The organism is Binatus sp. (SeqCode), from assembly GCF_036522015.1.
Taxonomy (GTDB): Bacteria; Desulfobacterota; Binatia; order Binatales; family Binataceae; genus Binatus.
The window spans coordinates 1-56,205 of record NZ_DATDGQ010000344.1 but is presented as its reverse complement, the minus strand read 5'-3'; the positions used below and the strand labels follow the sequence as shown (position 1 = coordinate 56,205).

Annotated in this window: 41 protein-coding genes, 1 tRNA gene and 4 pseudogenes; 24 read left to right on the top strand and 22 right to left on the bottom strand. The window is 60.4% G+C overall.

The annotated features are described in order from the left end of the window. Positions 1–548 precede the first annotated feature (548 nt). The 4 genes and pseudogenes from VIW95_RS14635 to VIW95_RS14620 all read right to left on the bottom strand — a co-directional run. A pseudogene (locus VIW95_RS14635) lies at positions 549–1,687 on the bottom strand (IS3 family transposase); the annotation flags it as partial. A gap of 159 nt (positions 1,688–1,846) precedes the next feature. Continuing rightward, positions 1,847–5,071, bottom strand: coding sequence for an efflux RND transporter permease subunit (locus VIW95_RS14630; RefSeq protein WP_331587811.1), 3,225 nt, complete (start codon positions 5,069–5,071; stop codon positions 1,847–1,849). After that, positions 5,071–6,162, bottom strand: a complete 1,092-nt coding sequence (locus tag VIW95_RS14625) for an efflux RND transporter periplasmic adaptor subunit (protein ID WP_331587809.1) — start codon at positions 6,160–6,162, stop codon at positions 5,071–5,073. Before VIW95_RS14625 ends, VIW95_RS14630 begins: the two co-directional genes overlap by 1 nt. A 97-nt stretch (positions 6,163–6,259) precedes the next feature. Further along, on the bottom strand, positions 6,260–7,816 hold the full coding sequence (locus tag VIW95_RS14620; RefSeq protein ID WP_331587806.1) for an efflux transporter outer membrane subunit: 1,557 nt from the start codon (positions 7,814–7,816) through the stop codon (positions 6,260–6,262). Positions 7,817–8,675: 859 nt separating this feature from the next. Between VIW95_RS14620 and VIW95_RS14615 the strand changes: the two are divergent. Together VIW95_RS14615 and VIW95_RS14610 are read left to right on the top strand one after the other, a co-directional pair. Further along, a pseudogene (locus VIW95_RS14615) lies at positions 8,676–8,810 on the top strand (DUF2924 domain-containing protein); the annotation flags it as partial. Continuing rightward, positions 8,797–10,491, top strand: coding sequence for a recombinase family protein (locus VIW95_RS14610; protein WP_331587802.1), 1,695 nt, complete (start codon positions 8,797–8,799; stop codon positions 10,489–10,491). The pseudogene VIW95_RS14615 and the gene VIW95_RS14610, both read left to right, overlap by 14 nt. A 190-nt stretch (positions 10,492–10,681) precedes the next feature. On the opposite strand, the gene VIW95_RS14605 is transcribed toward VIW95_RS14610, so the two are convergent. Further along, a tRNA-Ser gene (locus tag VIW95_RS14605) sits at positions 10,682–10,773 on the bottom strand. Positions 10,774–11,032: 259 nt separating this feature from the next. Between VIW95_RS14605 and VIW95_RS14600 the strand changes: the two genes are divergently transcribed. The 8 genes and pseudogenes from VIW95_RS14600 (at position 11,033) to VIW95_RS14565 (ending at position 25,049) form a co-directional block, all read left to right on the top strand. Beyond that, complete coding sequence (locus VIW95_RS14600; RefSeq protein ID WP_331587800.1) at positions 11,033–11,743, top strand: TetR/AcrR family transcriptional regulator; 711 nt, start codon at positions 11,033–11,035, stop codon at positions 11,741–11,743. Positions 11,744–11,930: 187 nt separating this feature from the next. Beyond that, a complete protein-coding gene (locus VIW95_RS14595) occupies positions 11,931–13,043 on the top strand; it encodes an efflux RND transporter periplasmic adaptor subunit (RefSeq protein ID WP_331587798.1) in 1,113 nt (370 codons plus the stop codon). Next, positions 13,040–16,270 (top strand): annotated as a pseudogene (locus VIW95_RS14590) (efflux RND transporter permease subunit). Before VIW95_RS14595 ends, VIW95_RS14590 begins: the two are co-directional and overlap by 4 nt. 117 nt (positions 16,271–16,387) lie before the next feature. Beyond that, positions 16,388–17,572 carry an acetyl-CoA C-acyltransferase gene (locus VIW95_RS14585; protein WP_331587796.1) on the top strand — a complete coding sequence of 395 codons (1,185 nt, stop codon included), beginning with the start codon at positions 16,388–16,390 and terminating at the stop codon, positions 17,570–17,572. A gap of 580 nt (positions 17,573–18,152) precedes the next feature. Continuing rightward, complete coding sequence (locus tag VIW95_RS14580) at positions 18,153–19,457, top strand: TolC family protein (RefSeq protein WP_331587794.1); 1,305 nt, start codon at positions 18,153–18,155, stop codon at positions 19,455–19,457. Beyond that, positions 19,454–20,938 carry an efflux RND transporter periplasmic adaptor subunit gene (locus tag VIW95_RS14575; RefSeq protein ID WP_331587792.1) on the top strand — a complete coding sequence of 495 codons (1,485 nt, stop codon included), beginning with the start codon at positions 19,454–19,456 and terminating at the stop codon, positions 20,936–20,938. The genes VIW95_RS14580 and VIW95_RS14575 overlap by 4 nt, the downstream gene beginning before the upstream one ends. Before the next feature lie 10 nt (positions 20,939–20,948). After that, positions 20,949–24,083: pseudogene (locus VIW95_RS14570) on the top strand (efflux RND transporter permease subunit). Positions 24,084–24,206: 123 nt separating this feature from the next. After that, positions 24,207–25,049 (top strand): hypothetical protein, encoded by an 843-nt coding sequence (locus VIW95_RS14565; RefSeq protein WP_331587790.1) that lies wholly within the window; start codon positions 24,207–24,209, stop codon positions 25,047–25,049. Positions 25,050–25,053: 4 nt separating this feature from the next. Here VIW95_RS14565 and VIW95_RS14560 read toward each other — a convergent pair whose 3' ends face one another. After that, positions 25,054–26,601, bottom strand: coding sequence for a GMC family oxidoreductase (locus VIW95_RS14560; protein WP_331587787.1), 1,548 nt, complete (start codon positions 26,599–26,601; stop codon positions 25,054–25,056). Between the two features lie 162 nt (positions 26,602–26,763). On the opposite strand from VIW95_RS14560, the gene VIW95_RS14555 reads away from it, so the two are divergent. Further along, positions 26,764–28,311, top strand: a complete 1,548-nt coding sequence (locus VIW95_RS14555) for an alkaline phosphatase family protein (RefSeq protein ID WP_331587785.1) — start codon at positions 26,764–26,766, stop codon at positions 28,309–28,311. 25 nt (positions 28,312–28,336) lie between these two features. Here VIW95_RS14555 and VIW95_RS14550 read toward each other — a convergent pair whose 3' ends face one another. Next, positions 28,337–28,981: an alpha-ketoglutarate-dependent dioxygenase AlkB family protein gene (locus VIW95_RS14550; RefSeq protein WP_331587783.1), complete on the bottom strand. Its 645-nt coding sequence runs from the start codon at positions 28,979–28,981 to the stop codon at positions 28,337–28,339. Positions 28,982–29,134: 153 nt separating this feature from the next. Between VIW95_RS14550 and pqqA the strand changes: the two genes are divergently transcribed. Genes pqqA through VIW95_RS14520 form a run of 6 tightly spaced genes read left to right on the top strand, consistent with a single transcriptional unit; the run spans position 29,135 to position 32,983 of the window. Next, positions 29,135–29,284, top strand: a complete 150-nt coding sequence (gene pqqA / locus VIW95_RS14545) for a pyrroloquinoline quinone precursor peptide PqqA (protein WP_331587781.1) — start codon at positions 29,135–29,137, stop codon at positions 29,282–29,284. A gap of 12 nt (positions 29,285–29,296) precedes the next feature. Beyond that, on the top strand, positions 29,297–30,196 hold the full coding sequence (gene pqqB / locus VIW95_RS14540) for a pyrroloquinoline quinone biosynthesis protein PqqB (protein WP_331587779.1): 900 nt from the start codon (positions 29,297–29,299) through the stop codon (positions 30,194–30,196). Positions 30,197–30,214: 18 nt separating this feature from the next. Further along, on the top strand, positions 30,215–30,955 hold the full coding sequence (gene pqqC / locus VIW95_RS14535; RefSeq protein WP_331587777.1) for a pyrroloquinoline-quinone synthase PqqC: 741 nt from the start codon (positions 30,215–30,217) through the stop codon (positions 30,953–30,955). Then, positions 30,955–31,230 carry a pyrroloquinoline quinone biosynthesis peptide chaperone PqqD gene (gene pqqD, locus VIW95_RS14530; protein ID WP_331587775.1) on the top strand — a complete coding sequence of 92 codons (276 nt, stop codon included), beginning with the start codon at positions 30,955–30,957 and terminating at the stop codon, positions 31,228–31,230. Before pqqC ends, pqqD begins: the two co-directional genes overlap by 1 nt. Next, a complete protein-coding gene (gene pqqE / locus VIW95_RS14525) occupies positions 31,227–32,342 on the top strand; it encodes a pyrroloquinoline quinone biosynthesis protein PqqE (RefSeq protein ID WP_331587773.1) in 1,116 nt (371 codons plus the stop codon). Before pqqD ends, pqqE begins: the two co-directional genes overlap by 4 nt. Before the next feature lie 8 nt (positions 32,343–32,350). Further along, a complete protein-coding gene (locus VIW95_RS14520; RefSeq protein WP_331587771.1) occupies positions 32,351–32,983 on the top strand; it encodes a hypothetical protein in 633 nt (210 codons plus the stop codon). Positions 32,984–32,993: 10 nt separating this feature from the next. Here the strand turns inward: VIW95_RS14520 and rhaI are convergent, their stop codons facing one another. Next, entirely contained in the window at positions 32,994–34,289 is a 1,296-nt protein-coding gene (gene rhaI / locus VIW95_RS14515; RefSeq protein WP_331587769.1) for an L-rhamnose catabolism isomerase, read from the bottom strand. A gap of 17 nt (positions 34,290–34,306) precedes the next feature. Continuing rightward, positions 34,307–36,370: a bifunctional rhamnulose-1-phosphate aldolase/short-chain dehydrogenase gene (locus VIW95_RS14510; protein WP_331587767.1), complete on the bottom strand. Its 2,064-nt coding sequence runs from the start codon at positions 36,368–36,370 to the stop codon at positions 34,307–34,309. A 70-nt stretch (positions 36,371–36,440) separates the two neighbouring features. Between VIW95_RS14510 and VIW95_RS14505 the strand changes: the two genes are divergently transcribed. Then, entirely contained in the window at positions 36,441–37,850 is a 1,410-nt protein-coding gene (locus VIW95_RS14505) for a hypothetical protein (protein WP_331587765.1), read from the top strand. Here VIW95_RS14505 and VIW95_RS14500 read toward each other — a convergent pair. Then, a complete protein-coding gene (locus VIW95_RS14500; protein WP_331587763.1) occupies positions 37,847–39,232 on the bottom strand; it encodes a CoA transferase in 1,386 nt (461 codons plus the stop codon). The two genes, VIW95_RS14505 and VIW95_RS14500, sit on opposite strands and share 4 nt — an antisense overlap. A 258-nt stretch (positions 39,233–39,490) precedes the next feature. On the opposite strand from VIW95_RS14500, the gene VIW95_RS14495 reads away from it, so the two are divergent. Further along, positions 39,491–40,375: a hypothetical protein gene (locus tag VIW95_RS14495; RefSeq protein WP_331587761.1), complete on the top strand. Its 885-nt coding sequence runs from the start codon at positions 39,491–39,493 to the stop codon at positions 40,373–40,375. A 145-nt stretch (positions 40,376–40,520) separates the two neighbouring features. On the opposite strand, the gene phoU is transcribed toward VIW95_RS14495, so the two are convergent. The 5 genes from phoU to cysK form a co-directional block, all read right to left on the bottom strand. Then, complete coding sequence (gene phoU / locus VIW95_RS14490; RefSeq protein WP_331587759.1) at positions 40,521–41,207, bottom strand: phosphate signaling complex protein PhoU; 687 nt, start codon at positions 41,205–41,207, stop codon at positions 40,521–40,523. Positions 41,208–41,237: 30 nt separating this feature from the next. Further along, positions 41,238–43,139: a cation-translocating P-type ATPase gene (locus tag VIW95_RS14485; protein ID WP_331587757.1), complete on the bottom strand. Its 1,902-nt coding sequence runs from the start codon at positions 43,137–43,139 to the stop codon at positions 41,238–41,240. A 15-nt stretch (positions 43,140–43,154) separates the two neighbouring features. Beyond that, positions 43,155–43,430, bottom strand: a complete 276-nt coding sequence (locus VIW95_RS14480; RefSeq protein ID WP_331587756.1) for a metal/formaldehyde-sensitive transcriptional repressor — start codon at positions 43,428–43,430, stop codon at positions 43,155–43,157. Positions 43,431–43,642: 212 nt separating this feature from the next. After that, a complete protein-coding gene (locus VIW95_RS14475) occupies positions 43,643–45,970 on the bottom strand; it encodes a molybdopterin guanine dinucleotide-containing S/N-oxide reductase (RefSeq protein WP_331587754.1) in 2,328 nt (775 codons plus the stop codon). A 16-nt stretch (positions 45,971–45,986) separates the two neighbouring features. Next, positions 45,987–46,943, bottom strand: a complete 957-nt coding sequence (gene cysK, locus VIW95_RS14470; protein WP_331587752.1) for a cysteine synthase A — start codon at positions 46,941–46,943, stop codon at positions 45,987–45,989. 114 nt (positions 46,944–47,057) lie between these two features. Here cysK and VIW95_RS14465 point away from each other — a divergent pair, with 114 nt between their 5' ends. Beyond that, the gene (locus tag VIW95_RS14465; protein WP_331587750.1) at positions 47,058–47,465 is read left to right on the top strand and encodes a hypothetical protein; all 408 of its coding nucleotides are present in this window, start codon (positions 47,058–47,060) and stop codon (positions 47,463–47,465) included. Between the two features lie 141 nt (positions 47,466–47,606). Here VIW95_RS14465 and VIW95_RS14460 read toward each other — a convergent pair whose 3' ends face one another. The 3 genes from VIW95_RS14460 to VIW95_RS14450 all read right to left on the bottom strand — a co-directional run bounded on the left by VIW95_RS14460 (position 47,607) and on the right by VIW95_RS14450 (position 49,702). After that, positions 47,607–47,987: a hypothetical protein gene (locus VIW95_RS14460; protein ID WP_331587748.1), complete on the bottom strand. Its 381-nt coding sequence runs from the start codon at positions 47,985–47,987 to the stop codon at positions 47,607–47,609. 57 nt (positions 47,988–48,044) lie between these two features. Next, the gene (locus VIW95_RS14455) at positions 48,045–48,815 is read right to left on the bottom strand and encodes a hypothetical protein (protein WP_331587746.1); all 771 of its coding nucleotides are present in this window, start codon (positions 48,813–48,815) and stop codon (positions 48,045–48,047) included. A 167-nt stretch (positions 48,816–48,982) separates the two neighbouring features. Then, on the bottom strand, positions 48,983–49,702 hold the full coding sequence (locus VIW95_RS14450; protein WP_331587744.1) for a ZIP family metal transporter: 720 nt from the start codon (positions 49,700–49,702) through the stop codon (positions 48,983–48,985). A gap of 88 nt (positions 49,703–49,790) precedes the next feature. On the opposite strand from VIW95_RS14450, the gene msrA reads away from it, so the two are divergent. Continuing rightward, on the top strand, positions 49,791–50,456 hold the full coding sequence (gene msrA / locus VIW95_RS14445) for a peptide-methionine (S)-S-oxide reductase MsrA (protein ID WP_414645299.1): 666 nt from the start codon (positions 49,791–49,793) through the stop codon (positions 50,454–50,456). A 1-nt stretch (position 50,457) separates the two neighbouring features. Here the strand turns inward: msrA and VIW95_RS14440 are convergent, their stop codons facing one another. Beyond that, positions 50,458–52,248: a radical SAM protein gene (locus VIW95_RS14440; RefSeq protein WP_331587740.1), complete on the bottom strand. Its 1,791-nt coding sequence runs from the start codon at positions 52,246–52,248 to the stop codon at positions 50,458–50,460. 258 nt (positions 52,249–52,506) lie between these two features. Between VIW95_RS14440 and VIW95_RS14435 the strand changes: the two genes are divergently transcribed. The 3 genes from VIW95_RS14435 (at position 52,507) to VIW95_RS14425 (ending at position 53,900) form a co-directional block, all read left to right on the top strand. Continuing rightward, positions 52,507–52,752 (top strand): hypothetical protein, encoded by a 246-nt coding sequence (locus VIW95_RS14435; RefSeq protein ID WP_331587738.1) that lies wholly within the window; start codon positions 52,507–52,509, stop codon positions 52,750–52,752. An 80-nt stretch (positions 52,753–52,832) separates the two neighbouring features. Then, positions 52,833–53,273 (top strand): hypothetical protein, encoded by a 441-nt coding sequence (locus VIW95_RS14430; RefSeq protein ID WP_331587736.1) that lies wholly within the window; start codon positions 52,833–52,835, stop codon positions 53,271–53,273. Between the two features lie 45 nt (positions 53,274–53,318). After that, the gene (locus VIW95_RS14425; protein ID WP_331587734.1) at positions 53,319–53,900 is read left to right on the top strand and encodes an HdeD family acid-resistance protein; all 582 of its coding nucleotides are present in this window, start codon (positions 53,319–53,321) and stop codon (positions 53,898–53,900) included. A gap of 16 nt (positions 53,901–53,916) precedes the next feature. Here VIW95_RS14425 and VIW95_RS14420 read toward each other — a convergent pair whose 3' ends face one another. The 3 genes from VIW95_RS14420 to VIW95_RS14410 form a co-directional block, all read right to left on the bottom strand. Further along, positions 53,917–54,303 carry an Hpt domain-containing protein gene (locus VIW95_RS14420; protein WP_331587732.1) on the bottom strand — a complete coding sequence of 129 codons (387 nt, stop codon included), beginning with the start codon at positions 54,301–54,303 and terminating at the stop codon, positions 53,917–53,919. A gap of 205 nt (positions 54,304–54,508) precedes the next feature. Then, a complete protein-coding gene (locus VIW95_RS14415) occupies positions 54,509–55,696 on the bottom strand; it encodes a vWA domain-containing protein (protein WP_331587731.1) in 1,188 nt (395 codons plus the stop codon). A gap of 265 nt (positions 55,697–55,961) precedes the next feature. Then, the coding region (locus VIW95_RS14410; protein ID WP_331587729.1) for a hypothetical protein at positions 55,962–56,205 on the bottom strand (244 nt) is incomplete at its 5' end.

Here is a 56,205-nt window from a genome sequence, read left to right as displayed (position 1 = left end):
GTGACGGTTCGTCGGCTTCCTTCTGGGCCCGTGTTTTATGCGCGGCGTAACGCCCCCCTTTTCCGAATCCCCAAGGAGGGGAGGACTCCGTCACTGGTGTCGCGCTTGGCCGGGAACCGGTCGCCGGTATCCGTCCGCGTCGGCGATGCTCGCAGCTTTGTGACGATGCAACCCTCCGACTGCTTGTCACGGGCTGTCGCGCCCGTCAGGCCAACCTATCGGCCCTCACCCTCTCAGGAGCGAAGCCCCTTGTGAGTTCGAACCCAACTCCCTCCGCCACCCTGGAGCTACCCCGTTTCGGTGGATAGTTTTGGGCTTGGGTGTTTAATGGTTTTGGCTGCCTCCGACTATTCGCATTAGTGTGGGTCTGATTCCAGCTTTTCGGCCTCACCCTTCATTTGCACTGAGGGTGAGGCCGGAAAGCTTAAAGGTTTTGGATCCGCGGCTGCGACGCCGTGCACCGCGCCGGCCGCCGTGTTTTTCGGCGGCCCAGCGGTGCGTGTGGCGGCCGCGCACCTCAAGGTTTGGTTTGCGTCGTCTGCATAGAAGCGTTCGTAATCGATCGGCGACTGGTAGCCGAGCGCGGAGTGGCGGCGACGCGGATTGTACCAGCCCTCGATGAAGTCGAAGGTTGCCATCCGCGCCTCGACCTGGGTCTTGAACCGGCGGCGCTCGAGCAGCTCACATTCCAGAGTGGCGAAAAAGCTCTCGCACATCGCGTTATCGAAACAGTCGCCCACCGAGCCCATGGAGGGTCGCAGTCCCGCCTCGTGGCAGCGTTGGCCGAAGGCGAGCGAGGTGTACTGGCAGCCCTGGTCGGAGTGATGAATCACTGCCGCGGGTCGGCGCTGTGCGAGCGCCATATTGAGCGCCGCTAACACCAGTTCCGTGCGCAGATGAGTTTCCATCGCCCACCCGACTACTCTGCGGCTGAACGCGTCGAGCACCACGGCCAGATACAGAAAGCCGGCCCAAGTGGGAATGTAAGTGATATCGGCGACCCACAACCGATCGGGTCCCGCCGCGCTGAAGTTGCGCTCGACCAGATCTGGCGCGGGCCGCGCGGCGCGATCCCGCGTGGTGGTGGTGATCCACTTGCGGCGGCTCACGCCATAGATGCCGGCCACCTCCATCAGCCGCGCGACCCGCTTGCGACCGACGCGGACGCCCTGCGCCGCCAGCTCGGCGTGAATGCGCGGCGCGCCGTAGGTTGCGCGCGAGCGTTCATGAACCGCCTGGATCTGCAGGCTCAGTTCCGCGTCGGCACGCGCTCGCTCCGAGCGCGGCCGTATACGCCACGCATAGTAGCCGCTGGTGGAGACTCCCAACACCCGGCACATCGTGGCAATCCCGTGCATGGCCTGATTCGCACTCACGAATTGGAACGCCGTGACGGCACTGAGCCGGTCTCCGTGGCGAACCAGGCCGCGGCTTTTGACAAAATCTCGCGCTCTTCGCGCAGTACCCGGTTCTCGCGCCTAAGCCGCGTCAGTTCTTCCCGCTCACTGCTGGTCAGTCCGTCGCTGCGCTCTCCCATATCCAGTTGCGCCTGTCTGACCCATTGCCGAATGCTCTCGACCGACGGTTCGAACTCACGCGCCAACTCCTTCAGCGACCGCCCAGCGCGCGCCAGTTCGACCATCCGCCGCCGATACTCGGCCGGGTAGGGTGGATGTGTTTTCGGCATCGCTCTCCTCCTTGCCTTCCTGCCAAACACACTCCACGAAACCGGGTCAACTCCAATACCGGCCAGACACCTTTCGTTTGCGAAAACTGGCAGTGCCGTCCGACACGATGCCGCGCTCGAAAGATCATAGAAGGATCCTTCGGTGTGGAGTGCGTCAATCTATGGAGATGAACTCGGTCGTCGACTCGACTGTACAACTGGCTCCTTGCGCGGGGCGACGGATGCCACTGCAGGAGCTGATAGCGGTCCGAAGATGTGGCGTACGGAGACAAAGAAAACCGGCACGAAAGGGATCGCAAGAAGAGTCGAAGCGAGCATTCCGCCGAAGACTACGGTGCCCAGTGACTGCTGGCTCGCGGCGCCGGCACCGGTGGCGGTCAACAGCGGAACCACGCCGAGAATAAATGCGAGCGAGGTCATAAGAATTGGCCGGAAGCGCCGACGGGTTGCTTCCACGGCGGCTTCGGCCGTTCCCATCCCTTGCGCCGCAAGGTCGCGCGCAAACTCGACGATGAGGATCGCGTTCTTCGCCGCCAGCGCAATCATCAGGACCAGTCCTATCTGCGTATAGAGGTCCACCGGGAACTTCCTGATGACCAGTGCGACAAGGATACCTACCAGAGCAGTCGGTACTACCAGGATAACTGCAATCGGATCGGTCCAGCTCTCGTATTGCGCCGCGAGAACCAGATAAACCAGCGTGATCGATAATGCAAAGATAAAATAGGCTTGACTGCCCGTTTGCTCTTCCTGATAGGCAAGTCCGGTCCATTCGTAACTCATGCCTGCGGGCAGCGTTTCATCGGCGAACTTACCCATCATGCTTAATGCCTGCCCCGAGCTATACGAGGGCATCGGAATTCCGGTCAGAATCGCAGCGGGATAAAGGTTGTAGCGCGTGACCAGCTCGGAGCCCAGCATTCTGCGAACCGAAACCAGTGCACCCAGCGGCACCATCTGGCCTTCCTTGTTCATTACATTCAGATTTTGTATGTCGGCCAGTGCGCGGCGATAGTCGGCCTCGGCCTGAACGCGGACCTGAAAGGCCTGGTTAAACTTGTTGAACTGATTTACGTAGGTCGAGCCGAGATAGGTCTGTAGCGTCCCGGAAACATCGTTGACCGGAACACCCAGGGACTCCGCCATTGTTCGATCGATGTTGAGATAAATCTGCGGGCTGTCATCGCTGAACGTGGTGAAGCCAAGACGCAGAAAGCCACCCACGCTCTGCGCTCGATCGAGCAATACGTGAGTCGCCTTCTGCAATTCGCGAAGTCCATTGCTCGCGCGATCTTCGACGACCATCTGGAAGCCGAACGCAGTTCCCAAACCAGGAATAGGAGACGGAGGCATCACATCGAATGAAGCTGTACGAATAGACTGGACCTTTTCCTGAATACTTTTAATTATTCCGGCCTGGGTCAGACCTGCTGGACGCTTGTTCCAGGCATCGTAGACGCAGAACACGGTGACGTAGTTCGAAACGTTGGCGGAGTCCAGCGCCGAGAATCCACCCATCGTGACCCAGCCCTTGATGCCGGGACTCTCCTTCAATATTGCGTTGATTCGATCGGAGACCTCTCTTACCCGGGGCTGGGCGGATCCTTCTGGAAGCTCAGCTGAGATTATGCAGTAACCCTGATCTTCGAGAGGCAATAGCGACGTCGGGTAGACCGAAAAGGCGAATCCGACCAAGAACAACACGGCGAAGAACCCTGCCACCATCTTGAAGGGACGGGCGACCATCCAGCTTACAAGTCCTATGTAGCGATCCTGGACTGCCACAAATCCTCGATTAAACTCGTCGTAAAACCAGTTGGGTTTGTAGTCCTTAGGCTTGGGTCTGAGATAAAGCGCACACTGTGTGGGCTTGAGCGTGAGTGCGTTGGCAGCACTGATAAGTGCGGTCGATGCGATCACCAGCGCGAACTGGCGAAACATCTGTCCGGTGATACCGGGCAGGAAGGAAGCCGGCAAGAAAACTGAAGTAAGAACCAGAGTGACGCCAAGAACCGGGCCGGTGAGCTCACCCATGGCCTTGATAGCCGAATCCTTGGGACTCAGTCCTTCTTCTATGTAGTGCGTACAGTTCTCGACGATGACGATAGCATCATCCACGACGATTCCGATCGCCAGGATGAGGGCGAATAGAGTCATCAAGTTGACCGAAAAACCGAGTAGTGCCATCGCCGCGAAAGCGCCTATGATGGTCACCGGCACAGTCGTGGCGGGAACCAGCATCGCGCGGAAGTTCTGAAGAAATATTACGATGACGATCAGAACCAGGATGCCTGCCTCGCCGAGCGTCACATACACCGCGTGAATTGCCTGACCGATGAAAACGGTAGTGTCATAGAGCGGAGTATATTTGAGTCCTTCCGGGAACGTGCTGCTCATCTTCGCCATCAGCCCGCGCACGGCGGTGGCCACCTGCAGCGAATTTGCGCCGGGCAGTGCATAGATTGCTATATGGCCTGCCTTCTTTCCGCTCAGATTGGAAAACAGCGTGAACTGCTGTTGGCTCATCTCGATCTTTGCAACGTCCTTGAGCCGCACTATCGACGCAGTCTCGCTTGGTTGGGCGCTGTTAACGGATTCTCCTACCAGTGACGGTGCGAGACGACTTTTGATAATGATGTTTTCGAACTCTTTCGGATCCGACAGGCGTCCCTGGGTGTTAACCGTGAACTGGAAGATCTGGTTCGATGGAACCGGCGGCCCTCCGATCTGACCCGACGCGACCTGGTTGTTCTGCGCCTGAATCGAGTTCTGTACATCGAGTACGGTCAGCCCGAAAGTCTTGAGCTTATCGGGATCGAGCCAGACCCTCATGCTATAGGCACCGGCGCCTATAACCTTGACTTGACCTACCCCTGGAATACGGGCGATAGGATTAACCAGGTTGATGGTGGCATAGTTGCTCAGGAAGGTCTCATCGAAGCGGTTGTCATCCGAGTAAAGGCTCTCCATCAGCAGGATGTTGGTGGTGACTTCCTTGACGTTTACCCCCTGATCCTTCACGGGCGAAGGCAGTTGCGAGAGCGATCCGTTGACCGCGTTCTGGACCAGCGCCAGCGAGGTGTCGAGATCGGTCCCGATCGTGAAGGAGACGGTCAGCGTATAACTTCCATCGCTGCCGCTGGTGGATTGCATGTAGATCGCGTTCTTCACGCCATTAACCGACTGCTCGATCGGTACACCCACTGTCTTGGCGACAGTCTCGGCGCTGGATCCAGGATAGTTCGTGGTTACCTGGATCGTCGGCGGCACGATAGGCGGATACTGTGAGACCGGCAGGGAATAGAGACAGACAAACCCAAGCAGGACGATGACTATTGCGAAGACGTTCGCGAGGACCGGCCGCTCAATAAAGAACTTCGACATTAGTTGGCCTTAGTGACGGCCGGCGTCCTGTGCTGTGCCTGGGATTGCAGTTCGGGATTGACTTCGCGCCCTGGAATAGCTTGCAGCAGTCCTTCGGTAACAACCTTATCCTGGGGACCCAAGCCTTCATCAATCACGAATTGCTGACCGAGCTCAGTGCCAGTCTTTACGCTTTTGCGCCGAACGATGTTCTGGCTATCTACAATCAGGACGTACTCGCCCTGCTCATCGAAGCTCACGGCAGTGGCCGGGATCAGCAGAGCCGGATGCTTCTCGGGCGAGACCACTCTGACCCGTACGAACAAGCCGGGAACTATCAACGAACCCGGATTGGAAAAGATGCCTCGCAACTGCAGTGTGCCCGTGGTCGGCGCGACGCTGAGTGAAGCGAAGTCGAGTGTCCCATGATGCGGATAGCCTTCCTCATCCGTGAGGCCGAAGTAGAACGGGATGGGCTGCGACGGGAGTTCGCCGCCAGAAGGTTGTTTCATGCGCCGGCGAATCTTGAGCAGTTCAGTTTCTGCAACCGTGAAATAGACGTACATGGGATCGACGCGGTTGATCTCGGCTAGCTGTGTGTTGGTGCCAGCTCCAACCAGGTTGCCGGGATTTACCAGGTGACGTCCCATCTGGCCATCAAAAGGGGCGCGCACTTCAGTGTAACCAAGGTTCAGTCGGTCCAGACTGGTCTGCGCCTGGGCACTGGAGAGACCGGCAGCCGCGGCCGCCCGCTCGTATTGCCAGTGATCCACTTCCGTCTGTGTGGCAGCGCCCTGCTTTTCAAGGCCGTTGTAGCGAGCCAGCTCAGTGGTCGAATGGAATAGAGCTGCCTTTTGCGTCGCGACCTGCGCCAATGCCTGTTGTAACTGATCCTTGTATTGTTGCTGTTGAATCGTGAACAGCAGGTCGCCCTTCTTTACAAGTGCTCCATCGGTAAAGTGGACCTTGTCCAGATAACCCTCGACGCGGGCGACCAGCGTCACAGAATCCACCGCTACCGTGTTGCCGGTAAAGTCGAGGTGATCCGCGACGTCCTGTGTAACCGGGGTCGCGACCGTAACGGTAGGAGGGGTGATGGTGGGGCCGCTCATCTTTCCGCATCCGGAAATTGCAATCGCCGCTATCAACAACGCACAATTTCGCAATCGGCACGTCCGCAAGCTATTCAATGAACTGGTCACCGGGTTCTCACCATTCGGGCGGCCGGATCAGCGACCCCTCATCCTTGGGTGACGGCACGCCTGGCGCGCGTGGCTGCAGGAGTTCTGGCGAAAGCAGAGTTCCCCAATTTGTGCGATTTGCCATCGTGGCCCGCACCTCTCGCGGCACAAAATCATTGCCCTCGCGAATCTGCCAACCGCCACCGAGTGCGCGATATGTCGCGATCAATGCCTGCGGAACGTCTCCCATCTCGATCGCGAGGCTGTTCTGCGCCTGGTAGAGGTTCTGCTCCGCCGTCAGCACGGTCGTGAAATCCAGGATGCCCTGGTTGTACTGGATCATCGCGATGTCCAAAGCCCCCTCCGCCGCAATCACGCTTTTCTTTAGAAAATCGACGGCAAGCCGCGAGTCCACAAACGCGATGATTCCGTTCTCGACTTCCTGCTGAGCCGTCAGTACCTGATTCTGATAGGTGATCTGAAGCTCCTGAAATTTCGCGTCCTGCACGCGAACGTTGTTGGTGATCTGCCCATAGTTGAGGATATTCCATTGCACGTTGGGACCGACATTCCACGCCAAGCTGCTTCCCGTGAAGACACTTGCCAGAGTGCCCCCCGATATCGTTGCCGCCACCGTCGAGATACTACCCGTTAAGTTGAAGGCGGGCAGCAGATCGGCCTTGACGAAACCTATCTGCGCGCATTGGGCGGCGGCCTGCAGCTCTGCCTTGCGAAGATCCGGTCGCCGCAAGAGCAGGTCCGCCGGGATACCAACCGCGACCTTGTCCGGCGCACTAGGAATCTCCGAATTGCCAGCCAGGTATTGGTCCAGTGTTCCAGGCGGCATCCCCAGCAGCACCGACACGGCGTTCTTGGTCTGTTGCAGTTGAAGATCGAATTGCGGGATTGATGCCTGCGTCGTATCAAGAACGTTCTCCGACTGATAGACGTCGCGCTTGGTCGCCGCGCCGCCGCGATACTTTGCGAGCGCGATCTTGTACGCATCTCGTTGCCGCACCACGTTGTCGCGCGCAATCATGATCTGCTTTTCGATTGTTCGGATTTGTACATAGTCACTGGCAACGTCACCGGTCAGCGTCACCAGCACATCGTCATAGTCAGCAACCGACGCCAGGAACGAGTCGTCGGCCGTCTCGATTCCGCGACGTAACTTTCCCCATACGTCCAGTTCCCAACCTGCCTGGGCGCCGAATGAATCCGACCAGTAAGTGTTGCTGAGAAGATGGTACGGAACCGAAATAGGAAGCCGGTTGTAGCTGACCGACGCTCCCACCGACTGCTGTTGCGGGAAGAATTCGCCGATAGCCACACCCAGTTGCGCTCGAGCTTCGAGCACGCGTACCCCGGCTGTCATCAACGTCAGGTTCTGCCGATATGCGATGTCAATCAGCCGCAACAGTACTGGATCATTGAATACCGACCACCAATCCCGATACTCCTGCCGTGCCGTATCGACCGACGCCTCGCCGCCCTCCATCCAAACTTTGGCGACGGGCGCGGGCGGCGGCCTGTAGTCCGGGCCGATCATGCAGGCGCCGGCAAGTGCGCTGAGCCCGAGCGCCATCAGCCGAACCAGACCGACAAGGCTTACTGATTCTCGGCGCTTGCGTGGTGAATTCTTCAGCATCCAGACGATCCAAAGCGGGCGATCAGGACGATGGCGTGAGGGGCAGCGAAAAGAAAGCCGGGATTTCCTTTTGACTTTCAAAACACACGATTCCTTCCACCTCACCGATCTCAGTGTCAAGCCGCGACCTGGGGACGATCGCGGCAGGCTCCCGCATTCGCGGGTGAGTCGGGTTCGAGCCCTTCGATTGCCACGCACGGCGACTCCGCTACTCTTGGGAACGGCACTTCACACATTGATTCCTGCCCTCTCCGCGCAGCCACTTTATCAGCAACCCAACAATCCGCCGCCCAGCCGGCAACAGCAGTGGCGCGACTTTCCGCAGCTCACCAGTCAACAGGCTCCGCGTCAGATGGCCTCGGCTAGAACCGGCCACTTAGCATAGGCGAGCTCTCTCAAACGGGCACCAGTCTTCACCAACCGCTGCTGCACGCGGGTCAGCGAACGGTTGCTGATCGGGGCGCTCAGAACCAGTCGCCGCCACAAGTTGTCGAGCCTGTAAGCGATCGACTGAGGTGCAGCGGGCAAGGGCGAATCTGCGTTGTCGTTTGGATGCGATCGGCAAAATTCCAAATCACAACACCCTGGCGAACCAGAAGGCGAACGAACGCTCGAATCTAACTCGCGGGGCTAGCGGCCGCACCAATCGCCGCCCATCGCGTGGCATCCCGCGGCGCCTTGCCCAACTCCGCTCCGGTACCAAGTCCGATGAGATGCTCCGGATGTCGACTTCTGTCGCAAAGCGACGAACTACGGTAAGGTTCGCGTCGCCGCGGACACGTTGAAGGACGCGCTGGGCTTCATGTTCAACGGCAAGCGCTATCGATCGCTATCAGAAGTCGCGCGCGAAATCACCGGCGCGCACTGGTCCGGCCCTCTGTTCTTCGGCCTCAAGACTTCGCGCAAGGAGCAGCAGGATGGAACCCGGTAGACCCAAAACGCTGCGATGCGCAATCTATGCGCGCAAGTCATCGGAGGAAGGGCTGGAGCAGGACTTCAATTCGCTTCACGCTCAGCGCGAGGCCTGCGAATCGTTCATCCTAAGTCAGCAAGGTGAAGGCTGGCGGCTGATCAAGACCCACTACGACGATGGCGGGCTTTCCGGGGGAACTATGGAACGGCCTGCTCTGCAGCGCCTGCTCGAGGACATTCGGCAGAAGTTGGTAGATGTGGTCGTGGTCTACAAGGTCGACCGGCTCACCCGAGCGCTTTCAGACTTCGCCAAGATGGTCGAGGTATTCGATTCCAACGCCGTCTCGTTTGTGGCGGTGACACAGCAGTTTAACACGACGACCTCGATGGGACGGCTGACGCTCAATGTCCTGCTGTCGTTCGCCCAGTTCGAGCGTGAAGTAACTGGCGAGCGGATCCGCGACAAGATCGCAGCCTCCAAGCGCAAGGGCATGTGGGTGGGTGGCCTCGTCCCGCTCGGTTTCGATGTCCGTGATGGAAAGTTGGACATCGTGCCTTCCGAAGCGAAGACAGTCCGGCGGATCTTCCAGCGCTACTCTGAACTGGGCAGCGTCCGACTGTTGAAAGACGAATTGGATCGGCAGGGAACCCGCTCCAAAATCCGGAGCGCCAAGAACGGGAAGAGATCCGGCGGAGCGTCGTTTTCTCGCGGCGCGCTCTACACGCTCTTGCGCAACCCAATCTACATCGGCCAAGTCCGACACAAAGGGACACGACACCTGGGTTTGCATAAACCGATCATCGAACGTGCTCTCTGGAACCAGGCCGAAGCGCTGCTCCATGCACATGCAGGGAGGTCGCGCGGAAAGACAACTAAGTCGATGCCAAGCCCGCTCATGGGCAAGCTCTTCGATGAATCGGGAGCGCCCCTGACGCCGAGCCATGCTGTGAAAGGGACCCGCCGCTATCGCTACTACGTCTCCCGGAGCTTGATTACCGGTTTGGCTGAGCAAACCGAAAGAGGCTGGCGGGTTCCAGCGGCTGAGCTTGAACACAGCGTCGCCAACGCTATGCGAACCATCCTGGACGACCGCGCGGGACTAGTGGCCGAGATCGACCGCCCCGACTGGAGCACGGCTCAGATACGATCGATGCTTGATGTGGCCAAGTCCTTCAGCGAGCGTCTTCGGTCCGAGTCCCCAGCCGCGGAGTCGTTGGCGCTTTTAGTTGATCGGGTCGAGTTGCGCGACGAGTACATTAGACTCTGCATCAAGCTCCCGGTGGAATCTTCGGCGACACTCAACGGTCACGGTCTAACCCATATGACCCTCGACCGCACGATCCCAATGCACATACGCCGACGCGGGGTTGAGATGAAGTTGATCATCGGAGGCGGTCTGGAAACCTCTCGCGGAAACGATCCTGCGCTGGTGAAGCTGATCGCCAGAGCTCGCCGTTGGTTCGGCGATCTGATTAGCGGAAGAGCTGCTTCGATGGCCGACATCGGGCGGCGAGAAAAAGTCACCACACGCTACGTCAGCCGCGTGGTCCGCTTCGCCTTTCTCGCTCCGTATGTCGCCGAGCAAATCTTCGAGGGTCGCCAGCCGCCCGAGTTTACTGCCGAATCACTGCTGCGAAGGCGATCGGAACTGCCATTGGCCTGGTCCGCCCAGCGCAAACTCCTTGGGTTTCTAGCCTAACCCCACCTTCCGGCCTCGACGGCACCCACACCAAAGTCCACCGCCAAAATTAGAAACAGAGAGAATCTCGACCAAAACGTCGTGAGCTGATCGACGTTAGCTCTCTACGGCTCGTACCGAGCGCGTAAACGCCACGCCACGCGCGGATTTGCCGCTATCTCCTATTTGTAGGTAAATAGTACAGACTGTGTGGCGGAGAGGGGGGGATTCGAACCCCCGAGACCCTTTCGAGTCTACACGCGTTCCAGGCGTGCGCCTTAAACCGGGCTCGGCCACCTCTCCGCGCGCGAACTTGCGATTATGCATCACGCAAACCCGCGGAGCCAGTTCGCCGGCTCTCAGGTCTGCGCTAGCCAATCATCCGCCGCATTCGAAAGTCTTTAAACAACTCGCATTTCGCGAGCAGTTTTGCCTTTCGCGAGCCGATGCCGCTCGGGCTGCGGAATTTTCCCAGCAATCGCAACATACAGTTTCGGGCACGGCTCTTGCGTGATTAAGTGACTGCTTAATACAATTAAGCATCTACATAATGGGGAACCGAATGACCATGCCACAGCAGCGCGATTTGAATCGCACGCGGGAACAGATCATGGCGGCAGCACAGAAAGAATTCGCGGCGCATGGATTTGCCGGCGCGCGAACTGACGCGATCGCCCGCCGTGCGCGCGTCAATGAGCGCATGATTTTCTATTGCTTCGACTCCAAAGAGGGGCTTTATCGGGCCGTACTCGCGCAAAAGATGTCGGCCAAGACGGCCATCCTCGAATCGACGCCGGACGAGGATTTCACCTGCAGCCTGGTCAACGGGTTTGCAGAGAGTTGTGACGATGTCGATTCGCTTCGGATGTGGCAGTGGGAGGCGCTCGACAGGAGTAACCGCAAACTGGTCGCCGAAGAGGAGCGTCGAACCTACCTCCAGGCCGAGGTTGATCGCTGGCGGCGGGCGAAGGCTGGTGGAACCTTACCGCCGGACGCTGACGAAGAAATGTTGTTGCTCGCCAGCGCGGCGTTGCGCGCGTTTCCGCTGGCGATGCCGCAGGCCACCTCGCTGATTACCGGCATGGACCCGCTCGATCCTGAGTTTCGGCGGAGATGGACTGCCTGCCTGGAATGGATCGGGCAGCGGCTGTTCGCTCCCGCCGTCAAAAGTGGCGAAGCGCTCAAGCGCGACAAGGCAGAAGAGAGATCGAAGGCCGGGAAACGCTCCCTGTCACATGCGGCGGCCGGTGGTGGCCGCAATCAGGAATTATAAACTCACAGTCACAAGCGATCACAGGTAGTTTGTATGAATCGCATTCAATTGCGCCAATTTCGATTGGCGATCGCGTTCTTTGTATTGGCAGTGGTACTTCTTCCGGGCTGCAAACGAGTGGTTGCCACGCCGGCGCCACCGCCGGCGTCGGTCACGGTAAGCCAGCCGGTTCAGCGCGAGGTGGTCGGTGGGATCAATACAGCGCATATCTCTCATCCCCGAAAACGGCCACTGTCAGCGCGCGGGTTGGGGGCTTATAGAAGAGGCGCCTTTCCAGGAGGGTGCAATTGTCCACGCGGGCGACCTGCTGTTCAGGATTGACCCGCGTCCGTTCCAGGCTGATCTCGACAACAAGAAAGCCGCAGTCGCTCAAGCCAGAGCGACCGCGGTCAAAGCGAAGGCTGACTTCGGCCGGTCCGTCGAGCTGATTAAGGCTCAGGTCATTGCACCGTCGGATTTCGATACTACCAAAGCCTCTTACGGGGAGGCGGCGGCGTCGCTGGATGCGGCCGAGGCAGCGCTGGAGACCTCGCGCCTCAATCTCGAGTGGACGGAGGTGCGGGCTCCTATCACGGGCCGCGTCAGCCGAATGAACGTGACGGTCGGTAACCTGGTCAACGGCGGTTCCGGACAGGCCACCGCACTGACGACCATCGTCTCGATCGACCCGCTCTACGCCTACATCAACGTTCCCGAAAGCGCGGCGCTGCGTTACCAGGAACTGGCCCTGAAGGAGAACAAGGGCAACATTGCGGGAGCAAACGTTGCATGTTCCCTGCAACTGGAAAACGAGACGAATTTTCCGCATCAGGGCGTGATCGATTTTGTCGACAACCAGGTGGACGTGAACACCGGCACGCAGCAGATCCGCTGCGTGTTCGCCAACCCGACGACCATCATGACGCTGGGGCTCTTCGCCCTCACGCGCATCCCGGCCAGCGGACGTTACAATGCGCTGCTGATTCCCGATGCGGCGGTGAACACCGACCAGGACGAGCGCTACCTGCTGATCGTCGGCGCCAACAACGTCGTGCAGCAGCGGCCAGTCAAGCTGGGCGCGTTGTTCGGCACCTTGCGATCGATTACCGACGGCCTGAAACCGGGTGAGAGGGTTATCGTCAACGGAATGCAGTTTGCGCAGTCTGGCGCGAAGGTCGTCCCGCACGAAGTGCCGGTTTCCACCCAATCGCTCGACGCAATGGAGAGTGACACGACGCGGTCGCCGATCGCGCAGACGCCGCCCGACATGCGCACCGCGTCCAAGGCAGATTTGCAGCCTGCCTCGAAGGTGCGTCAATGAAGATCGCACATTTCTTCATTGACCGTCCGGTCTTCGCGATCGTCCTGTCGCTGGTCGCGCTCATCGCCGGTTCGATCGCGATGTTCACGCTGCCAATCGCGCAATATCCGCAGATCGCGCCGCCGACCGTGACCGTGGCTGCTACCTACCCCGGCGCCAACGCCGAAACCGTCGCGAAGACTGTCGCCACGCCGCTCGAGGAATAGATCAACGGCGTCGAGAACATGCTGTACATGTCCAGCCAGTCCACCAATACCGGGAACCTGAACTTGACGGTGACCTTCAAGGTTGGCACCAACCTCGACGTGGCGCAGGTACAGGTGCAGAACCGGGTGGCGATCGCGCTGCCGCAGCTTCCGCCCGAGGTGCAGCTTGAGGGGATCATCGTCAAGAAGGCGTCGCCGGACATCACGCTGGCGCTCGCGTTCTTCTCGCCCGACGGGTCGCACGATTCGATCTTCCTCAGCAACTACGTGACCCTCCAAGTGAAGGATCAGATCACCCGGCTGCCCGGCGTCGGCGATACCAACCTGTTCGGCGTGCGCGACTACTCGATGCGGCTGTGGCTCAATCCGGACGAGATGGCGGCGCGCAACATGACTGCGGGCGACGTCGTCAACGCGGTCAAAGAGCAGAACATCCAGGTGGCTGCCGGAATCGTCGGCGGGCCGCCGCTCCCCAAGGGTACCTCCGCGTTCCAGTATACGTTGAACGCGCAGGGCCGGCTGACGGATCCGTCCGAGTTCGGCGACATCGTCGTCAAGGTGGGCGCCGACGGCCGCATCACGCGCTTGAAGGAGATAGGCCGCGTCGAACTCGGCGGCGCCGACTACGGCACGACGGTTGACTACAACGGGCACCCTGCGGTCGCGCTGGCCGTTTTCCAACTGCCGGGCACCAATGCGATCGACACGGCCAACGTGATCTACGCCAAGATGAAGGAGCTGAAGAAGCGCTTTCCTCCCGGCGTGGATTACGCCGTCGCGCACGACACGACGCCCTTCGTTCGCGAGAGTATCCACGACCTGATCAATACGCTGCTCATCGCGATCAGCCTGGTGGCGCTGGTGGTGCTCGTGTTTCTGCAGAGCTGGCGCGCGTCGCTGGTGCCGATTCTTGCGATCCCGGTGTCGCTGGTCGGCACCTTCGCGGCGATGTAGCTGGTTGGATTCTCGCTGAATATGCTGACGCTGTTCGGGCTGGTGCTGGCCATCGGGATCGTGGTGGACGACGCGATCGTCGTGGTCGAGAACGTACAGCGCTGGCTCGACGAGGGTGAAAGCCCGCGCGACGCCGCGTTCAAGGCAATGGACGAGGTCACACCCGCCGTCATCGCGATCGCGTTCGGCCTCTCCGCAGTATTCGTTCCGGTCGCTTTCATTCCAGGTATCACCGGCCGGTTCTATCAGCAGTTCGCGCTGACGATCGCGTTCTCGACGCTACTCTCGGCCTTCATCTCGCTGACGCTTAGCCCCGCGCTGTCGGCGCTGCTGCTCAGGCCCCACGACGCCAAACAAGACTGGCTGACGAAGGCGCTCGACCTCGCGCTCGGCTGGTTTTTCCGGCTGTTCAACCAGGGCTTCGAGCTGGCCAACCAGTGGTACATCAAGGCGCTGCACTACGTGGTCCGCTATGGGGTGATCACGCTGATTGTTTACGTCGGGCTGGTTTACCTCGCCTACGGCATGTTCAAAATCGTGCCCACCGGATTCATTCCGACCCAGGACCAGGGCTACCTCATAGTGAACGTTCAGATGCCGGACGCGTCGTCGATCGACCGGACCGACGGAGTGATGACGCAACTGGCGGACCTGGCGATGAAGACCAGGGGAATTCGGGACGCGTTCGCGGTTTCCGGTTTCTCCATCCTGACCGGCGCCAACTCATCGGCGGCCGGACTGTTGTTCCTGCACTTGACGCCGTTCGCTGAGCGCGCGGGCAAGGCCGATCTGACTGCGGCCGCGATCCCGAAGCGGCTCACGCAGCGAGTCGCCACGGTGGAAGGCGGGCAGGCGGCTGTGCTGATGCCGCCGGCAGTCAGCGGAATTGGAAACGCCGGCGGATTCAAGATGCAGGTCGAAGACCGGTCCGGCAGCGCAACGCCCCAACAACTCCAGGCCGCGACTCAACATCTGATCGACGCGGCTCGCAGCCGCCCCGAGTTGAGCAGGTTGTTCTCGACCTTCCGCGCGAGCGTCCCGCAGATTTACGTCAACGTGGATCGCGTCAAAGCCAAGCAGCAGAACGTGGCGGTCACGGACGTTTTCCAGGCGCTGCAAGTGTATCTCGGCGGGTTCTACATCAACGATTTCAACTATCTCGGCCGCACCTGGCACGTGATGGCGCAGGCCGACGCTCCGTTCCGCGCCAACGTCGCACAAGTGGCGCTGCTCAAGACACGCAATGCCGCGGGCCAGATGGTTCCATTGGGTGCGATCGCCGAAATGAAGGACATCATCGGTCCGGATCGGATCCAAAGATACGATTTGTACGAATCAGCCGACATCATCGGCGCCAACGCACCCGGCTACAGCAGCGGACAGGCCATCGCCGCGATGGAGGATGTCGCGGGCGCGCAGCTTCCCAGGCAATACAACTACGAGTGGACCGACTTGGCCTTCCAGGAGAAGGCGGCAGGCGGCCTGGCGTTCCTGATATTCCCGCTCTGCATCCTGTTCGTATGGCTCACCCACTCGGCGGAATACGAAAGCTTTGCGCTCTCGACGGCGATCATCCTGATCGTCCCGATGTGTCTGCTGTGCGGCATTACCGCGGTCTGGGCCCGGCATATGGACAACAATATTTTCACCCAGATTGGGTTCGTGGTGCTCGCTGGTATGAGCGTGAAGAACGCCGTGCTGATCGTCGAGTTTGCCAAGCAGCAGCAGGAGCATCACCCGGACATGAAAGCTGCCGACGCCGCGATCGAAGCTGCTCGCCTGCGCCTGCGGCCGATCCTCATGACCAGCTTCGCGTTCATCTTCGGCGTGATTCCGCTGATCATCGCCACCGGCGCCGGCGCCGAAATGAGACAGGCGCTCGGCACGGTGGTGTTCTTCGGGATGATCGGCGTGACGTTCTTCGGCGTCTTCCTGACCCCGGTGTTCTATACGGCCATCCGCTACTTGACCGACCGTCAACCCGCGCCCGCCGAGACGCCGCTCAGAAGCGTTCCCGCGTATGCCGTCAGCGGAGAGAGAAGGGCGGCCGGAGGCGCGCATCGGTAGCCCGACGGATTGCGGACAGGCCCGCATACTTGCCAACGCTCGCCAGTCGCGGGAATATGAGCAGATATCAACCATCGGGCGGTGTCCTTTAGATGCGGCCCCACCAAGGAGTTCAAGATGCGAGAAGCGGTAATCGTATCCACCGCCCGCACACCGATTGGGAAAGCCTATCGCGGTGCTTTTAACGACCTCGAGTCGCCATCGATGGCGGCGCCGGTAATCAAAGAGGCGGTTTCACGTGCGCGCCTGGAACCCGCTGAAATCGACGACGTGATCATGGGCGCTGCGCTCCAGCAGGGAACGCAAGGCTTCAACGTCGCCCGCCAGTGCGTTATCGCAGCGGGATTGCCGGTCAGCATCGCGGGCCAGAGTGTTGACCGCCAATGCTCGTCGGGCTTGATGAGCATCTCGATGGGCGCCAAGCAGATCATCGCCGACGGCATGCAGGTAGTGGTGGCCGGTGGCGTCGAATCGATAAGCCTGGTTCAGAACGCGCACATGAATGCTTTTCGCCAGGCCGATCCGATCGTGCTGAAGCGCGCGCCCGCGATCTACATGGCGATGATCGATACCGCCGAAGTGGTTTCGAAGCGCTACAAAATCTCGCGCGAAGCGCAGGACGAATATTCCTTCAAGAGTCAGCAACGGACGTTTGCAGCGCAGGAAGCCGGCCGCTTCAACGACGAGATCATTTCGACCACGGTCACCAAGCGCTTCGACGACAAGAAGACCGGCGAGACGATCAAGCAACAGGTCACGCTCGAACGCGACGAATGCAACCGCCCCGGCACCACGCTCGACGGCTTGGCGTCGCTGCCTCCCGTCAAGGGACCTGGCGGCTTCATCACCGCCGGCAACGCCAGCCAACTCTCCGACGGCGTCTCGGTCTGCGTGCTGATGGAGCGCAAACAGGCCGAGCAGCGCGGGCTGAAACCGCTCGGCATCTATCGAGGCATGGCGGTGGCGGGCTGCGAGCCCGACGAGATGGGAATCGGACCGGTGTTCGCGGTACCCAAACTGCTGGAGCGCAATGGACTTCGGATAGCTGACATCGGCTTGTGGGAACTCAACGAGGCGTTCGCGTGCCAGGTGATCTACTGTCGCGACAAGCTCGGTATTCCTGACGAGCTGCTCAACGTCAATGGCGGCGCGATCTCGATCGGACATCCTTACGGGATGAGCGGCTCGCGGATGACCGGGCATGCGCTGATCGAGGGCAAGCGGCGCCGCGCCAAATACGTGGTGGTCACGATGTGCGTCGGTGGCGGCATGGGCGCCGCGGGGTTATTCGAAGTGGCTTGAACCGGCACGCCGTGAGACCGGCGTGTGGCCCGGATCTGTCCTTACCCGCATGAGGTGTTTGCCTCGTTGTGCGTACTGCGCGCCGGGGGTACGCTCTTGGTCGTGCGCGTTTTCGCTTTAATACTTGTCGCTCTGCTGCTTCCGATGAGCATGAGTGCGCCGTCCGCGACCGCCTGTGCCTCAACGACGTGCTGCGGCGCGACGTGTCCGAGCAGTGCGCCGGTGAATCAGGTTAGTTGCTGCCAGACGTCGCCGGCGCCGGATCGGGCGATCAGCCAGTCGCGAAGCACGCAGCAACTCTACTCAATCGGAAATATGCCCGTCGTCGCGATCATGGCTACGAATTCACGCGTTCGAAGTATCGCAATCAGTCACGGCTATTCGCCGCCGGACCGGCTCCTTTCAATTGCACTGCTCTGCTCCCGTCAGATCTGATCCTTCCAAACGCGCGCGCGAGTTGATCGGCGGATGAGTCGCATCCGCTGCTGACGCTTGCGCGCGGCCTGCTCACTTCGATTCGAAAATACGTTTTGCAGCTACGAGCTGCGCCGCGATCAGCGCGGCCGGAAGGTTGGATTTTGTGAAACGACATATTCGCCGCTCAGCGGCGCGAAATTTAATCGCCACGCTATTTGCCGTCGCAATTCTGGCCGCCATTTCGCCGATGGGGCACGCACAGGAAGGTACTGGTACGATTGATGGTTCGGATCGACTTCGAGCACTCGTCGACGAGGCACTTACTCACAGCCCCGTAGTGCTCGCCGCGCGGAGCCATTGGCGAGCTCAAACCAAGGTGCCGATCCAGGCCTCGACGCTGCCTGATCCGGAGGTGTCGCTTCAGCATTTCACGGTCGGGAGTCCGCAACCCTTTTCAGGCTATGAGACCAGCGACTTCTACTATACGGGGTTCGGCGTTTCGCAGGACATTCCGGGTCCCGGCAAGCTTCGCCTGCAGAAGTCCGAAGCCGAAAAGGACGCCGACTACTCCCGGCATCGCTATGAAGCCGCCGAGCGCGCGGTCGAGGAAAAAGTCAGGGAGATTTACTACGAGCTGTTCTATCACTCCAGGACGCAGGCGATTCTCGATCACAATCAGGATGAGCTGAAACAGATCCAGGAGATCGCTGGAGCGCGGTACCGCCTCGGACAAGGTCTGCAGCAGGACCTGATCAAAGCACAGCTTCAGACAACTGAGCTCCTGAAGGAGCATGCGATGCATCATCAGGAGGAGGACACGGAACAGCTCCAGCTCAAGCAGTTGCTTGGGCGCGATCCCGACTCGCGCAATATCGACATCGGGGAAGTCAAAGCTACGCAGCTCCAGCTCGACCCGTCGCAGCTCTCGCAGCTGGCCGACAGCGGTTCACCGGACCTCGCCGCGGATCGCGCGATGGAAGAGCGCAGCGCGGAAGCCTTGAAGCTCGCGCATCAGGGCTACTGGCCGGACTTCACCGTCGGATATTCGTTCGAAAAAACCGGCCCCGGCTTCAGCGACTACTACATGCTGAGTCTGGGCGCGAAGGTTCCGCTCTATTTCTGGCGCAAGCAGACGCCCGCGATCGAGCAGGCCGCGCTCGAAGCCGAGTCCGCGCGCGAGCAGGTCCGTGCAACTCAGCTGCAGATTTCCTCGGACGGAGAAGGCAGCCTCGTTGCGATGCGCACGGCGGAACGGATCATGTCGATCTATCGCGACGGCCTGATTCCGCAGGCCGAAAGCTCGCAAGCCTCGGCGATGTCCGCGTATCGAGTCGGCAAAGTCGATTTTCAGACGCTGCTCTCGTCGGTGCTCGATTTGCAGAACCTTCGCCAGGAGTACTACCGCAGCCTCGCCGACCACGAGATCGCGATTGCAAAAATCCAGCAGGTAATCGGTGACCGAAGATGAATCACAACTCATCGCAATCGCGATTCCGCGCTGTTTCCCTGACGCTCGGCTTGATGTTCCTGGCGGCGACTGTCGCGTACGGCTCTGACTCTCAGCTCGCACCAATCCGGATCACGCCCGAGCGGCGGCAATTGATCGGGCTCAAGTTCGCAACCGTGATGCGCAAGGATGTGAGCGATCGGCTCGAGACCACCGGCAGCATCGAGGCCGACGAACGCCTGCAAGGCTACGTGCAGACGCGTTTCGCCGGATGGATCGAGCAGGTGTTCGCCAATACCACCTATCAATACGTCCACCGGGGACAGCCGCTGTTTACGATTTACAGCCCCGACCTTATGAGCACCGAGAGCGAATATCTGCTGGCAATCGAGGCGCGCAAGCGCGTGAAAGATAGCGCGGTCGCTGGCGTAACTGACGATGCATCATCGCTGGTCGATTCCGCCGCGGAGCGTCTCAAGCTCTGGGGAGTTTCGCCGCGCGAGATCGCTCGGCTGGAGCGCGAGCGCACCGTGCGTCGCGCCGTCGAAATCGACTCGCCCATGAGCGGATATATCGTCGAGCGCAACGCATTGCCCAACATGTACGTGCAACCAGACACCCGTTTGTTCACGATCACAGACCTGTCGAAGGTCTGGATCTATGCGGCGGTATTTCAAAACGAGATCGGCAAGGTCCGTCCGGGCGATCCCGCAACTGTCAGCGTCGATTCCTACCCGGGCCAGAACTTCGATGGGCGCGTCGATTTCATCCAGCCGCAGATCGATCCTATGACCCGCACCGCCAAAGTCCGATGCGAGTTCAACAACCCCAAAGGTCAGCTCCTTCCGGGGATGTTTGCGCATGTCGCGCTCGACCTACCGATGGGCGAGCAAACCGTGATCCCTGACACCGCGGTTCTGCGCACCGGCACGCACAACGTTGCCTTCATCGATCGCGGCGACGGCTATCTCACTCCCGCTGAGATCGAATTGGGACAGCATGTAGGCAACGAATTCATCGTGCTCAAAGGACTCGCGCCGGGTCAGCAGATCGTGAGCTCCGCGAATTTTCTTATCGACTCGGAAAGCCAGTTGCAGGCGGCCGCAGGAGCATTCGTACCGCCTCCGCCGGGAGTAGGCGCGAACGCCGTAGGACCCGCGGCTGAAGCGATCCCGCAGGCGAGCATCGAGTTCTCCAGCGACCCGAATCCGATGGTGCGCGGGCACAACAAGGTGATCCTCACGCTGCGCGATTCCAAAGGCGCGCCTATCACCGGTGTGCAAGTGACAGTGTCCTTCTACATGGCGGCGATGCCCGCGATGGGAATGGCGGCTATGCGCGCGCAAGGCACCGCAGTTGATCAGGGGAACGGCACCTACTCCGCGAATATCGAACTGCCCAGCGGTGGCACCTGGAGCCTGACTATAAATGCGTCGAAGCAAGGCCAGCCGATCGCGACCAAGCAGATCGACGTGTCGGCCAGCGGCTCCATGGCGATGTGAGGTAAGACGCGTGATCGAAAGAACTATCGACTGGTGTAACGAGAACCGCTTCATTCTGTTCTTCGGCGTGCTCGCGTTGGTGCTTGCGGGCGTCTGGTCGCTCAATCGAATCCCGCTCGACGCGCTGCCGGATATCTCCGACGTCCAGGTAATCATCCACACCGAATGGATGGGACAGCCGCCCAATCTGATCGAGGATCAGGTGACCTATCCTATTGTGACCGCGATGCTGGCAGCGCCTCACGTCAAGGCGGTCCGCGCGCAAACGATGCCCAACGACTCCTATGTGTTCGTCGTGTTCGAAGACGGCACCGATATCTATTGGGCGCGCAGCCGGGTGCTGGAATATCTCGAGCAGATAACCGGCAAGCTTCCCACTGGTGTCAATCCCATGATCGGGCCGGACGCAACAGGCGCGGGCTGGGTTTACGAATATGCTCTTATCGACAAGAGTCATACACACAGTCTCGCCGACCTCCGCAGCTTGCAGGACTAGAACATCCGCTACGCGCTCGAGACCGTGCCGGGGGTTTCCGAAGTAGCCACCATTGGCGGTTTCGTGAAGCAGTACCAGGTCAAGCTCGGTCCGAACCGATTGCTGGCGCTCAAGGTACCGCTGCAAACAGTTATCGATAAAATCCGGGACAGCAACGGTGAAGTCGGTGGACGCGTACTCGAGATGTCGGGCGCAGACTACATGATCCGCGGCCTCGGCTACGTCCACTCGGTGGCAGACCTAGAAGAAATATCCGTCGCCACCAACAACGGCACACCGGTATTGATAAGAGACTTAGGCGTGGTCAGTCTTGGTCCCGACTTGCGCGAGGGCGCCGCGGAGTGGAACGGCGACGGCGAGACGGTTGGGGGTATCGTCGTGATGCGCTATGGGCAGAACGCCCTCACCGTTATCGACGGCGTCAAGCAGAAGCTCGCTCAGATTCAAAAGACTCTGCCGCCCGGCGTCGAGATCGTCGCCGCATACGACCGTTCTGGACTCATCCAGGCATCGATCAACACCTTGAAACGGGACCTGCTCGAAGAGGCGATAATTGTAAGTCTCGTCATCATCATTTTCCTCTTCCATCTGCGTTCCGCCTTTATCCCGATTCTCACGCTGCCAATCGCAGTCATCGCGACCTTCATTCCGATGTACTATCTGCAGATCAGCTCTAACATCATGTCGCTCGGCGGACTGGCGCTGGCGATAGGTGTGCTGGTTGACGCTTCGATCGTGATGGTCGAGAACGGCTATCGGCACTTATCGGAGGCGCAACACCAGGCGTCGCTGAGAGGCGACTCAGTTTCCTCATCCGAACGGCAGCGAATCCTGCTATCGGCTGCGAAGCAGGTCGGACGCCCGATTTTCTTTTCGCTGATTATTATCGTCGTCTCGTTCCTGCCGGTGTTCCTGCTCGAGTCGCAGGAGGGCCGGATGTTTCGGCCGCTGGCCTACACCAAGTCCTTTGCGATTGGCTTTTCTTCGGTTCTAGCGATCACCGTGGTCCCGGTGCTGATGGTGCTCCTTATTCGCGGCAAGCGTTTGCGACCCGAAGAGGAAAACCCAATCTCGCGTTTGTTCCAGTCTATCTATTTGCCGATCATCCGATGGTGCCTGCGTCACCGCGTGTTGACGATCGCCGCCAACGCGATTTTCCTGCTGCTTACAATTCCACTGTTGTTCAAAATAGGCAGTCAGTTCATGCCGCCGCTGTATGAAGGATCGAGTCTCTACATGCCGACCGCCCTTCCTGGAATTTCCATCTCGTCGGCGGTTGACCTGATGCAGAAGCAGGATCAGATCATCCGAACCTTTCCCGAGGTTGAAAGCGTGTTCGGCTCGGTAGGACGCTCAGATAGCGCGACCGACAACGCACCGCTCGATATGTACGACACGACGGTCATGCTCAAGCCGCGCGAGCAATGGCGCAAGGGCGTGACTTACGATTCCCTTATCGCCGAAATGGACGACCGGTTGCATTTTCCCGGCCTATCGAATTCCTGGACGATGCCGGTCGAGAACCGACTCGACATGGAGTTGACCGGGATCAAAACACCGGTAGGACTCAAAATTCAGGGGCCCGACGTCGATAGGATTCAACAGATTGGTTCTCAGATAGAAGAAATACTCGGCTCGGTCCCGGGCACGCGCGGAATTTTCGCCGAGCGTGTCTCTCAAGGGTTCTACATCAACGTCGATGTGGACCGGGCTGCCGCGGCGCGATACGGCCTGACGGTTGGAGACGTACAGCGCGCGGTCAGCTCAGGCATGGGCGGCGAAAATATCGCGACCACCGTTGAAGGGCGCGAGCGATACGCGATCAACGTCCGCTATCTGGCGGACTATCGCAACGACCTGAACGCGCTTCGACGAATTTTGCTCATGACCCCGACCGGTGCGCAGATTCCGCTCGGCGAAGTTGCGCACGTAGACCTGACCAAGGGGCCGTCGATGATTCGCGACGAAGACGGACAAGTAACCGGCTACGTTTATGTTGACCTGGCGACTTCGGACTACGGCACTTACGTTGACGACGCGCAACGCGTGCTCGATCGGCAACTCCATCTGCCGGCCGGATACACCCTGAAATGGTCGGGTGAGTACGAGTTCCAGCTGCGCGCGCGAAAGCGCCTGACGGTCATCCTGCCGATCGTCTTCGGACTGATCTTTGTCCTGCTCTACATGCTCTTCCAGTCGGTGACCGAGGCGATCGTGTTGATTCTTCCGACCGTGTACGCGATGACCGGCGGGCTGCTGCTTCAATACATGATGGGCTTCAACTTCAGCGTCGCGGTAGGGGTCGGATACATCGCCTTGTTCGGAATTGCGGTCGAGACCGGCGTCGTCATGGTGATCTATCTTCACGAGGCCCTGAATCGTCACATCGCCGCCGGCCAACTCGCGCATGAAGGCGTCGAAGCGGCGGTGATCGAGGGCGCAGTGCAGCGCCTACGTCCCAAGCTGATGACGGTGGCAGTCGTGATGCTAAGCCTCGCGCCAATTCTGTGGGAGAGCGGCATAGGCTCCGACGTTATGAAGCCAATTGCCGCACCAATCGTCGGCGGGATGATCACCTCGACGATTCACGTCCTGATACTGGTGCCCGTGTTCTTCGCGATCATGAAGGAGAGAGCATTAAAGAGATAATTCGATGGCGAGAAGTGTGCCGTTTTGAGCGCGGCGTCACTCTCTTCGGGGCCGTTGACAACGCCGTCGGCGCGGGAGATGGTGAGGCACTCTCAATCTGTACTCGCGAGATCAGACAAAAAGATGTTTTTCATCAATTGCGCCTGTCGTTCGGCGTTAGCGTCGTCGATCGCGGTTCTGCTCGCGTTCAGCCTCGGTGGATGCGCCACCACCTGGAACCCGATTCCGATCACTCCCAGAGTTGCGTTAACTCCCACCAAGGGAGACGTCACGATGCAGGCGCGGCCTGGAGCACCGATCGGTCGAATAGTTCCGGTAGATGTCTCGATAGCCAACGGGACCGATGAGCCGTACCTGGTCGAACCCGATCAGGTTTTCGCAATCAACGAGCAAGGTCAGCGGATCATGCCGATTTCGGCTAGCGAAGCAATTCAGGAGGCTGGCAACGCGAATGCGTTGAAGGCGGGATTGACCGGAGCAGCGAAGAATGCGGCGATCGGTGCGGTCGTCGGCGCCGCCACCGGTGCAGCTATCGGCGCCGCAGTGGGTACTATCGTGCTCTCGCCGGCGCAAGGCGCTCTCGTCGGCGCCGCCATCGGCGGCAGCGTCGGCGCCGCGGGAGGCGGAGTGTATGGTGGAGCGCAGGGTCAGGCCGCAGCGCATCGCGACGCCGAGACTCAAATCTCGTCGCTATCCCTGCAGACTCGCGAGGCTCACCCCAACTATTCGGTCAACGGCTATGTGTTTTTTCCAAAGGGCGAGTACACCTCGATTCAGATGACTCTTCTCAATGAGGAGACTCATCAGACGGATACGCGTACTTCGTCCTGGGAAGGTGGAGAAATTGCGACTGGCGGTGGCACCGCAATCCCGATGAGCCCTTCGGCTACTCCTGTCAGCCCGAGCGTTGCGCAACCGTCTCCCGCGCCGCAATTCCAGCCGCAACAGCAGAATCAAACTGAATAGCGATTCAATCGAGCAGCCAGCGCGCGATTCGCTCGCCGACGACCAGCGCCGGCAGGTTGGTGTTCGCGCGCGGTATCACCGGCATTATCGACGCGTCAGCGACGTAAGCGTTGTCGAGTCCGTGAATTCTGCCCCGCGAATCGGCGACTGTAGATCGATCACTCGCCGGGCCCATCGCGCAAGTCCCCACCGGATGGCAGTAGTGCAGGCAATTGGCTCTGACGAACGCCTCGATCTCGCTGCGGGTCGCAACGCCGCCGCCCGGTGAGATCTCCGCGCCCGCGAACCGTGCCAGCGCAGCTTTCGCAGCGATCTCGCGGGTGAGCGCGACCCCGTCGGCGAGCACGCTCAAATCTTCGTTCCCGGAATCAGACAGGTAGCGATGGTCGATGATCGGCGGCGCTGCCCTGTCGCTGCTCGCAATCCTGAGCGCGCCGCGCGACCGTGGCGTCATGCATGCCACTTCGAGCGTCCATCCCCAACCGCTTCGACTTCTACGATCGCGTCCGCCGACCGGATAGATGTGCAGATCGAACCCGCGCGTAAATCGCGAGGATTGCGCCTTGGCGATCGTCTGCTCCTCGGGCATCCAGTGATCGCGCGCAAACGTCGCCATCATCTCCTCGAGCTCTCGCGTCCCCGCGTAGCTCAGCGAAATTCGCGGATGGTCGTGCAGGTTGCGGCCGACTCCAGGCAGATCAATTGCAGGCGCGACGCCGGCGGCGCGAAGTTCAGACGGATCGCCGACGCCTGAGCGCATGAGGATCGCGGGCGATCCGTAGGCTCCCGCCGCCACGATCACTCGTCCGGCCTCGATGCGGACCGGACCCTCGCGGCCGGCGACGATGACAGCGTTCACTCGTCCCGATCCGATCTCGAGGCGATCGCACGGAGAGTCTCCAACTATAGTCAGGTTCGCTCGCTCGCGGACCGGATCGAGATAGGCGAACGCGGTGTTCCAGCGGACGCCGTTGAAGATATTCGCCGGACTCGGCGCCATCCCGAGGTTCTCGTCGAGATTGTTCAGGTCAACGACCCGCGGAATTCCGGCCTCAGCCGCGGCATCCAGCGCTGCCCGCTGGAAAGGAGTGATCTCGGTTGGCTCTGGAATTCGAACGCGCAGCCGCTCGGAGGCGGTGCGGAACAGCGGCCGCAGTTCGTCCGCAGACCATCCCGGATTTCCGAGCACCGCCCATCCGTCGTAATCGATACGGCTGCCCCAGATGGCGGCGCATCCGTTATGCGACGAGCATCCGCCGATCACGCGGGCGCGCTCGAAGCCGATGACGCGCGGCTTGTATTGCTCGCCGCTGTGGTAGCCCCAGTCGTGCGTGGTCGGTATCGCGCCGGCGTCGGTAAGTTCAGCCGGCCATCGTCCCGCGGCGAACGAACCGTAATCGGGACCGGCCTCGAGCAACAGCACGGACTGCTCGGAATGTTCCACGAGAAGACCCGCGATTGCCGCGCCAGCGGTGCCGCCACCGATCACGATGGTATCAGCGAACCGCGGAAGCGGCGCGCGGGTCGGAGGCGGCTCCTGTTTCCGTGCCATCTGAGCCCGAGCCTACTCCAACTGCGCGCCAGTCAGAAGAATTACTGAAGATGGTCGCGCGTCACTGCGCTGGGTTTCTTCGCGACCGATATGCCTCCATATGCAGGCTCTGATAAGACTGGTTCCTGCGCCGATTCTACCGGCGTTGCGAGGGGGACCCTGATGCATCGATCGATTTCGAGATTGCTGTGCGCGATCGCGCTTGTCATAGGAATGGTCGCAACCTTATCGGTGACGCGAGCTGTAGCCGACGAAGCGGATCGCCTTCCTACCACCACACCTATCAAGCATCTGGTGATTATCTTCCAGGAAAATGAGACCTTCGATCATTACTTTGGAACTTATCCTAACGCCGCCAACCCTCCCGGAGAGCCCGAGTTCTTTCCCGCCGATAATACGCCGTCGGTCAACGGGTTCACGCCGGCACTGCTGAACTTCAATCCTAATGGAGTGAATCCGTTCCGCTACGATCGTTCACAAGCCTTTACATGCGACGGCCTCAACGGCTATCAGGCTGAGCAGCAGCAATTTGATTTCGGCCTGATGGATCAGTTCGTAGCCTTTACCAAGGTTCCAGCAGGATGCCCCGACTACGGCCATGGCGCCGCGTTCGTTATGGGTTACTTCGACGGCAATACAGTGACGGCCTTGTGGAATTACGCTCAGCATTTTGAAATGAGCGACAATTCGTATGGCACTACCTTCGGTAGCACACTACCGGGTCACATCAACCTGGTCTCGGGACAGACTAACGGAGCTATTCCCACTCCGCCTAATCCGCAACTCGTTCTTAACGGGACTCTTATCGCCAACGCGCAACCCACCGGCGACGTATGCTTCGCCAGCGCCACTCAGACCGTTCAGATGTCCGGAATGAACATAGGTGATCTGCTCAACGCAAAGAACATAAGCTGGGGTTCTTTCGAGGGTGGTTTCAATCTGCAGACGGTCAATCCCAACGGCACCACAGGATGTATGCGCAGTCACACCAATCCGGTAAGTCTGCTCGTCGTCAATGATTACAACGGTCAGTACACGCCGTTTCAGTACTATCCTCAGACCAGCAACCTCTCTCACACACGACCTGCTGATATCTCGGAGGTAGGTCACGCTGGCCCGGCCAATCACGAGTATGACCTGGACGATCTAATAGCTGCCGCGAAGGCCGGCAACCTGCCTGCCGTGAGTTATGTCAAAGCGGAGCGCTATCAGACCGGGCATGCGGGCGGCATTTCCGATCCGCTGGACGAGCAGGTGTTCCTGGTCAAAACGATCAACGCGCTTGAGAAGACGCGGCAATGGAAGAGAATGGCTATCGTGATCGCCTTCGACGACAGCGACGGCGACTACGATCATCAGATGAGCCCTATATTCAATGGCTCGACCTCGCCACTCGACGCCCTAAGCGGGACAGGTATCTGCGGCTCAGGCGATCCTTCACTTGGCGACGCCGAATTGCGATGCGGCTATGGGCCGCGGCTGCCCTTGCTCGTCATATCGCCCTATGCCAGGCGCAATTCCGTTGACCATACAATTACCGACCTGACCTCGATAACCCGCTTCATCGAGGACAACTGGTCACTCGGTCAGATAGGTGGAGGCTCCTACGACGCGATCGCCGGCCCACTCACCAACATGTTCGATTTCACCGGACGGCATCGCACGCGGCCATTGTTCCTCAAACCCGACACTGGCGAGCGCACTAACTAGAAAGCACCGGCGAGCGAAGTAAGTCTTAAGGTCTCGTCGTGGAACTTGCACGAACTGGAGAGACAATGCTTCGAAACGTCAAGTTAATCCTTGGTCCGCACGAACGCGTCTCCTTGGCGATACCGTGCTTCCAATATCGCTGCGTTTCACCTTTCATCAGTAAAAGGCTCCCCGACTCAAGCCGAAGCCGGACAGGTTTGGCCAGCTTGTTCAACTTGTGCTTCAGAACGAGTGTTCGCTCTTCGCCAAAACTCAGCGACGCGATTACGGGTCTCTCTCCAAGCTCTGGCTCGTCATCGCTATGGAATCCCATGCTATCGCGATTGTCGCGATAAAAATTGAGCAGTACGCTGTTGAACGATTCCCCAGTCACAGTCTCGACTCGCGTTCTTACCTCGAGCAACAAATCGGTCCAGGGCATCGGAGTCAGTGTGATCCCTGAATAGGTATAGTCGCTGCCGCTGTCTCCGTACCAGGCGACTAAGCGCGGTTGCCGATACATTTTGCCCCAAACAAGAATATTTTCCTGTCGCCAGGGTACGTCAGCGATCAGCTGATGCAAAATTGCGTCAGGAGCACGACCAAGGTCAAAGTTGTTCAGATAATAGACTTCTCCGTCGGGCATCCGAATCGTCTCAAGACGATCCATCTTTTCAAACAGCTCCGACATCAAAGCTTCCTCAGAACCCGATAGGCACGTGCTACCGTATCCTCGAAAGTCTTGCGAAACTTCCTGCGGTATTCAACTGTGTGAGCGATGCGCGTTGCCTCGCGTGAACCCCATAGTGTAGAAAGTCTAGGGGGTACTCGGAGGAGTTCAAATATGAATGATTGGAAGAAGCCAGAGTTCGTCGAGATTCGGATGGACGCGGAAATCAACTGCTACAGTTCGGCGCTGGCCGACGATCCCAGGCGCGTCCTGAAGCAGCCTCTGATTCGCGACGACGGATCGACAACCAACCCGGAATCCTGAAACCGGCATTAAGTGCGGATCCATATTCTCGGTTCCGCTGCCGGCGGCGGGTTCCCCCAGTGGAACTGCAACTGCCTCAACTGCGCCGGCCTGCGGACCGGGGCGATTCGTGCGAAAGCACGGACGCAATGCTCGGTCGCAGTTAGTGCAAACGGCTCGCGATGGTCGTTGCTGAACGCGAGTCCCGACCTTCGATCGCAAATGTTGTCATTTCCCGACCTCCTGCCCAAAGGGGGCGTCAGAGGTTCGGCTATCGACGCGGTTCTGCTTTCAGATGCGGAGCTTGATCACATCACCGGCCTGCTTTCGCTGCGTGAGGCGCAGGCGCTGCGGCTGTATTGCACGTCGCTAGTTTTCGACTGGGTGTTGGCATCGAACGCCGTTTTTGGCGCGTTGAATTCCCGGGAGAAATTTCGCGTGACGACCGTCGAAGATCGCAAGGCCGAAACCATCGGAAGCGGCCTCGGCTTCGAGGCGCACTTCGTCTTCGGCAAAGTTCCAACTTACGTGAAAACTCCTCCCGCCAATTGCGATGGAGCGGCGATCGCCTTCAAACTCATCGACCGCGGGACCGGTTCGTCGCTCCTCTATGTTCCGGCTATCAAGCAAATTGACGAAAGATTTATTGCGGCCGTCGCCGCCTGCGACTGTCTTCTATTCGATGGCAGCTTCTGGTCAGACAACGAGATGGAGATTCGCGGCGTCGGGACGCGGACCGCGTCGGCGATGGGCCATATTCCGATCTCAGGACCCGGCGGCAGCCTGGCGCGCCTCAGCGATCTTCGAATCAGAAAAATCTATACTCACATCAACAACACCAATCCCATTCTCGACGAAAACTCGCCCGAGCGCCGCGCCGTCGAAACCGCGGGATGGGAAGTTGCCGAAGACGGCATGGATTTCTCAGTCTGACAGTCAAGTGCGAACGACATGATCGAAAGAAAACCGGACTCTGCTGAAAAATTTATCGCGCGGCTGCGCGCGCTCGGCGAGGCGGCTTATCACGACAAGCATCCGTTTCACGTGCTGATGCATCAGGGGAAGCTCACGCGGCGGCAACTGCAGGCGTGGATCGAAAATCGTTTCTACTATCAATGGACGATTCCCAAAAAGGACGCGCTGATCCTGGCCAAGTCGGACGACCCGGAATTTCGCCGCGCGTGGATCACACGGATCATCGACCACGACGGGATCGGCGACAGCGAGGGCGGTATCCGCAAGTGGTACAGGCTGTCGGAGGCCGCCGGTCTCGATCCTGCCGACGTCGCGAGCCTGCGCTACGTGCTGCCTGGAGTGCGGTTCGCGGTGGACGCCTACCTGCATCTGTGCGCGACGCGTCCGCTCACCGAAGCGGTTGCGTCGTCGCTGACGGAATTGTTCGCGCCGACGCTGATGGCCGATCGTATCGTGGTGCTTGAGAAGCTATATCCGTGGCTCGACAGCCGCGGCCTGGAATATTTTCGCGGCCGGCTCGTGCAGGCGCCGCGCGACTCCGAGTTCGGGCTCCAATATGTCGTCGCGCATTGCACGACGCGCGAGTCGCAGGATCGGGCCGCCGACGCGCTCACGCTCAAGTGCTACATACTGTGGAGTCTGCTTGACGCGATTCACTACGCGTACGTTTCGCCGGGATGTTTGCCGCCGCTATGGGACGATTCGCGAAAACTGTGATGAGCACCGACGACCCATGGCGGCCGCGGCTGGCCGCGCGCGCGCGGCTTAAGTTCGACCCGGTTGCGAAGCAGGAATTGATTTTGTTTCCTGAAGCAGCGCTCGCCCTCAACGAAACCGGCGCCGCGATCGTCAGGCTGTGCGAGGGCGCGCGCTCGATAGACCAAATAGTGGATTTGTTGTCGAAGAATTATGCCAACGCCGATCGCGACGCCCTCATGCGCGAGGTGATGGACTTCCTCGATACGATTCGCGTGCGCGGGTTGCTCCAATGAACGCACCGCCGCGCCCTTACACGCTCGTCGCCGAGCTCACCTATCGATGCCCGCTGCGCTGCGTGTACTGTTCCAACCCGGTCGAGTTCCACCGCTCGCGCACCGAGCTTTCGACCGGGGAGTGGCGACGGGTTTTTTCCGAAGCAGCGGGACTCGGTGTCGTGCAGTTGCATCTGTCGGGCGGCGAGCCCGTCCTTCGCGACGACCTGGTCGAGCTGATTCAGCACGCGCGCGGCTGCGATCTTTATACCAACCTGATAACTGGCGGCACGTTGCTCGACGAGGATCGGCTGCGGCGCTTTCGCGAGGCCGGTCTCGACCATGTTCAACTCAGTATCCAGGGTGCGGCGCGCGAAAGCGCCGAGATGGTCGCCGGCGTTCGATCGCATCGGAAAAAACTCGAGGTCGCGCTTCTCATCCGCGAAATTGGCTTTCCGCTCACCCTCAACGTCGTCATCCATCGGCTGAATATTGGCGAGATCCCCGAGCTGATCGCGCTCGCGCTCGAGCTCGGAGCGGATCGCCTCGAGCTGGCGAACACCCAGTTCTATGCGTGGGCGGCTGAAAATGGGCGGGCGTTGATGCCGACGCGCGCGCAGTACGATCGGGCCGAGCAAATCGCGCTTGAGGCGATCGCGAAGTATCGCGGCACGCTCGAAATCGCATTCGTGCAGAACGACTATCTCTCGGGCGAGCCCAAGCCCTGCATGGGCGGATGGGGCCGCAGCTATATGTGCATCAATCCGACCGGCCAGGTGATGCCGTGCCACGCTGCGTCGGTGATCCCGGGCCTGCACTTCGATTCCGTGCGCGACGGCGCGCTCGGAGAAATCTGGCGCGACTCGCCCGCGATGAACGCGTTTCGCGGCGACGGCTGGATGATAGAACCGTGCCGCAGTTGCGCGAGAAAGGAAATCGATTTCGGAGGATGCCGATGCCAGGCTTTCATGCTGGCCGGAAACGCCGCCGAAGCCGATCCGATCTGCCGCCTCTCACCGCATCACGCGATCGTCGAGTCGATGCGCGAGGATTTAGGTTCCGACGATCCGCTGATCTATCGCGATGCAAAGACCAGCCGCCGGCTGGCGCGTGGGCCTGCTCTCGTCTCGTAAGAAACATCATGCTCGATGCGAGCCACGTGATCGCGCAACAGCTGGACGCCGGCGAGTCGCTGCTCTGGTCGGGACAACCGCGCAAGGGCATCGTGTTCCGCGGCCCCGACATCTTCATGATCCCGTTCAGCCTCATGTGGGGCGGCTTCGCGATCTTCTTTGCGGTCAGCGTTCTCTTTCACGTACGCGACGGCGGAGGCGGCCCCGGGTTTGTCGGCCTCCTCTTTGCAATTCCTTTCGCGCTGATCGGTCTCTACATGATGTTTGGACGCTTCATCGTCGAAGCAATCCAGCGCGATCACACTTGTTACGGTGTGACCGATCACAGAGTGATCATTGTGACCGGGCTAGTCGACCCGCAGCCCGCGCCGGACGTCGCGCTGGTGACGGCTCTGGTGGCCGCTCTCAGTCCTCGCAAGGTGAAGAGCCTGGATTTGCGCACGATGAGCGACATCTCGATGACCGAGCGCTCGGGCGGCAGAGGAACGATTACGTTTGGCCCGCAGAATCCATACCAGCATTTTGCCGGAACGGGGTGGCCGGGGATGGGCTTTGCCACGCCCAGTTTCGATATGGTCGAGCAAGTCAAATCGGTGTACGCGCTGATTCGCGACGCGCAACAAAAACGTTGGCGCCAGTGATACGGGGCAACTACACGATTCCCGATTTGCCCGTCAGATCCTGCGGACGGGCCGACGCTTTACACTGTCGGTAACGGCTGTCTCTGAAGACCGCGACCGGATCGATTGCGCCGCCGTTTCGTTTGCGCGCCATTTTGATTGCCGACTCGACGTCCATCCGCACCGCGCTTTGCAGCGTCCGATTCGCCATCAGCGCGTCGTTCGACTCCTGTGCCGAATTCAACGCGTCGCGATCGACCAGCAGTGCCTGCGCATACGCGCGCTGCAGCGCGACCGCGCTTTCGAGCAGACTCTCTACCGGGTCGGTCACGTTGTGACTCTGGTCGAGCATGTATGCAGGCGCAAAGCCGGGCGCGCCGCGCAACTCGGCGTCCACCAGCTCGTTGAAAACCAGAAAAATCTGGAACGGGTTGATCGAACCGGTGTCCAGATCGTCGTCACCATACTTGGAATCGTTAAAATGGAAGCCGCCCAGGCGCTGAAACTGAATCAGGCGCGAAACGATCTGCTCGATATTCGTCGTCGGCGCATGATGCCCCAAATCGACGAGGCACTGGACGTTCGGGCCGAGTTGCGTCGCGCAAATGAAACTCGTCCCCCAATCCGCGATCACTGTCGAGTACAGCGCCGGCTCGTACAGCTTGTGCTCGATGAACGCGCGCCATCCGTCGGGTATCGCCGCAACGATCACGCGCATGCTCTCCAGGTACCGCTCCAGGGCTTTCGTCATGTTGAGCTGCCCGGGAAAATTCGAGCCGTCGCCGATCCATACAGTGAGCGCCCGCGAGCCGAGCTGCTGGCCGATCTCGATGCACTCGAGATTGTGCGCGATCGCCTGCTCGCGCACCGCCTTGTCGCTGTGCGTCAGGCTGCCGAACTTGTAAGAGAGCCGGCCGGGCAGGTCTTCGAAAGTATTTGAATTGACGGCGTCGAAAACGATTCCATAGGAGCGCGCAAACTCGCGCAGCTCGCGAAAATCGTCGACGCGATCCCACGGGAAATGCGGCGACACCGTCGGCGTCGCCCGTCCGAGCTGCTGGATCACCGCGCAGTCTTCAAGCTTCTCGAAGACGTTGCGCGGCTCGCCGGCCACTGGAAAGCGGGCGAACCGCGTGCCGCCCGATCCGACGCCCCAGCTCGGAATCGCCACCGCGAATCGCTGGATGCGCGCAGTGATCGCTTCGAGGTCAACTCCGCGCCGCGCCAGCACGGCGCCAAGGTGTTCGTAGTCGGCTGCGAGATCCTGCTCGAGGCGCGCGTTGTGTTTTGCGATCAGCTCGGGTTCGATTGGCATGCGTGGCGTCATAGAAACCTCGCGAGAACTCACCGCGTGAATGCTGCGGCGTTGCCGGCGTCGACGTTGAGAATGTTGCCGGTGGACTTCGCCGATCGATCGGACGCAAAAAAATGCACGGCTTCGGCGACGTCCTCGGGCGTGACGTTTTGTTTCAGCAGGCTCCGCTCCCGATAAAATTTCTCCAGTTCAGACGGATCGATTTCATATGCGCGCGCGCGTTCTGCCCGCCAACTGCTCGACCATATGCGCGAGCCTTGCAGCACGGCGTCAGGATTTACGGCGTTCACCCGAATTCCGTCGGGAGCCAGCTCGAGCGCCATGCATCGCGCCAGGTGAAGCTCAGCCGCCTTGGCGGTGCTGTATGCGGCAGCGCCCGCCGATGCTACCAGTCCATTCTTGCTCGCGACAAACACGATCGATCCGCCGATGCCCTGCGCTTTCATCACCCGCGCTGCCTCGCGTCCGATCAGGAAGTAGCCGGTCCCGAGCACGTCCATATTGCGGCGCCACGTTTCGAGCGTGGTTTGATCGAACGGCGCCGCCGACGCGATTCCCGCGTTCGATACCACGACGTCCACGCCGCCGTATTCCTGCGCCGCGAACGCAAACGCCCGCGCTACGCTGGCTTCGTCGGTAACGTCGCATCGGGTGATTCGCGTCCGATCGTTGCCGAACTTCAGCGCAAAATCGGCGCCGGCTCGCTCCAGCGCGGCTTCATCATTGTCCAACAGGACGACGCATGCGTCGTCGGCCAACAGTCGCTGTGCGATCGCGCCGCCAATTCCGCCTGCGCCGCCGGTTACGATCGCAACGCGTCCTGCGAGCGGTTTCGGCGCAGGTTGTCGCCGCAGCTTGGCTTCCTCGAGCGCCCAATACTCAATGTCGAATGCCTCCTGCTCGGGCAGGCCGAGATACTCATCGACCTCGGAGGCGCCGCGCATGACGCCGATCGCGTTGCAGTAGAACTCACTCGCGATTCGTGCCGTAGCCTTATCCTTTGCGAACGTGAACATCCCGACCGAGGGCATCAGGATCACGACCGGGTTCGCGTCGCGCATCGGTGGTGAGTCGGGTCTGCGGCATCGTTCGTAGTAGGCCTGGTAATCGCTTCGGTAGCGAGCGATCGTTTCGGCAGCGGTCGCTTTTGCGACGGCCGGATCGGCAGGCAGCACGAGCGGTCGAATCTTGGTGCGGAGAAAATGATCGGGACATGATGTACCGAGATTGGCCAGCTCTTCAAACCGCTGGCTGGCAACGAATTCGAGCACCTGCGGGTTGTCGGCAAAGTGACCGACCTTGCGTTGCGCGACCGATAGACGACCGCGCAAAGCGGGCATCAATTGTGAAGCGATGGCGCTCCGATTCTCCGCGGGCCGCGCCGCGCCGCGCTCGCCGCCAAACGCCGGCGTCGTTCCGATGCGCTCGGACAACCACGCCTCAGCGCGGCGAATCGTAGCGATCGTGTTCTGATAGCAGGCCTTCGAAGTATCGCCCCACGTGATGAGCCCGTGGCCCGCAAGCACGACGCCCCGAATTTTCGGACTCGCCCGCACCGCGTCGCGCAATCGCAAGCCAAGGTCGAAGCCCGGTCGTTGCCACGGCAGCCATCCGAGGTCGCCGCCGAATGCGTCGCGCGTAAGAGCTCCGCTGCGGCGTGCAGCCGCAATTGCGATGACGGAGTCGGGATGGACGTGGTCGACGTGCGCGAACGGCAGGAATGCGTGCAGGGGAGTGTCAACGCTGGCGGACCGCGCGCTGCCGGCGAACGCGCAATAGTCAAAGTAGGGGACTAGTTCATCTTCGTGTTCGCGTCCGCGGAAGCGGCTCTCCAGCGCGACGATTTTGTCTTGATATAATTTCGCGAAGCCGGACAAATCCATCGAGCCCAAATCGTCGCCGGATCCTTTCACCCACAAAATCGTAACGCGCGCGCCGTTCAGCGGATCGACGTCCGCGATTTTTGCCGAAGTGTTGCCGCCGCCGAAGTTGGTCACCCCAAGATCGGCGCCCAACAAATGGGAGCGGTACAAAAGCAGTGCAGGCTCTGACAGCGCCTTTGCCGCGGCGTCGTTCCATCGATCGCTTATCACGCCGGGATCGTAACACGACGGCGCGGTAATTCAATTGAGCGAAGCCGGCCGATTGAGTAGAGGTGCTCAGGTGGATACGTCGCGCCCCGCAGCCGTCGCCGTCTTCGACGTCGGCAAAAGCAACGTGCGGCTGTCGGTGGTCAACGATGCCGGCGTCGCGATGACTACCCTCGAACGTCAGAACCGCGTCGATAGTTCGCCGCCATATCCGCACTTCGACGCGGACGAGTTGTATGAATGGCTGATCGGCGGACTGGCGACGCTCGCGCGTGACTTCGACGTTCATTCAATCGTGCCCGTCACTCACGGTGCGTGCGCGGCGCTGGCCGACGACGATGGATTGGCGCTGCCGATCATGGACTACGAATTTCGCGGAGTGAACGGCGTCGATTCCGACTACGATGCGATCGCCCGCGACTTTGCGCGCACCGCATCGCCAAAACTTCCGGCGGGTCTGAATCTTGGTCGGCAGCTATTCTGGCAGCAGCAGCAATTTCTGCGGGAATTCAGCCGCGCGACAATTACTCCGTATCCGCAATACTGGGCCGCGCGCATGTGTGGTGTCCGCGCGTGGGAGCCAACCTCGTTAGGTTGCCACACCGATCTTTGGGAACCGCAACGCGGTGACTTCTCGTCGTTCGCGAAGACGATGGGGTGGGACTCGCGATTTGGCCGTCGTGTCAGCGCATGGACTCCGCTCGGTGCTCCCTTGCCGGAGGTCGCCGAGCGCACTGGTCTTTCCAATGAGTGCAAAGTCCTTGCTGGAATCCATGATAGCAACGCGTCGTATCTTGCCCATCGCGCGACTCGTGACGATCCTTTCTGCGTGGTTTCCACTGGCACCTGGATCGTAATGATGGCGCACGGCAGTCCGCTTGAGATTCTGCGCGAGGAACTGGACATGCTCGCGAATGTCGATGCGTTCGGCAGTCCTGTCCCTACCGCGCGTTTCATGGGCGGGCGCGAGTACGCCGCGATTTGCGGTGACGACGCGGGCGTGATGCAACCGTCAGTCAGTGACCTGGAAACCATTCTCGCATCAGACGCATTGGCGATTCCTTCGTTTGCGGATCAGGGTGGGCCGTTTCGCGCGCAAGTTGGTCGCATCGTCGGCGACGCTCCCGACGCACCACGCAATCGAGCGACCCTCGCGGCGATGTATTGTGCACTGATGACGGACTATTGCCTGACGATGCTCGAGGCACGCGGCGATATCATCCTCGAGGGTCGCCTCGCATCCAACGACGCGTTCGTGGCCGCCCTCGCGGCGCTTCGCGAACCACAGCCGGTGTTTCGTTCTCCCGATGAAACCGGAACGCTCCGCGGCGCGGTGTCGCTATCGTTACTGGCGCGCGGAAAGCGTCCGGAGCCCGCCCGGCTTGATCGCTGTCCGCTAGCTTCAATCGCCAGATTGAGATCGGCTCGACTCAGATGGCAGAGGCTCCTTTTAACGACTCGGCGCGAGGAGTCGCGACCCTAGCTCCACGCCGCGGGATCGCTGCCGAGCGGCGCGGGCGGCAGATCCCATCGCAGCGGCGATTCCGACATGCGGGCGATTGGCCCGAGGCGCGAGAGCGGTCCCCACGCGGTATCCATCTCGATGATCCATGGAGCGATTGACGCGGCGTCAAATCCACCGGGCTTCGCGTCCGGCGCCGTGCGCGGCAACGACATGATCCACATCGCTGTTCGCGCGAGCGATACGCGAACGTGCCAACTGCCGCCCTCGGTTGTGCGGCGCGCGAGCGCACGCATCACGCCGAGCGCGCCGAGATAGCCGGTCGTGTAGTCGTTGATCGCGGCAGGCACCAGCGCGGGATGCTCATCGCCGGCATGCTCGAGCGCCATGCCGGTAACAGTTTGCGCGAGTTGTTCCCACCCGGGTCGTTCCGCAAAAGGACCTTCATGTCCGTAGCAGTCTATCGACACGACGATGATGCCCGGCCGCGTCTGCGCCAATTCCTCCGGAGCGAAACCGCGCCGCGCGAGAGCACCGGGCCGGTATCCTTGCGAGAACACGTGCGCCTCGCGCACCAGTGCGCGCAATTGCCTCGCGTCCTCCTTGCGATCGAGGTCGAGGAAGCAGGAACGCTTGCCCGGATTGGTGTCGATGACAAAAGGCTCGATCGACGGCAGTTTGGGACTTCGCACGTGCAGCACTTCAGCGCCATGCTCGGCCAAAGTTCGCGCGCAGGTCGGTCCCGCGAGCACCCGCGTGAGATCGAGTACTCGCACGCCTGAAAGCGGCCGAGCATCGCGCTCATCGGCGCGCGGTCCGGGAATCGGCTCGCGGTCTGCGTCGCCGAGGCGAAGTATCTCAACCACCGGAACTCGCGCGAGCGCGATCCCCTGCGGATGAACCCGCCATTCGTCGGCGCTGCGAAGTTTCGCACCGCACACGCCGCGCGCCGCGAGCGCATCTTCAAGTGCTTGCGCGTCCCACGCCGCGACGGCATTCGCGATCGCGCCCGCGTTGTCGTCGCAGTTCAAAAGCGCGAGGGTGCCTTCGCGCGAACTAAATCCGCCGTGCAGATGAATCCATCGTCCGTCGCGCGCCCGGTACAGCGCAGTCGTAGCCTGCCCGCGCCGATCCAACGAAGCCCCTTGATATCTCAGGTATGCGAACGATACGAGCGACGCTGCTGCGGCGCGCACCTCCACCTCGATCCGCTGCGGACGGCCGCCGCGCGCGCACCACAGGTCTGCGGCCGCAGTTGCATTCGCTGCCAGCACGGCGGCGGCAGCCTCGCCCGCGCGAAATCGGGTGGCGATTACGGGATCGCTTCCTGTAATTTTCAGCGCGTGTTCATGTGAATTGGCCGCGCGTCCAAGCGAAGCAAGCAGATTGTTTGTCCACCGCATCGCCTCGCTCGCTGAAGAAGTTGCCACGCGTCGAAATTAGCACCCGCCCGAACGGATCGGGAAACGTCCTTTCTGTCTCCTCGCCCTGTTAGGGCGAGGATGAAGGTGAGGGTCCGATTACAGCGCGCTCTTTTCGCGCGCGATTCAAGATTCTGCTTCCGCTCTGATTCTGTCCGCCGAGTTACGCAAAGGTTTCCCGGTCGCGAAGTTTGCCGAACACCGTGACACCGTGCTTGAATCCGGTCCGAGGACTCTCTTATGAATTCGGAAATCGAATTGCGCGATCATGTGTTCGCCGGCCCGCTGCGGCGCTCCGTCAACAACGCCAGCAAAGTCGCCGGCAGCATCCATGATGACGCGACCGCCACCAAGCTCGGGTTTCGCGGCGGCACCGTCGCCGGCTCGATTCACCTCGAACTGTTCCCGCCAATCCTCTTGAAAGCGTTCGGCCAGCGATGGTTCGAGCGCGGAACGATCTCGATGTACTTCCTCAACGCGACTACCGACCGTGAAGCGGTGCGCGCGTTCGCCAAAGAGCCGCCCGCCGGCGCTACTGACGCGCAGGTCGATATCTGGATCGAGCGCGACGACGGCATGCGCGTGGCCGAAGGCACCGCGTCGATCGGAAGTCCCGAGGAACCAACCGCGTTGCTCCGCCGTCCGCTCGATCGCTTCGACCCCGGCGACTTGCGAATTCTCGGCGGGCTCAAGGTCGGCGACCAGTTCGAAGAATGCGATGCGTTTCTGTCGAAAGGTGCGATGGCCGATCGAATGAAGGTCATCACCGAACCGCTGGAATGGTACACGAAGCCTTCGCCGTGGGGCGCTTCGATCGCGACTCCAGCCACGATGGTCCAGCTACTCTATTCGCAATCGATCGCGACGCTGCGCAGCAAGCTCGGGCGGGCAGTCGGATTGTTCGGCGCGATCGAATTGCGCAATATCAACGGACCCGTGATGGTCGAACATCCGTATCGCGTTAGCGGGAGCATCGTCGCCCTCGGCCAGAGTCCCAAGACCGAGTACATGTGGTTCGAGACCGCACTGAACGAAGCCGACGGTAAGCGCGTCGCCGAGATGAGAATGCTGCTGCGCTTCATGAAGGCATCGTCGCCCAAGTACAAGGACGCGACTGCAAACTGATTCGCGAAAACCTCCCAAAAAGAACCTGAGAGCAAAATGGCGTCCTCGCCATTTTGCGATTAGTACTGGGTGCAGGGGTCACCCCTGCCCAAGGAGGTGCGGAACCCATGGCGGGTTCCGCATTAAATCAAGCGATTCACCATCCTTACCGCGCTGCTCGCCGCTCGTGCATGTCCATGTGAGTGATCTCCTTGCCGTCGATCATGAACATCACGACTTCGGCGATATTGGTTGCGTGTTCGGAAATTTCATTCAGGTCCCTCGACAGGAACGCCAGCCTGACGTCGTGCGCCACTCGCTCGGGATCCTTTGCCAGCGCGGCGGTGAGCTTCGCAAACGCCTCGCCGTAGAGCGCATCAAACTCCTTGTCCTTCTCAAACACTCGGCGCGCGAGCGAACCGTCCCCTCGAGCAAAGGCCATCAAGCTGTCGCGGACCATCGCGAGCGCGAGCGTTCCCATTTGCGAGACTTCAGCATGCGAGATTACCGGCTCGCGCGCGTCGCGATCGTGAACCGCCTCACAGATGTTGACCACTCGGTCTCCGATTCGCTCCAGCTCGGTCGTAATCTTCATCGTCGCAGTTATCAGCCGCAGGTCTCCGGCCACCGGCTGATGCAGCGCCAGGAACTGCAGACAGATCTCTTCGAGATCGATGTCCATTCGATTCACGTTGCTGTCCTGCTCGATAATCATCCGGGTGGCGCGAACGTCGTGCTCGCTCAGGCAGGCGAGAACTCCCTCGATCTGCGCGACGACCAGCTCTCCCATTTGACCGAGCTTCGTTCGCAGATCGGAAAGTTCGAGATCGAATTTTTTGTGTTCATGTACCATGGCTGAACTCCGGATTACGCGATCGATCCGTCACGCGGCCTTCGCTAGAGCGCTCGGTTGCGGCTCAACGTTCATCGAGGGCTGATTGCTGCTCCGATCCGATCGCGGCAGCAGGCGCGCCGAATTGAGGATAAAGACCAACTCGGAAGTCACGTGAATGAACGCGGCAAGTGGAGGACTCAGCAGGCCGATGGACGCCAGCGCCATGCCGACCATATCGACTCCGATCGTGCCGGCGAAATTCCACCAGATGATCCGGCGCGTCCACCGCGCAATCGCCAGCGTCTCGGTAAACTTCAGCAAATCGTTGCCGAGCAGCACGACGTCTGCGCTCTCTCGCGCGACGTCCGTGCCTGATCCCATCGCAACGCCAACGTTCGCTTCGGCCAGCGCGGGAGCGTCGTTGATGCCGTCGCCCACCATCGCCACGATGCGACCGCCCGCCACGAGGCTCTTGATCTGCGCGAGTTTCATCTCGGGCAGCAACTCAGCCTGGACCTCGTTGATTCCGAGCGCGTGCGCAACCTTCAGGGCCACCGCCTCGGTATCTCCGGTCAACAGCACACTGCGGATGCCCATGCCCTTGAGTGCCTCGATAGCTCGCCTCGCCTCCGGCCGCACGACGTCGGCAATTAGGATCGCTCCCAGCAGTTGTCCGTTGCGCGCTACGAGAACTTCCGAAGAGGGATCGGCGCCGCTGGCGAAATCACTCGGCACTTCTATTGCCTGATCGGTCAAGAGCCGCCGATTGCCTACCAGGATCGTTACTCCGTCAACCACCGCCGTGATGCCGCGGCCGGGCATATAGTCAAAACGCTCGGGCTCGCGAACGGAAAGGTTCGTCGCCGATGCAACCTCGCGGATCGCTCTGCCCAGCGGATGCTCGGATCGCATTTCTGCCGACGCCGCCGCTTCCAGCACCTCGATTTCCGACACACCATACGCCGGAACGATGGTCTGCACTTCGGTCCGCCCAAAGGTGAGTGTGCCGGTCTTGTCGAGCACGACAGTATTCACCTTTCCCAAAGTCTCCAGGTAAAGCCCGCCTTTGATGATCGCGCCAAGCCGCGCCGAACGACCGATGCCGCCCAGGATTGCCAGCGGCGTGCCGGCGGCAATGCCGCAAGCGCCCGCAACAATCACTACTGAAATCGTTGAGCGCGCGTCGCGCGTGATGATGAACGTGATTGCCGCGGCCGCGAGTGCAAAATAGACCAGGTACCCGGCCAGTCGATCCGCCAACTGCTGCACCGGTGCGCGCGAACGCTCGGCGTGCTCTACAGCCTCGATGATCCTGCCGTAGCTGGTGTCGCGCCCGATCCGTTCGACCCGAATCTCGAGCGCCCCCGATTGATTGATTGTTCCCGCGTACACAACCGATCCGGGCAGCTTCTCGACCGGCATCGATTCGCCCGTAATCCGCGCCTGATCGACAAATGAGTGGCCGCTGACCACCACGCCGTCGATCGGCAACAAACCGCCGGGGTTGACCAGCACGGAATCGCCAACTCGCAGCTCGTCGGTCGAAGCCTCGCGGATGCCGCTGGCGTCGCGGATCGTGACCAAATGAGGAAGGAAACCCATCAAGTCGCGGATTGCCCGCCGGCCGCGTGAAACAGTCATGCCCTCCAGCACTTCGGCCACCAGCACGAACAACACGATGATGAGCGCAGTGGAGTATTGCGAGATACAAGCTGCCGCGATGATCGCGATGCTCATGGACAACTCCATGGTCATCCGTCGCGCCGCTGCGTTCTCTGCCGCTTCCTTGAAGATCGGCCAACCGCCCACCAGCACGCCGATCGCTCCGATCACACTGATACCCGAAATTGGTTCCCACAGGTGGAACCAGACGGCGGCCGCGGCAAGTGCCACGAAAATGATCCGCATCGCCTCGACCGGGCTTAAGATTTGGTCGTGCTCGCGCTCCATTGAACCGACTCCCTTCTACTTCAGGTATGCCTGAACGATCTCGATCAACTCTTCCGCGCCCCTGGCCCGCGAGCCGCGTTCGTGATCCGGATCAACAACGTGCATGCGGATGTGATCCTCGATGATCTCCGCCATGAGGCTGTTCATTGCACCGCGCGCCGTGACGACGAGGTGAAGGACTTCGGTGCAGCCCTTTTCCTCCTCGACCGCGCGCTCGAGTGCTTCCACCTGCCCGAGAACCCGCCGCACTCGGTTCAGCAGCTTGGTCTTCTCTTTAATGGTATGCCCCATATCTCAAGCACCTCTGCAAACCAGGAAAATACTGAAAATATACCCTAGGGTGTATAGTAATAACCTGTTCTGTCGTGAATGTCCAGCAGAGTAAGGATGTAAATCACTCAGATCGCTGACACCATACAGGGTATGGTGTTGCTAAAATGGAAGGAAAATTCGCACGGGTTAATTTTGAGACCGATTGCGCCGGCCCGTACCGACCGCGGAGATCAGGCGAGCGGCGGTTTGAAGGCGCTGATGGGCGGTGGCTCGCCAGCGTATTTCTCGACCTGGACAAGCGTGGTCTGCGCGCTCGGGCCTTGCGCCAGGCGCGACGTTCCCTTGTCGAGCGTCAGCACGTTGGGGTTGCCGTGCTTGTCGAGACTGCCAATCACGCCCGGTTCGAGCGGGTCGTACCACGCGCCGGTTGAGATTTGAATCACGCCGGGGCGAATGTCATCGGTCAGCATCGCGCCGGCCAGTATCGCGCCGCGCTGATTGAAAACACGGACGACATCGCCGTCGCGAATTCCCCGCGCGCCCGCATCACCGCGGTTCATTCGGATCGGTTCGCGCCCCGCGACTTTACTCTGCTGGCTGACGCGCCCCATGTCCATCTGGCCGTGCAAACGAGTGCTCGGCTGCGTGGTCAGGAGATGCAGCGGGTATTCACGCGCGGCAGCGCTGCCCAGCCATTCCGCGGGCTCGAGCCAGGAGGGATGTCCGGGACAGTCCGCATAGTTATAGCTCGCGATCTTCTCCGAAAAGATTTCGATTCGTCCCGACGGAGTCGGCAGTGGATTGCTGTCGGGATCCATCCTGAACTCTTCGAAGATCACGTGCGCCGTCGGCGCTTCGGGAATTTCGAGGTAGCCGCGCTTCCAGAACTCGTCGAAGGCAGGCCACTCCGCCACGTGGCGATTCGCGCGTTCGCGCGCAGCCTCGTAGATATGCCGCAGCCATTGAATAGTAGTGCGGCCTTCTGCGAACGACTCGCGAGTGCCGAAGCGGTCCGCGAGATCGCCGAAGATAGCAAAGTCGTCGCGCGCTTCGCCGACCGGCGCGACTGCCTGCTTCATCGCGATGATGAAACGATCGCGTGCGCTCGCGCCGATATCGTCGCGCTCGAGCGTCGTGGTCGTCGGCAGCACTATGTCGGCATGACGCGCAGTCGCGGTCCACCACGGATCGTGCACGACGATCGTCGCAGGCCGTCGCCACGCGCGAATCAGGCGGTTGAGATCCTGATGATGGTGAAACGGGTTGCCGCCGCACCAATACACGAGCTCGATGTCGGGATAGACGAGGTCTTGCCCGTTGTACTGGAACGGCTGTTGCGGGTTGAGAAGAAGGTCGGCGATCCTCGCCACCGGGATGAAGCTGCGAATCGGATTGTGGCCGAGCGGCAGAGTCGGGATCGGCATGTCCGGCAGCAGGCTCGCGAGACCCTCCATGCTGCCGTAGCCGAAGCCGAAACCTCCTCCCGGCAGACCGACCTGGCCGAGCACCGCGGCGAGCGCGATCGCCGCCCATATCGGCTGCTCGCCATGATCGCCGCGCTGCAAAGACCAGTTGACGTTGATAAAAGTTCGCGACGCGGCCATCTTGCGCGCCAGTTCGCGAATCCTGTCGGCAGATATTTCAGTCAAACCCGCCGCCCAGCCGGCAGACTTCGCGACGCCGTCTTCGGCACCAAGCAGATAGTCGCGGAAGCGATTGAATCCGGCGCAGTAGCGCGCGAGGAAGTCGGCGTCGTGCAGCCCTTCGACAATCAGCGTATGCGCCAGCGCGAGCATCAGCGCGGTATCGCTATGCGGGCGCGGCGCGATCCACTCGGCGTCGAGGAAGCTCGCGGCGTCATCGCGCATCGGACTGATGTTGCAGAACTGGACGCCTGCGGCCCTGACCTGCTCGAGCCAGCCGCGCGTCGTATGCTCGCCCATCCCGCCCGGCGTGACCTGGGTGTTGCGCGTCGGCATTCCACCGAACATCACGACCAGATCCGCATGATCGGCGATGCTCTTCCAGCTGGTGCCGGGACCGTTCATCGCGCGCATGCTGCCGAGCACGTTCTTCACCAGCACTGCGCCCGCTGCGTTGCTGTAGGTGTCGCGCGCGCCGGTGAATCCGCCGACGCCGCCGAGGAAGCGCTGCAGCTGCGTCCGCGCATGATGAAAGCGCCCGGCGCTGCCCCATCCGTAAGAGCCGGCGTAGATTGCCTGGTTGCCACGCTCGCGAATCACGCGCTTGATTTCATCGGCGATCAAATCAAGCGCGCGCTCCCAGCTGACGGGCACGTAACGATCTGCGCCGCGACGATCGCGAGCACCGCCGGGCCCGTTCTCGAGCCAGCCTGCGCGCACTGCGGGCTGCGCGACGCGGCTGGCATGATGCAACGCGTCGGGAATCGACTGCAGCAAGGGCGAAGGAACCGGATCTCTCGCGAAGGGCCGCGCTTCGGTCACGCGTCCATCGACGACGACCGGCTCAAAAGCGCCCCAATGCGAACCGTTTAGAGTTGGCGCCGCGTCAGGAATTTGTTCTGGCTTCACGCTCACGCAGCAGGCGCCTCGTCTAAGCAATGCCTTCGAACAGCGCGGTACTCAAGTATCGTTCGCCGGAATCGGGCAGCACGACGACGATGGTCTTGCCTTTGTTCTCCGGACGCTTTGCGATGCGCGCGGCGACCGCCGCGGCGGCTCCACACGAAATGCCCGACAGGATTCCTTCCTCGCGCGTCAACCGACGCGCGTACTCGATCGCCTCTTCGTTAGTGACCTGCTCGACTACATCGATGAGCGAGAGGTCGAGGTTTCCAGGGATGAACCCTGCGCCGATGCCCTGAATTTTGTGCGCTCCCGGCTTGAGCGGCTGTCCGCTGCGTTGCTGCGTGATGACCGGACTGGCACTCGGCTCGACGGCGACCGTGACGATCGCTTTGCCCTTGGTTTTTTTAATGTAGCGCGAAACGCCCGTGAGAGTACCGCCGGTGCCGACGCCCGACACGAAAATATCGATCGCCCCTTCGGTGTCGTTCCAGATTTCCGGCCCGGTTGTCGCTTCGTGAATGGCGGGATTGGCGGGATTGCTGAACTGCTGCAGCAGGACGTAGCGATCGGGCGCCGACGACACGATCTCCTCGGCTTTCGCAATCGCTCCGGTCATGCCGCGCGCGCCCTCCGTTAACACGAGCTTTGCGCCATAGGCCAGCAACAGCTTGCGGCGCTCGAGGCTCATCGTATCCGGCATCGTCAGCGTCAACGGAATCTTGCGCGCCGCCGCGACGAAAGCGAGCGCGATGCCGGTGTTGCCGCTGGTCGGCTCGACCAGCTCTTTGCCGGGACCGAGCAGGCCGCGCTTCTCGGCGTCCCAGACCATCGCGGCGCCGATTCGGTCCTTGACGGAATACGCGGGGCTGCGTCCTTCGATCTTGCCGAGAACTGTAGCCGGAGCGCCGTCGGTGACGCGGTTGAGCCGCACCAGCGGCGTGTGTCCGATCGAACGCGAATTGTCTTCGTACCAATGTGGCATGGGTGGGCCTCCCCGCTGCTTGAAGTCGTCGAATTATATTACCTGTTAAACCCGAAAAATAACGATTGAAGCCAACTGCCTCGGAGTACTAGAGATACGCTGAGGCCTTTGGCGATGGCAAATTCCAGGCGCGGTCTCGCGCTCACGGTTCTGGCGATCCTGTTCGCGATTCTGGCGTTGTCCGACATTCTGAAGCCGTTGCATCTGGAGGGTCCGACCACGGGCCTGGTCTTTTTTGGCAGACGGCTGAGCGGCACGCCGAACGCGATTCTTGGCCCGATCCTGGGAATTTTTCTGCTGGCTTATGCCGCCGGCATTTGGCGGATGCGCCGCTACGCGATGTTCTTCGGCTACGCATATGCGATCTACGTCACGATCAACTTGGTGCTTTTCTCGGCGCGCAATCCGCCGCCAGCCTCACGAGGCGACATGATTTTCGGCATTGTGTATATCGTTGGTGCGCTCGCGTTCAGTTGGGGCACGGCGGTACTGCTCAGCCGGCACAAAGCCGATCTCGCGTAGATTGTTACCGCGCTTGCGCGCGTTTGATCAGACGCGACATGGCGCGCAAGCTCTCGAAATTTTCCGGGACGACGTCCTCGTCCAGAATTTCGATGTCGAACACGTGGAAAGCTTGGTGGGTCACTAGCGATCGCATCGATCCTATCGACGTGGTCGGAGCTTACGTGTACGACGCGTAAGTCTCGCGAGAGCGCCCATCGCGATAACTACTACCCCCAGCAACCCAAACGCCGCCCACCATTGAAGAAAAATCCCCAGGAACAGGACCAGCGCCGTCAATAGAAGAGCCGCGCCTATCAGTCGCGCGCATATCCAGATGAAGGCCGCGTAGGCATCCGAGACGGCGGAGTCGAGAAATGCCATCACGTTGTCTTCGAACTCGTGCAACTCGGCTGTGACTATTCCTTCTACCAAGCGCGCGAGAAGCTGGGGCCAGTCGGCGTCCGAACGCTTCCCTTTGGCAGGGGTCGGCGAGGGATCGACGGTATCCGGCGGTTCCTTCGAGCGATCTTTCGATGGCATGGCTGAACGACCTCCCGGCCTCAACTCACTCCGTCAGAATACTTCTGGAACGTAGCCTCATTGAGACATCGTTGATAGCAGTCGCTGGATCGGTTCCTGGTCGACAGCTATAAAGCCCCGGTTAGGCTGGTTCAGATCCAATGTAACAAATATGGCGAAGCTGATGAGTACGATGAAACTGACGGTTCCCGCGATATCGGCTTCATCCGCCGCTCCTTGTTCTCTGCCAACCAGCAATGCCGAGATTACTGCCGATAGGAGGAGCAACAGCACGATGGTGGTCGGCAGCCGATCGCGGATTGCGGCGAGGCGTTCGGCATGGCTGCTGGTCGCAGCGTTGAGAGTGTTGGTCAACGGGACCGCGATAGGTGTGCCATCCGCAAGCGCCGCGGAGACCAGCTCAACCATCTGGTTGTGCATTTGTTGAAATTGGCCAAGTGCGTGTTCGAAAGCATGAGCATCGTAGGCGCGTGTGGAGAGATCGACTCTCAGGGCCGCATAGTCGCGGATCACGCTCCGCAATTTGCTCCGCTCGGGTTCCTTCAGGAGACTGGCGCAAGTGTAAAAGTCACCTATAGCGTTGCTGTCGGTTACCACCATGATGCGTCGCTGGTCGTGCTTGCCAAGCGCGGTTGAAAACGTAAACGCAAGGAGCAAACCAAGGAGCGCTAGGCTGGCATCATCGAATTTGGATACAGCAGGCTTACCGTTCAATTCTGCGCGTAAGCGGCGCCCTCGCCGACGCCCCGCGAGCCAGCCCAAGGTCATCGCGAGTGCGACCGTCGACGCTATCGCCCAGGCATCAACGTCATCAAAAATATGAGCCATGATTTGGGGATCAATCTTCGGTAAAGCCGCGATGCGGCATCACGCAACGAGTTGAACGAAAGAGAGCAGTCGCTCCGGTTTTTTCCATAACCGCAGACCATATATATGTACCTGTCTTTCGCCAATCTCGGCCATCGTGCCTAAAGCCCACTGTCGGGCTTGCAATCCTACCCGTTCAGCAGGCGGGTGATCAGAAAGATCGCGAGCATCCCCATGCAGGTCGCGATGCCAACCAGCGGTGAGTCGTGCTCGCGCGCTTCCGGCAGCAGGTCCGAGGCGCCGATGTACAGAAAGGAGCCCGCAAAGAACGCGAGCAGGAACGGCAGCACGCCCCTCAAGTCGAACATCAGCGTCGAAGCTGCGCCCAGAACGGGCGTGAGCATGTCGATTATCAGCCAGAAAACGGCGCGTCGCGGCGAGTTTCCATGCGCAAGAACTACGGTCACCGTGTTCAGCCCATCGCTGAAATCGTGCGCGATTATACCGAACGCAATCAAGAGTCCCATCGCCGCGCTCATCTGAAAGCCGACCCCGATCGCGACCCCGTCCAGAAAACTGTGAAAGGCCAAGCCGGCCGCGGACATCGCTCCAAGCTCCGGCTCATGCGCCCCCACCGAGTGAGTGTGTTCGCGCGCGCGATGCATCGCGGTGTAGCGTTCGAGGCCGAAGAACGCCAGGAACCCCAGCGCGGTGATCGGCATATACGAAGCGCCGTGGTCGAATGCGAAAACTTCCGGCAGTATGTCGAACAGGGCGACCGCTAACACCGCGCCCGAACTGAAACCGAGCAGCAAATGAAGCCGGTCGCGCAGGCGGATGGCGGCCGTCCCGCCTAACCCGGTCGAGACGAGCGTGACCAGGGCAAGCAGTATCGGCGCGAATCGCATAGTTGGAATTTGCTCAGAGTTTAGTGTCGATGGTCAAATTCAAACTTGCTGCGGGAACCAGACGAGAGCGTTCCGGGTTGCTAGTATGATGAGCATGGAATTACGAACGAAGTGGATACTGGCGATCTTGCTTGCCCTGGGAATGTCGTTCGGCCTGAATCCGATCGACGTATCGGCCCAATCTCCTGGCGGCGATAGCGCTACCGCGGTTTTTTCGGGCGGATGTTTCTGGGGCGTCGATGCTGTCTTCAAGCACGTGAAGGGCGTGACCAAGGTTGTTTCGGGGTATGCGGGCGGCGCGGCTAACACTGCGCAGTACGAAACCGTCAGCACGGGAAGGACGGGACATGCCGAGTCAGTGCAGGTGACATACGATCCGTCGAAGGTCTCGTACGACGATTTGCTGAAGGTGTTTTTTTTCGTCGCGCACGATCCGACTGAGCTGAATCGGCAGGGCCCTGATTCAGGGACTCAGTATCGGTCCTCGATCTTTTATGAGAACGACGCGCAGAAGAAGATGGCCGATGACTACATCGCGCAACTCGAGCAGAAGCATGCATTCTCAGGGCCAATCGTCACCAAGGTGGTTCCGTTTACCGGCTTCTATCCGGCGGAAGACTACCATCAGAACTACCTCGAGCTGCATCCGGATCAGCCTTATATCGTCTTCAACGACTTGCCGAAGCTGGAGCAGTTTCAGAAAAGCTTGCCAGGGCTGTACCAGCAACAGCCCGCGCAACAGGCCGCGAACTAGATCAGGCGGCCGCCGCGCGGCGAATCTCGACCTTGCGCATCTCTTCGGCGCGCGAGCGGGCCTGGTCCGCCGCGCGTACTGCTGAGTCCGACGCTTGGTACAGCTCGAGGTCGGCGTCGAACTCGTCATCCGCGACCGGGCTTAGCGCTACATCCATATAGTGCTTCGATGCCGGATCGTTCTCGATCCTTTTTCGCAGCCGTTCCAGCCGCAAGAAGAAAAACAGCGCAGGCAAGTATGTCATCGACATCTCGCGTGCGCGCCGCATGAAGAACATCAGTGCGTTTTCGCGCGGGTACCCGGGACGGCGCTGCGTGCGCGGCTTGCGGCGAATGATCCCGCCTTGCAGCGGATGCACGTGCTCGAAAGCATGACTTCCGTAGAAATAGAAAATCATCGAGGTCATCCGCCGCGCGCGCATTCCGCTGGCGACCGCCCGCTTGATCAGCGTCTCGATGTGCGACGGCGAATAGTACAGGTGCCACGCACGCTGGTAGATGTCCTGCCATTCGGCGGCGCTCATCCGCGGATGATCCGCGGTCGCATGTTCGGCGTCATACTGGTTGGTGTCCGTTTCCATCCGCTCGCCGCGCAGATACATGTCCTGGTGATCCTTGGAGCCGGGCAGCGGCGTCAGCATGAAGAACTCCATGATGTCGATCGGGAGTTCGCGCTGGATGATCGCAATGTCGCGCTCGATGCTTGCGGGCGTGTCGGACGGGAAGCCCAGGATGTAGCCGGCGTAGGTCAGCACTTTGGCGCGCTTCCACGCCTGCAGCATCTTGCGGTACTCGGTGATGCGATTCTGACCCTTGGACGCGCCCTTAAGACTGTCGGGATTGATGTTCTCAAGCCCGATGAAAACTTTCTTGCACCCTGCGCGCACCGACTTCTCGACGAAGTTCGGAATTTTGTGGCACATGGTGTCCACTTGCATGATGATGTTTATCTTCAGCCGGTCGCGGCGCTTGAGTTGTATGATGCGGTCGAGGATCGGCTCCCAATTCTTGTTGCGCGCGAAATTATCGTCTGTGATGAAGAAGCTCTTCACCCCCTGCGCCGCGTGCGCGCGAATCAACTGCTCGATGTCGTCGGCGCTGCGATGACGTGACTTGCGTCCCTGCACATTTATGATCGTGCAAAAGCTGCAACTGAACGGGCATCCGCGTCCCGCGTCGAAGCAGCCGAGCGAGCCGGCGTAGCGCTTCACGTATTTCATCGGCAGGAACGGGAGCGGCTCGCCGTCCATCGCCGGCAAATCGGCCATGTAGTTGTAAACCGGCGTCAATCGATTCTCGAACGCGGCGAGCAGCAACTCGTCAAGCCGATGCTCGGCTTCGCCCGCGAACAGCGTAATTCCGAGCGCGAGCGCGTCCTTCATCTCGGGCGGCATCTCGGGCAGCATCGCGAGGCATCCGCTGACGTGGAATCCTCCGATCGCGACCCGGATCCCGGCGGCGCGCAGCTCGCGAGCGATATCGACCGCCCGTGCGAACTGGTTGGTTTGCACTCCGACCAGCAGCACGACGCCGCGGTTCGAATTGCGTTTGAACCTGCGAACTATATCACCCACCGGCACTTTGGCGTTGGTCTCGTCGTGAGCCTCGATATCGAGATCGACGCTCTCGCCGAGGATGTGCCGCGACTGCGCGTCGAGCGCGAGGCCGTAGAGGTTCGACAGAGAACTCGACGGGACGAAGCCGCGCCACCATTGAATCAGGTAGCCGTCGTCGTCGTAGTGCGAGGGTTTGACGAGCTCGACGAGAAATTTTGTGCGGTGCGGTTCCTTCAATACGCTTTCCAGACAGGATACGGTTTAATCTATTCGCTATCGAAGGCGTTCGCTACCGCTTTGATCGCAGACTGTTGATATATGTTCGGCGCGAACTGGAAATCTTCGAACTTTTGCGCGACTGAGTCGATTTGATAGTCATTGTAGGTATTGCGCTGACACGGGTAAGCGTGCACACCTATCTATAGGACGCGAATCTTAACGAACGTTTAGAGAAGGCGCGGGCTGCATACTGCAAGCGCGCCAAAGGAGCAACCCTTGGACCTTGAAAAATTAGTCGCAGACTTGGCTAAAGAACGAGACAGGCTCGGCCGGGCCATCACTGCCCTGCTGGGATCGGCTGGCGCGGCTTTGTCAGGCGGCGGTAAGAAGAAGCGAGTCGGCAGGCCCAAGGGAACCACGATGAAAAAGCGCAAGCGCGGCGGCCTGACGCCAGCAGGCAGAAGGCGCCTGTCAATTGCGATGAAGAAGCGTTGGGCGGAGCGCAGGAAGAACAGTTCATAACGACTGCTCTAGTCGCGCGGGCAGAAGAGATAGCTGCGCGCGCGGCTTATAGTATGCAAATCGGCGGGAGACGATACGTTATGCGGCTCGCTCTTCTGATAGTTGCAATCGTCGCGCTTGGAGGATGCACGGGCGTTGAGCAGGATGTGTCCCACCTCCAGCAGCAGCAGGATGCCATCAGTGCGGCGAACAAAAAGATTAGGGTCGTCCACGGCGCGAACGTCAAGGGCAATCCGCAGTACACCGCGCTCGGACGCGCCCAGGGTTATTGCTTCAACCTCCCGAACTCGACAGGCGGCCAGGTAATCCACGGCGACGGACTCAGAGCCGCCGCGTATCGCAAGTATGGCGACCAGGTCGATGCGATCGTGAATACCAGCGTATGGTTCGTCGCCGATGACGACTACGGCGCCTACGAGCCCTATGACGAAGGCGGGTACTTCGAATGCGCCGGCACCGCAGTCCACTTCACCACTCAAACGACTCCCGCCGCATCGCCCGCGCCTCCGCCGGCGAGTTGACGTGTAACTTGCTCACTCAAACCAGGTAGTCAAGGAGAGACCAGGATGGCTTTACTTGTACCGGTGTTGGGAATCGAAGAAGTAAGGGCGCATCGTGGCTGGTTTCTGTTTATGGGAGTGGCGCTCATTATCGTTGGCACCATTGCGATAGGTAGCGCCGAAATCATGACGATGGTCTCAGTGATGTTCCTGGGGTGGCTGCTGATCTTGGGCGGGCTGTTCGAAGTAGTTCACGGATTCGCGCGCCGCGCGTGGGGCGGCTTCTTTGTCAATCTCATGGGCGGCCTTTTATACGCGGTAACTGGACTCCTGATGGTTTCGCATCCCGGGGTGGCCGCAGTGACGCTCACCTTCTTGATCGCGATGCTGCTTATCGTCGCCGGCACCTTCAGAATCTTCGTAGCCTTTTCGACTCCAATACATCATCGCGGATGGCTGATCCTGAACGGCGCAATCTCGCTGGTCCTCGGATTCTCGATCATGAGCTCGTGGCCGGTTTCCGGACTGTGGGTCATCGGACTGTTCATCGGCATCGATATGATTTTCGACGGATGGACAGAAGTGATGCTTGCGTTGAGCAGTGGAAGTGGCGCCGGCCCCGCTCCCGCTCAAACCGCGACTGCATGATAGTGCCACGACCCGTCTATGAGGTCGGCGCCAGTTTGTCGCGCTGAAAAGCTTCCAGCGCCGCTCGGACACGTTTGGTTTCCTCGATCATCGAATCGGTCGCAATTTGTAGATCGCCAGTTGGTTCGCGCCTCGCGCGGTCTTCGAGGATCCGAGACAACTCAACCAGGTTGGCGGCGCCAAAATGACCGCAGCTGCCCATTATTGCATGTGCCGTCGCCGCAACGCCGGCGCGGTCATCTTGGCTCATTTGCAATCCGATTTTGTTCACACGTTCGCTCAGGTCGGCGAGAAAGACCTTGATGATTTCGGCGATAAATTGGTCGCCCATATCATCGTTGTCGGCGAGCTGAGTGATCGCGCTCATGTCGATCGGTGGAACGCTCGCGGCTTCGGTGCTCACGTGATGATCCAAGTTGCATGCCCGCAATAACCGACCGATCTGCGAATGCGACCGAACCCCGCCAATAATTTGCTGCGACGGTCAGGCGCATGCCTTATGAACCAGGAACGCCGATGAGGTTCTGACCTTTGAACCTCGCGAGGCGGCAGGATCGCACCGCCGTGTCATTTGTTTGCCGCTTTGCATTGGTGCGATGCGCTGTCGTCTACCTCGACGCAAATCGTGCAACCTGTTCCTGCCACTTGTCGCCGAATACCAGGATCATCACCTGATGATTGACGTCCGCGTCATGACTCAGACTGCGGATCGAGCCGCCGCCCGTGGCCGCGAGCACCTTGTACGCGGCCTGAGCCTGCTTGGCGAACGGCGGAAGCGGCCCGATGTCTTTTGGCGTCGGCTCGATGCGATGAACCTTGATGAAGAGTTCGCGCTCGTAGCGCTCATGCTCCTCTTGCTGGACATCGACGGCGCTGAGCGTGCCGTTGTTGCGCCGGAAGTCGCGGATGAGCGCGAGCAGCGGTGCGAAATCTTCCTGCTCGGGGGGAGAGTCGCCGATCAGCACAATCACCTTGCGCGCGTATGGCTTCCAATCCATCCGGGTGACGGCGGCCTGCACCGCGCCGAGCGTGTTCTCCTGCCATTCGCCGCCGCCCTTGGCCTGGATCGATCCGAGAAACGACTGCAGCTTCGCAGTCGAGAGCGTCAACGGCTGCATGTCCACCGGTTCGCCCTTGCCGCCGAACACGACGACCCCGACCCGCGCGATCGGTACGAGCTGGCGAACTCGTACCGCGAGCTGCGTCATCCGCGCCTTCACGTCCGCCATCACGAAGTCCATCGACTTGGTGCCGTCGATCACCAGCACTACGTCGAGACCTTTGTGACGCAGCTCGGTAATGAACCACGGAAACGTCCCGCCACCGTCGCCGCCCGAACCAGGGCGGAGATTCATGTAGTTGCCGAGTTGGCGCCCGATATCGAGTCCGGTGTCCGAGGGCGTAGCACCGACTTCGCTTGAGTTCGCGCCGAGCACCTTGTTGACGTCGACGACGGGCGGCAAATCGTCCGGTTGTTTGGTGTTGAACTCGGGAATCGGCACGTCGGGAATCTCGAGCGGCTCGACGGCCTCGAGGGGATGAAGCGACCCGGGTTCAATCATGAGGATTAGCTGCTCGCGCGCGCGGCTCTCATGCACGGCGATGATGAGCGTGAGAATGATCGCGAGATGAATCGCGATCGAAAACGAAAATGGGCCGCCGGCAAAATGCGCCGCGCTGCGAAAGCCCGGCGGCATCGATGCTGAAATGGGAACGCCGCGGATCCGGTTCCATAAGAAGGCTACGACCAGTATCGAGCAAGACACGGCGAGGCAGACAACCAGGAACGCAATCATCGCATCCTCCTTCGCGCCAGGCTCGCCCCGAGCATTGGCGTCTCCTGAAACTGAGATCGGAGGAGGTACGATTTTCTTGCGATCTATTTGCTCTTCCCCTCTCCCTGAAAGGGAGAGGATCGAAGGTGAGGGTCCTTATTCAGCGCGCATCTTTCGCGCGCGCTTCAAGATTCTGTTCTGCCCCTCCGCGATTGTTCACCTTCCCTCGAGGGAAGGGGTTAGGGGTTAGGTTCCTGGATCATCGTTAGCGCTGCGAAGGGAAGATCTAAGGACCGGAACCCGAGCCGCTGCTACCGCTCAACCCACGCCCGAACGACGCGACCTGCGACTGCCATTGATCGCCGAAGGCGAGGATCAGCACCTGCTGATTGATGTGCGCGTCCTTGGTCAGCGACTTCATCGAGCCGCCACCCGCCGACGCCAGCACTTTGTACGCCGCCTGTGTCTGCCGGTAGAACTCCGGCAGCGGCGAGATCTTCGGCGGCTCCTCGCGATGCACCTTCAGCCAG

Excerpts from the sequence above, each read along its gene's own strand:
- VIW95_RS14630 (WP_331587811.1), bottom strand. The coding sequence starts at position 5,071 with ATGTCGAAGTTCTTTATTGAGCGGCCGGTCCTCGCGAACGTCTTCGCA.
- VIW95_RS14625 (WP_331587809.1), bottom strand. The coding sequence starts at position 6,162 with ATGAGCGGCCCCACCATCACCCCTCCTACCGTTACGGTCGCGACCCCG.
- VIW95_RS14620 (WP_331587806.1), bottom strand. The coding sequence starts at position 7,816 with ATGGCGCTCGGGCTCAGCGCACTTGCCGGCGCCTGCATGATCGGCCCG.
- VIW95_RS14610 (WP_331587802.1), top strand. The coding sequence starts at position 8,797 with ATGGAACCCGGTAGACCCAAAACGCTGCGATGCGCAATCTATGCGCGC.
- VIW95_RS14600 (WP_331587800.1), top strand. The coding sequence starts at position 11,033 with ATGACCATGCCACAGCAGCGCGATTTGAATCGCACGCGGGAACAGATC.
- VIW95_RS14585 (WP_331587796.1), top strand. The coding sequence starts at position 16,388 with ATGCGAGAAGCGGTAATCGTATCCACCGCCCGCACACCGATTGGGAAA.
- VIW95_RS14575 (WP_331587792.1), top strand. The coding sequence starts at position 19,454 with ATGAATCACAACTCATCGCAATCGCGATTCCGCGCTGTTTCCCTGACG.
- VIW95_RS14565 (WP_331587790.1), top strand. The coding sequence starts at position 24,207 with ATGTTTTTCATCAATTGCGCCTGTCGTTCGGCGTTAGCGTCGTCGATC.
- VIW95_RS14560 (WP_331587787.1), bottom strand. The coding sequence starts at position 26,601 with ATGGCACGGAAACAGGAGCCGCCTCCGACCCGCGCGCCGCTTCCGCGG.
- VIW95_RS14555 (WP_331587785.1), top strand. The coding sequence starts at position 26,764 with ATGCATCGATCGATTTCGAGATTGCTGTGCGCGATCGCGCTTGTCATA.
- VIW95_RS14550 (WP_331587783.1), bottom strand. The coding sequence starts at position 28,981 with ATGTCGGAGCTGTTTGAAAAGATGGATCGTCTTGAGACGATTCGGATG.
- pqqA (WP_331587781.1), top strand. The coding sequence starts at position 29,135 with ATGAATGATTGGAAGAAGCCAGAGTTCGTCGAGATTCGGATGGACGCG.
- pqqC (WP_331587777.1), top strand. The coding sequence starts at position 30,215 with ATGATCGAAAGAAAACCGGACTCTGCTGAAAAATTTATCGCGCGGCTG.
- pqqD (WP_331587775.1), top strand. The coding sequence starts at position 30,955 with ATGAGCACCGACGACCCATGGCGGCCGCGGCTGGCCGCGCGCGCGCGG.
- pqqE (WP_331587773.1), top strand. The coding sequence starts at position 31,227 with ATGAACGCACCGCCGCGCCCTTACACGCTCGTCGCCGAGCTCACCTAT.
- VIW95_RS14520 (WP_331587771.1), top strand. The coding sequence starts at position 32,351 with ATGCTCGATGCGAGCCACGTGATCGCGCAACAGCTGGACGCCGGCGAG.
- rhaI (WP_331587769.1), bottom strand. The coding sequence starts at position 34,289 with ATGACGCCACGCATGCCAATCGAACCCGAGCTGATCGCAAAACACAAC.
- VIW95_RS14500 (WP_331587763.1), bottom strand. The coding sequence starts at position 39,232 with ATGCGGTGGACAAACAATCTGCTTGCTTCGCTTGGACGCGCGGCCAAT.
- VIW95_RS14495 (WP_331587761.1), top strand. The coding sequence starts at position 39,491 with ATGAATTCGGAAATCGAATTGCGCGATCATGTGTTCGCCGGCCCGCTG.
- phoU (WP_331587759.1), bottom strand. The coding sequence starts at position 41,207 with ATGGTACATGAACACAAAAAATTCGATCTCGAACTTTCCGATCTGCGA.
- VIW95_RS14485 (WP_331587757.1), bottom strand. The coding sequence starts at position 43,139 with ATGGAGCGCGAGCACGACCAAATCTTAAGCCCGGTCGAGGCGATGCGG.
- VIW95_RS14480 (WP_331587756.1), bottom strand. The coding sequence starts at position 43,430 with ATGGGGCATACCATTAAAGAGAAGACCAAGCTGCTGAACCGAGTGCGG.
- cysK (WP_331587752.1), bottom strand. The coding sequence starts at position 46,943 with ATGCCACATTGGTACGAAGACAATTCGCGTTCGATCGGACACACGCCG.
- VIW95_RS14465 (WP_331587750.1), top strand. The coding sequence starts at position 47,058 with ATGGCAAATTCCAGGCGCGGTCTCGCGCTCACGGTTCTGGCGATCCTG.
- VIW95_RS14460 (WP_331587748.1), bottom strand. The coding sequence starts at position 47,987 with ATGCCATCGAAAGATCGCTCGAAGGAACCGCCGGATACCGTCGATCCC.
- VIW95_RS14455 (WP_331587746.1), bottom strand. The coding sequence starts at position 48,815 with ATGGCTCATATTTTTGATGACGTTGATGCCTGGGCGATAGCGTCGACG.
- VIW95_RS14450 (WP_331587744.1), bottom strand. The coding sequence starts at position 49,702 with ATGCGATTCGCGCCGATACTGCTTGCCCTGGTCACGCTCGTCTCGACC.
- msrA (WP_414645299.1), top strand. The coding sequence starts at position 49,791 with ATGAGCATGGAATTACGAACGAAGTGGATACTGGCGATCTTGCTTGCC.
- VIW95_RS14430 (WP_331587736.1), top strand. The coding sequence starts at position 52,833 with ATGCGGCTCGCTCTTCTGATAGTTGCAATCGTCGCGCTTGGAGGATGC.
- VIW95_RS14425 (WP_331587734.1), top strand. The coding sequence starts at position 53,319 with ATGGCTTTACTTGTACCGGTGTTGGGAATCGAAGAAGTAAGGGCGCAT.
- VIW95_RS14415 (WP_331587731.1), bottom strand. The coding sequence starts at position 55,696 with ATGATTGCGTTCCTGGTTGTCTGCCTCGCCGTGTCTTGCTCGATACTG.